This window comes from Janibacter hoylei PVAS-1 (assembly GCF_004025845.1).
Classification (GTDB): domain Bacteria; phylum Actinomycetota; class Actinomycetes; order Actinomycetales; family Dermatophilaceae; genus Janibacter; species Janibacter hoylei.
Map to the genome: position 1 here is coordinate 391,549 of NZ_PIPF01000007.1, position 56,556 is coordinate 448,104.

The 56,556-nt window shown below is 71.3% G+C and carries 52 protein-coding genes and 1 pseudogene (2 of these 53 cut by a window edge); 23 read left to right on the plus strand and 30 right to left on the minus strand.

What is annotated here, in order from left to right; translation table 11 throughout:
* On the plus strand, positions 1-633 hold the 3' portion of the coding sequence (locus CWN80_RS08750) for a maleylpyruvate isomerase mycothiol-dependent enzyme family protein (RefSeq protein ID WP_007929117.1). The gene continues 30 nt to the left of window position 1, outside the view; 633 of the gene's 663 nt are visible here — the last part of the coding sequence; the start codon falls outside the window, past its left edge; its stop codon occupies positions 631-633.
* Between the two features lie 24 nt (positions 634-657).
* Here CWN80_RS08750 and CWN80_RS08755 read toward each other — a convergent pair whose 3' ends face one another.
* The 5 genes from CWN80_RS08755 to CWN80_RS08775 form a co-directional block, all read right to left on the minus strand.
* Positions 658-1,500 (minus strand): phosphatidylinositol-specific phospholipase C/glycerophosphodiester phosphodiesterase family protein, encoded by an 843-nt coding sequence (locus tag CWN80_RS08755; RefSeq protein WP_007929115.1) that lies wholly within the window; start codon positions 1,498-1,500, stop codon positions 658-660.
* 77 nt (positions 1,501-1,577) lie between these two features.
* A complete protein-coding gene (locus CWN80_RS08760) occupies positions 1,578-2,618 on the minus strand; it encodes a glutathione S-transferase family protein (protein WP_007929114.1) in 1,041 nt (346 codons plus the stop codon).
* Between the two features lie 10 nt (positions 2,619-2,628).
* Entirely contained in the window at positions 2,629-3,132 is a 504-nt protein-coding gene (locus tag CWN80_RS08765; RefSeq protein WP_128277145.1) for an O-acetyl-ADP-ribose deacetylase, read from the minus strand.
* Between the two features lie 131 nt (positions 3,133-3,263).
* Positions 3,264-3,854 carry a hypothetical protein gene (locus CWN80_RS08770; protein WP_007929108.1) on the minus strand — a complete coding sequence of 197 codons (591 nt, stop codon included), beginning with the start codon at positions 3,852-3,854 and terminating at the stop codon, positions 3,264-3,266.
* 12 nt (positions 3,855-3,866) lie between these two features.
* Positions 3,867-5,234 (minus strand): dipeptidase, encoded by a 1,368-nt coding sequence (locus CWN80_RS08775; protein WP_040881610.1) that lies wholly within the window; start codon positions 5,232-5,234, stop codon positions 3,867-3,869.
* A gap of 65 nt (positions 5,235-5,299) precedes the next feature.
* On the opposite strand from CWN80_RS08775, the gene CWN80_RS08780 reads away from it, so the two are divergent.
* Positions 5,300-5,878 (plus strand): DUF3043 domain-containing protein, encoded by a 579-nt coding sequence (locus CWN80_RS08780; protein WP_007929103.1) that lies wholly within the window; start codon positions 5,300-5,302, stop codon positions 5,876-5,878.
* A 77-nt stretch (positions 5,879-5,955) separates the two neighbouring features.
* Here CWN80_RS08780 and CWN80_RS08785 read toward each other — a convergent pair whose 3' ends face one another.
* Positions 5,956-6,162, minus strand: coding sequence for a hypothetical protein (locus CWN80_RS08785; protein WP_007929101.1), 207 nt, complete (start codon positions 6,160-6,162; stop codon positions 5,956-5,958).
* A 74-nt stretch (positions 6,163-6,236) separates the two neighbouring features.
* Positions 6,237-7,346 (minus strand): glycine cleavage system aminomethyltransferase GcvT, encoded by a 1,110-nt coding sequence (gcvT, locus tag CWN80_RS08790; RefSeq protein WP_007929098.1) that lies wholly within the window; start codon positions 7,344-7,346, stop codon positions 6,237-6,239.
* An 82-nt stretch (positions 7,347-7,428) separates the two neighbouring features.
* Here gcvT and CWN80_RS08795 point away from each other — a divergent pair, with 82 nt between their 5' ends.
* The 4 genes from CWN80_RS08795 (at position 7,429) to CWN80_RS08810 (ending at position 13,517) form a co-directional block, all read left to right on the plus strand.
* The gene (locus CWN80_RS08795) at positions 7,429-8,916 is read left to right on the plus strand and encodes a leucyl aminopeptidase (protein WP_007929096.1); all 1,488 of its coding nucleotides are present in this window, start codon (positions 7,429-7,431) and stop codon (positions 8,914-8,916) included.
* Positions 8,917-9,219: 303 nt separating this feature from the next.
* Entirely contained in the window at positions 9,220-10,608 is a 1,389-nt protein-coding gene (gene lpdA, locus CWN80_RS08800; RefSeq protein WP_007929095.1) for a dihydrolipoyl dehydrogenase, read from the plus strand.
* Between the two features lie 130 nt (positions 10,609-10,738).
* A complete protein-coding gene (gene sucB, locus CWN80_RS08805; RefSeq protein ID WP_128277146.1) occupies positions 10,739-12,616 on the plus strand; it encodes a 2-oxoglutarate dehydrogenase, E2 component, dihydrolipoamide succinyltransferase in 1,878 nt (625 codons plus the stop codon).
* Between the two features lies 1 nt (position 12,617).
* Entirely contained in the window at positions 12,618-13,517 is a 900-nt protein-coding gene (locus tag CWN80_RS08810; protein ID WP_007929091.1) for a TIGR01777 family oxidoreductase, read from the plus strand.
* A 24-nt stretch (positions 13,518-13,541) separates the two neighbouring features.
* On the opposite strand, the gene CWN80_RS08815 is transcribed toward CWN80_RS08810, so the two are convergent.
* Positions 13,542-15,206 carry a serine/threonine-protein kinase gene (locus tag CWN80_RS08815; protein WP_007929089.1) on the minus strand — a complete coding sequence of 555 codons (1,665 nt, stop codon included), beginning with the start codon at positions 15,204-15,206 and terminating at the stop codon, positions 13,542-13,544.
* A 72-nt stretch (positions 15,207-15,278) separates the two neighbouring features.
* Between CWN80_RS08815 and lipB the strand changes: the two genes are divergently transcribed.
* The 4 genes from lipB to CWN80_RS08835 are packed head-to-tail and all read left to right on the plus strand — an operon-like array spanning position 15,279 to position 19,161.
* Positions 15,279-15,959 (plus strand): lipoyl(octanoyl) transferase LipB, encoded by a 681-nt coding sequence (lipB, locus tag CWN80_RS08820; RefSeq protein ID WP_007929087.1) that lies wholly within the window; start codon positions 15,279-15,281, stop codon positions 15,957-15,959.
* 53 nt (positions 15,960-16,012) lie between these two features.
* Complete coding sequence (gene lipA, locus CWN80_RS08825; protein WP_128277147.1) at positions 16,013-17,068, plus strand: lipoyl synthase; 1,056 nt, start codon at positions 16,013-16,015, stop codon at positions 17,066-17,068.
* Positions 17,069-17,104: 36 nt separating this feature from the next.
* Positions 17,105-17,827, plus strand: a complete 723-nt coding sequence (locus CWN80_RS08830; protein WP_128277148.1) for a DUF4191 domain-containing protein — start codon at positions 17,105-17,107, stop codon at positions 17,825-17,827.
* 56 nt (positions 17,828-17,883) lie between these two features.
* Complete coding sequence (locus CWN80_RS08835; RefSeq protein ID WP_007929083.1) at positions 17,884-19,161, plus strand: M18 family aminopeptidase; 1,278 nt, start codon at positions 17,884-17,886, stop codon at positions 19,159-19,161.
* Here CWN80_RS08835 and CWN80_RS08840 read toward each other — a convergent pair.
* The 7 genes from CWN80_RS08840 to CWN80_RS08870 all read right to left on the minus strand — a co-directional run bounded on the left by CWN80_RS08840 (position 19,146) and on the right by CWN80_RS08870 (position 27,474).
* Positions 19,146-20,222: a phosphotransferase family protein gene (locus CWN80_RS08840; RefSeq protein WP_007929082.1), complete on the minus strand. Its 1,077-nt coding sequence runs from the start codon at positions 20,220-20,222 to the stop codon at positions 19,146-19,148. The two genes, CWN80_RS08835 and CWN80_RS08840, sit on opposite strands and share 16 nt — an antisense overlap.
* Positions 20,219-21,442, minus strand: a complete 1,224-nt coding sequence (locus tag CWN80_RS08845; RefSeq protein ID WP_157986920.1) for a phosphotransferase — start codon at positions 21,440-21,442, stop codon at positions 20,219-20,221. Before CWN80_RS08845 ends, CWN80_RS08840 begins: the two co-directional genes overlap by 4 nt.
* Entirely contained in the window at positions 21,426-23,285 is a 1,860-nt protein-coding gene (locus CWN80_RS08850) for an ABC transporter ATP-binding protein (protein ID WP_238148146.1), read from the minus strand. Before CWN80_RS08850 ends, CWN80_RS08845 begins: the two co-directional genes overlap by 17 nt.
* Positions 23,282-24,484: a glycosyltransferase family 4 protein gene (locus CWN80_RS08855; protein ID WP_040881604.1), complete on the minus strand. Its 1,203-nt coding sequence runs from the start codon at positions 24,482-24,484 to the stop codon at positions 23,282-23,284. The genes CWN80_RS08850 and CWN80_RS08855 overlap by 4 nt, the downstream gene beginning before the upstream one ends.
* Positions 24,481-25,749: a glycosyltransferase family 4 protein gene (locus CWN80_RS08860; RefSeq protein ID WP_007929077.1), complete on the minus strand. Its 1,269-nt coding sequence runs from the start codon at positions 25,747-25,749 to the stop codon at positions 24,481-24,483. Before CWN80_RS08860 ends, CWN80_RS08855 begins: the two co-directional genes overlap by 4 nt.
* Positions 25,749-26,981, minus strand: coding sequence for a glycosyltransferase family protein (locus tag CWN80_RS08865; protein ID WP_128277149.1), 1,233 nt, complete (start codon positions 26,979-26,981; stop codon positions 25,749-25,751). The genes CWN80_RS08860 and CWN80_RS08865 overlap by 1 nt, the downstream gene beginning before the upstream one ends.
* A gap of 76 nt (positions 26,982-27,057) precedes the next feature.
* Complete coding sequence (locus CWN80_RS08870; protein WP_007929075.1) at positions 27,058-27,474, minus strand: RDD family protein; 417 nt, start codon at positions 27,472-27,474, stop codon at positions 27,058-27,060.
* A 208-nt stretch (positions 27,475-27,682) separates the two neighbouring features.
* Between CWN80_RS08870 and glnA the strand changes: the two genes are divergently transcribed.
* Positions 27,683-29,107 (plus strand): type I glutamate--ammonia ligase, encoded by a 1,425-nt coding sequence (glnA, locus tag CWN80_RS08875; protein WP_114201355.1) that lies wholly within the window; start codon positions 27,683-27,685, stop codon positions 29,105-29,107.
* A 671-nt stretch (positions 29,108-29,778) separates the two neighbouring features.
* The gene (locus CWN80_RS08880) at positions 29,779-30,249 is read left to right on the plus strand and encodes a CinA family protein (RefSeq protein WP_007929071.1); all 471 of its coding nucleotides are present in this window, start codon (positions 29,779-29,781) and stop codon (positions 30,247-30,249) included.
* 67 nt (positions 30,250-30,316) lie between these two features.
* Here the strand turns inward: CWN80_RS08880 and CWN80_RS08885 are convergent, their stop codons facing one another.
* The 4 genes from CWN80_RS08885 to CWN80_RS08900 form a co-directional block, all read right to left on the minus strand.
* Positions 30,317-30,700 carry an Hsp20/alpha crystallin family protein gene (locus tag CWN80_RS08885; RefSeq protein WP_007929070.1) on the minus strand — a complete coding sequence of 128 codons (384 nt, stop codon included), beginning with the start codon at positions 30,698-30,700 and terminating at the stop codon, positions 30,317-30,319.
* 59 nt (positions 30,701-30,759) lie between these two features.
* Entirely contained in the window at positions 30,760-31,014 is a 255-nt protein-coding gene (locus CWN80_RS08890; RefSeq protein WP_128277150.1) for a hypothetical protein, read from the minus strand.
* A gap of 274 nt (positions 31,015-31,288) precedes the next feature.
* Positions 31,289-32,266, minus strand: coding sequence for a cation diffusion facilitator family transporter (locus tag CWN80_RS08895; RefSeq protein WP_007929066.1), 978 nt, complete (start codon positions 32,264-32,266; stop codon positions 31,289-31,291).
* The gene (locus CWN80_RS08900; protein WP_007929064.1) at positions 32,263-32,748 is read right to left on the minus strand and encodes a transporter substrate-binding domain-containing protein; all 486 of its coding nucleotides are present in this window, start codon (positions 32,746-32,748) and stop codon (positions 32,263-32,265) included. The genes CWN80_RS08895 and CWN80_RS08900 overlap by 4 nt, the downstream gene beginning before the upstream one ends.
* Before the next feature lie 189 nt (positions 32,749-32,937).
* Between CWN80_RS08900 and CWN80_RS08905 the strand changes: the two genes are divergently transcribed.
* The 5 genes from CWN80_RS08905 to CWN80_RS08925 all read left to right on the plus strand — a co-directional run bounded on the left by CWN80_RS08905 (position 32,938) and on the right by CWN80_RS08925 (position 39,711).
* Positions 32,938-33,714 carry an NAD-dependent epimerase/dehydratase family protein gene (locus tag CWN80_RS08905; protein ID WP_007929063.1) on the plus strand — a complete coding sequence of 259 codons (777 nt, stop codon included), beginning with the start codon at positions 32,938-32,940 and terminating at the stop codon, positions 33,712-33,714.
* Positions 33,715-33,736: 22 nt separating this feature from the next.
* Complete coding sequence (locus tag CWN80_RS08910) at positions 33,737-35,251, plus strand: acetyl-CoA hydrolase/transferase family protein (RefSeq protein WP_007929062.1); 1,515 nt, start codon at positions 33,737-33,739, stop codon at positions 35,249-35,251.
* 13 nt (positions 35,252-35,264) lie between these two features.
* Complete coding sequence (locus CWN80_RS08915) at positions 35,265-36,434, plus strand: MFS transporter (RefSeq protein WP_238148147.1); 1,170 nt, start codon at positions 35,265-35,267, stop codon at positions 36,432-36,434.
* A 159-nt stretch (positions 36,435-36,593) separates the two neighbouring features.
* Positions 36,594-38,354 carry an SPFH domain-containing protein gene (locus CWN80_RS08920; RefSeq protein ID WP_202865233.1) on the plus strand — a complete coding sequence of 587 codons (1,761 nt, stop codon included), beginning with the start codon at positions 36,594-36,596 and terminating at the stop codon, positions 38,352-38,354.
* Positions 38,347-39,711: an SPFH domain-containing protein gene (locus tag CWN80_RS08925; protein WP_202865234.1), complete on the plus strand. Its 1,365-nt coding sequence runs from the start codon at positions 38,347-38,349 to the stop codon at positions 39,709-39,711. Before CWN80_RS08920 ends, CWN80_RS08925 begins: the two co-directional genes overlap by 8 nt.
* A gap of 188 nt (positions 39,712-39,899) precedes the next feature.
* Here CWN80_RS08925 and CWN80_RS08930 read toward each other — a convergent pair whose 3' ends face one another.
* A complete protein-coding gene (locus tag CWN80_RS08930) occupies positions 39,900-40,460 on the minus strand; it encodes a PadR family transcriptional regulator (RefSeq protein ID WP_007929057.1) in 561 nt (186 codons plus the stop codon).
* Between the two features lie 103 nt (positions 40,461-40,563).
* Between CWN80_RS08930 and CWN80_RS08935 the strand changes: the two genes are divergently transcribed.
* A complete protein-coding gene (locus CWN80_RS08935) occupies positions 40,564-40,857 on the plus strand; it encodes a nuclear transport factor 2 family protein (RefSeq protein ID WP_007929055.1) in 294 nt (97 codons plus the stop codon).
* 60 nt (positions 40,858-40,917) lie between these two features.
* Here the strand turns inward: CWN80_RS08935 and CWN80_RS08940 are convergent, their stop codons facing one another.
* From CWN80_RS08940 to CWN80_RS08960, 5 genes are all read right to left on the minus strand, one after another.
* Positions 40,918-41,691 carry an SGNH/GDSL hydrolase family protein gene (locus CWN80_RS08940; protein WP_007929053.1) on the minus strand — a complete coding sequence of 258 codons (774 nt, stop codon included), beginning with the start codon at positions 41,689-41,691 and terminating at the stop codon, positions 40,918-40,920.
* 4 nt (positions 41,692-41,695) lie between these two features.
* Positions 41,696-43,714 (minus strand): NADPH-dependent 2,4-dienoyl-CoA reductase, encoded by a 2,019-nt coding sequence (locus tag CWN80_RS08945; protein WP_128277151.1) that lies wholly within the window; start codon positions 43,712-43,714, stop codon positions 41,696-41,698.
* 78 nt (positions 43,715-43,792) lie between these two features.
* On the minus strand, positions 43,793-44,206 hold the full coding sequence (locus tag CWN80_RS08950) for a hypothetical protein (protein WP_040881584.1): 414 nt from the start codon (positions 44,204-44,206) through the stop codon (positions 43,793-43,795).
* Positions 44,207-44,216: 10 nt separating this feature from the next.
* The gene (locus CWN80_RS08955; RefSeq protein ID WP_007929049.1) at positions 44,217-44,867 is read right to left on the minus strand and encodes an alpha/beta hydrolase; all 651 of its coding nucleotides are present in this window, start codon (positions 44,865-44,867) and stop codon (positions 44,217-44,219) included.
* A 285-nt stretch (positions 44,868-45,152) separates the two neighbouring features.
* Complete coding sequence (locus CWN80_RS08960) at positions 45,153-46,043, minus strand: LysR family transcriptional regulator (protein WP_007929044.1); 891 nt, start codon at positions 46,041-46,043, stop codon at positions 45,153-45,155.
* An 11-nt stretch (positions 46,044-46,054) separates the two neighbouring features.
* Here CWN80_RS08960 and CWN80_RS08965 point away from each other — a divergent pair, with 11 nt between their 5' ends.
* Positions 46,055-47,140 (plus strand): YeiH family protein, encoded by a 1,086-nt coding sequence (locus tag CWN80_RS08965; RefSeq protein ID WP_083853786.1) that lies wholly within the window; start codon positions 46,055-46,057, stop codon positions 47,138-47,140.
* A gap of 3 nt (positions 47,141-47,143) precedes the next feature.
* On the opposite strand, the gene CWN80_RS08970 is transcribed toward CWN80_RS08965, so the two are convergent.
* Together CWN80_RS08970 and CWN80_RS08975 are read right to left on the minus strand one after the other, a co-directional pair.
* A complete protein-coding gene (locus CWN80_RS08970) occupies positions 47,144-47,443 on the minus strand; it encodes a hypothetical protein (RefSeq protein ID WP_007929037.1) in 300 nt (99 codons plus the stop codon).
* 297 nt (positions 47,444-47,740) lie between these two features.
* Positions 47,741-48,049, minus strand: coding sequence for a putative quinol monooxygenase (locus CWN80_RS08975; RefSeq protein ID WP_007929027.1), 309 nt, complete (start codon positions 48,047-48,049; stop codon positions 47,741-47,743).
* A gap of 676 nt (positions 48,050-48,725) precedes the next feature.
* Here CWN80_RS08975 and CWN80_RS08980 point away from each other — a divergent pair.
* Positions 48,726-50,216, plus strand: a complete 1,491-nt coding sequence (locus CWN80_RS08980) for a hypothetical protein (protein ID WP_007929025.1) — start codon at positions 48,726-48,728, stop codon at positions 50,214-50,216.
* A gap of 35 nt (positions 50,217-50,251) precedes the next feature.
* Here the strand turns inward: CWN80_RS08980 and CWN80_RS16105 are convergent.
* The 3 genes and pseudogenes from CWN80_RS16105 to CWN80_RS08995 form a co-directional block, all read right to left on the minus strand.
* Positions 50,252-50,892 (minus strand): annotated as a pseudogene (locus CWN80_RS16105) (LON peptidase substrate-binding domain-containing protein).
* 33 nt (positions 50,893-50,925) lie between these two features.
* Positions 50,926-52,392: a serpin family protein gene (locus tag CWN80_RS08990; RefSeq protein WP_007929018.1), complete on the minus strand. Its 1,467-nt coding sequence runs from the start codon at positions 52,390-52,392 to the stop codon at positions 50,926-50,928.
* Positions 52,389-53,258: a T3SS (YopN, CesT) and YbjN peptide-binding chaperone 1 gene (locus CWN80_RS08995; protein ID WP_128277152.1), complete on the minus strand. Its 870-nt coding sequence runs from the start codon at positions 53,256-53,258 to the stop codon at positions 52,389-52,391. Before CWN80_RS08995 ends, CWN80_RS08990 begins: the two co-directional genes overlap by 4 nt.
* Positions 53,259-53,362: 104 nt before the next feature.
* On the opposite strand from CWN80_RS08995, the gene CWN80_RS09000 reads away from it, so the two are divergent.
* From CWN80_RS09000 to CWN80_RS09010, 3 genes are all read left to right on the plus strand, one after another.
* Positions 53,363-53,953, plus strand: a complete 591-nt coding sequence (locus tag CWN80_RS09000; RefSeq protein ID WP_128277153.1) for a DUF6642 family protein — start codon at positions 53,363-53,365, stop codon at positions 53,951-53,953.
* A gap of 1,158 nt (positions 53,954-55,111) precedes the next feature.
* Positions 55,112-55,567 (plus strand): macro domain-containing protein, encoded by a 456-nt coding sequence (locus CWN80_RS09005; protein WP_007929011.1) that lies wholly within the window; start codon positions 55,112-55,114, stop codon positions 55,565-55,567.
* A gap of 1 nt (position 55,568) precedes the next feature.
* Positions 55,569-56,556, plus strand: the 5' portion of a protein-coding gene (locus tag CWN80_RS09010) for a DUF262 domain-containing protein (protein WP_007929010.1). The gene runs 980 nt beyond the window's last position; 988 of the gene's 1,968 nt are visible here — the first part of the coding sequence; it begins with the start codon at positions 55,569-55,571; its stop codon lies off the right edge, out of view.

Consider the following 56,556-nt stretch of genomic DNA (forward strand, 5'->3'; position numbering starts at 1 on the left):
GCCGACAACCGGCGGCTCTTCGCCGATGTCCTCGACTCACTCGGTGAGGGCCACGCTCGCGACGCCACGCTGTGCAACGACTGGAACGTGCGCACCCTCGCCGGGCACATGCTGCAGCCGGTGCACGTGCCGTCGTGGCGCTTCCTGCTGACGGCCGCCCGGCACCGGTCGATGGCCCGCGCCTGCGACGTGCACGCGGCCCGGCTGGGTGACCGTCCGCTCGCGCAGATCGCGGCCGAGCTGCGGCACCCCGCCCGCACCGGGTCGAAGCCTTGGTACATCGGCTGGGCCGGCCCCTTCACCGACTCGTGCATCCACCTGCGTGACCTCGCCGAGCCGCAGGGTCTGGACGCCACCGTCCCCCTGGAGCACTGGCAGGCGGCTCTGGGGATCATCGTCTCCCCGCGCGGCCGCGAGTCCTTCGTCCCGACGCCGGGGCTCCTCGACGGCCTGCGGTGGGAGGCCACCGACACCGACTGGGTCCACGACCCCACGGACGAAGGGGGCGACCCCGGCCCCACGGTCAGCGGCACCTCCGAGACGCTCGCCATGGTCATGAGCGGCCGGCCGGCCTACCTCGACCGGATCGGCGGGGACGGAGCCGCGACGGTACGCGAGCGCCTGGGCGGCTGACCTCCCCTTCGCCCGCGCCGGCCGTCACTCCTGCGCGAGGAAGTCCTGCAGGCCCTCGAGGTCGTCGGTGTTGATGTGGTCGACGCCGGCGTCGCGCAGCTCACGCCACAGGTTGGTGCGGGCCTCGCCGGCGATGTCATTGGTCGCCCAGAAGCGCACCCGGTAGCCGTCGCGGTGCGCCCCGGCGACGTAGTCGTGCAGCCGCTCGCGCTCGGCCGCGGGCATCTCGCCGACGCCCTGCCAGGTGAACAGCTTCGTCCAGTTGTCGCTGACGAGCGGCATGAGGGCGGCGTCTGTGCCCGAGTCGAGGTCGGTTGAGCGCCCGTCGTAGAAGGAGTAGCGCGTCGTCGCCGCCTCCATCTCGGCCCGGGGGCGGTTGCCGCTGATGACGGCCTCGACGGCGCGGTCCTTGACCTTGCCACGGTGGACGCGGGTGAAGATCCGCGAGTGCTCGGCGAGCTCGGCCTCGACGGCCCGCCACGTCGCCGGTCCCTCGCTCTTGATGTCGATGAGCAGCTGGACGTCGCCGCCGTAGCCCGGGTAGATCTCCTTGCCGTTCGGCGAGGCGATCTCGGTCAGCGGGTCGAGGTAGGCCTCCTCGAGCGTCGGCGCGTCGGCGACCTCCCACGAGTCGTGAGCGACGCGCAGCTCGCCGTCGACGAGCCAGACGTCGGCCTCAATCGAGGTGAAGCCCTGCTCGAGCGCGTCGAGCAGCGGGCGCTCGTGCTCGTAGTCGTTGTGCGCGTGGGCCTGCGGCAGCGGCGTGCCCAGCTCGACGGGTGCAGGTGCGGCGAGCGCCGTGCCGGCAGGCAGGGCGAGGGCGAGGGCGGCGGCCGTGACGGCCAGGGCGCGGGAGGTGGCGATCATGGCCCCACCCTCGCGAGCCGGGGTGTCCACCAGCCGCCCGGGCGGTGAACCACCGACCAACGCCGCGTCTCCAGCGGTCAGGCGGAGCGGACCATCCCGGTCTCGTCGAGCAGGGGGTTGTGCGCGACGGGGACGCGCTCCCCTTCGCTCGGCGGGCCGGGAGGCGTGGCACCCGAGGCGAAGGGGGACCCGCCCAGCTGCTCACGACCGTGCGGCTCCAGCCAGTTCGACAGGTCGGGCCCGGCAGGCACGATGCCGGTCGGGTTGATGTCGCGGTGGACCTCGTAGTAGTGGCTCTTGATGTGGACGAAGTCGGTCGTGTCACCGAAGCCGGGCGTCGTGAAGAGGTCGCGCGCGTAGGCCCACAGGACCGGCATCTCCGCCAGCTTCGACCGGTTGGCCTTGAAGTGCCCGTGGTACACGGGGTCGAAGCGCGCCAAGGTCGTGAAGAGGCGCACGTCGGCCTCGGTGATGTGCTCACCCATGAGGTAGCGACGGGTCGACAGCCGCTCCTCGAGCCAGTCCATCGCGGTCCACAGCCGGTCGTAGGCGGCCTCGTAGGCGGCCTGGTCGCCGGAGAAGCCGCAGCGGTAGACGCCGTTGTTGACCTCGGTGTAGACCCGCTTGTTGACGACCGCCATCTCCTCGCGCAGGTGCTCGGGCCACAGGTCGGGAGCCCCCTCGCGGTGGTGCTCGCGCCACTGGGTCGAGAAGTCCTCGGTGATCTGCGGGAAGTTGTTGGTCACGACCTGGCCGCTCGGCACGTCGACCATCGCAGGGACGGTGATCCCCTTCGGGTAGTCGGGGAAGCGGGCGAGGTAGGCGTCCTTGATGCGCGGGATCTGCAGGACCGGGTCGAGGTGGTCCGGGTCGAGGTCGAAGGTCCAGCTGTCGGCGTCGTGCGTCGGGCCGGTGATGCCCATCGAGATGACGTCCTCGAGGCCGAGGAGCCGGCGCACGATGATCGCGCGGTTGGCCCACGGGCAGGCCCGGGAGACGACGAGGCGGTAGCGCCCCGGCTCGACCGGCCAGTCGCTCGACCCGTCCGAGGTGATCCGGTCCTCGATGTACGCGGTGTCGCGGGTGTAGTCCTTCTCGACGTAGCTGCGCTGTGCCATGTCCACCACTTTAGTTGAACCTTGCACTTTTTTCCACCTGTGCGAAGGTGGCCGCGTCGAAGGCGACGATGCGCGCCTCCTCGACGGCCGTCGGTGCCGACCGGATCGTCTCCACCGCTGCGGCGATCGCGTCGTCCTTGGGCCAGCCGTAGATGCCGGCGCTGACGAGCGGGAAGGCGACCGAGCGCGCCCCCAGCTCGTCGGCCACCTCGAGGCAGCGGCGGTAGCACGAGACGAGCAGCGAGCGATCGCGTTGTCCCGCAGCGTGGTTGGGCCCGACCGTGTGGATCACCCAGCGCGAAGGGAGGTCCCCTGCCGTCGTCCACCCCGCATCACCCGTGGCCAGGCCGCGGGGGAAGCGGGCGATGCAGTCCTCGAGCACGGCCGGGCCACCCGCGCGGTGGATCGCCCCGTCGACTCCCCCACCACCACGCATGGCGGAGTTGGCGGCGTTGACGATCGCGTCGACCTGCTGGGTCGTGATGTCGCCCCGGACTGCGGTGAGCTGTGGCATGGGCACCATGCTGCCCGGCGGCGTGTCGGACTGCAGTTCATCCCCGTGGACGACGACAGGCCCCGGAAACCGGGGCCTGTCGGTCACGTCGCCGCATGAACTGCAGTCCGACACGCCGTCGCCTGCTGCGGTTACCCCTCACGTGTCGCCATCACCGCGACGACCCCGTCGACCTCGCGCTGCCAGACCTCCTCGGGAACCTCGGGCAGGAGGTCGTCCCACTCGACGGCGAAGGAGCCGATGACCTGGGGCAACCGGGCCGGCCGCACCATGGCCAGGGTGTGCAGGTGCGCGCTGCCGTCGCCCCACTTGCCGAGATGGACCCGGCCCGCGTTGGGCAGGGCGAGCAGCGCGTTGTGCAGGCGGTGCACCAGCCGACCCCACTCCCCCGCGAGCTCCTCGTCCATGTCGCCGAAGTCCATGTGCGCGCGGGTCTGCAACCACAGCGACAGCAGACCGCCGCGCCCTTCACGGTCGGCCGAGAGCACCCACCGCTCATTGCTCCAGACGACCCCCTCATCGGGGTGCTCGCACCGCCAGCACGCGCGCCCCCCTTCGCCGTCACGGACGCGGTCCGCCTCCACTGGTGGGAGCAGCTCCTTGGCGACCACGCGGCCACCCTCGGCCGCCCAGGGGAAGGCGGGCCACTCGACGAAGTCCAGCGAGGGCGCGTCGGTGCGCGCCCTCGCCAGCTCGAAGATCTCCTCGGCGCTCTGCGGCACGTCGGCTCCTCGTCAGCCCTTGGGCATGGCACCGAGCCGCGCGAGCAACAGCGCCTCGGCGGTGCACACCCGCTCGAACTCACCCAGATGCAGCGACTCGTTGGCCCCGTGCGCCCGGGTGTCGGGGTCCTCGACCCCGGTGACGAGGATCGCTGCGTCCGGGAACTTCTCGGCGAAGGCCTGGACAAAGGGGATCGAGCCGCCGATGCCGACGTCGACCGGGTCGGTGCCCCAGGCGTCGGCGAAGGCCGCGCGGGCCTGGTCGTAGACCGGCCCCTGCGCGTCGGCGGCGAAGCCCCAGCCCTGCTCGTCGAGCTCGACCTCGACGGTCGCGCCCCACGGCGCGTAGTCCTGCAGGTGACGCTGCAGCGCCTCCCACGCCTGCGCCGGGTCCTGCGTCGGGTTGAGCCGCAGGTTGATCTTGGCCCGCGCGCTCGCGGCGAGGACGTTGCCGGCCTCGTCGACGGCGGGGGCGTCGATGCCGATGACGACGGCGGCCGGCTTGGTCCACAGCCGCGAGGGGATCGAGCCGGTGCCGATGAGCTCCGTGGCGTCGAGCAGCCCGGACTCCTCGCGCAGGCGCGCCTCGTCGTAGTCGATCTCGGGGGCGTCGGTGTGGACGAGCCCCTCGATCGCGACATCGCCCTGGTCGTCGTGGAGGGTCGCCATGAGCCGGCACAGCGCGGTGATCGCGTCGGGACAGGCCCCGCCGAACATGCCCGAGTGCACGCCGTGGTCGAGCGTGCGGACGGTGACGACCGCACGGAGGGAGCCGCGCAGGGTCGTCGTGAGCGCGGGCGTCCCGATGGCCCAGTTGAGCGAGTCGGCGAGGACGATCGCGTCGGAGGTCAGCTTGTCGCCGTGGCGCTCGAGGATGCGCGGCAGCGACTCGCTGGCGATCTCCTCCTCGCCCTCGACGAAGACCGTCACGCCGACGGGCAGGTTGCCCGCGTGGGCCCGCAGCGCGGCGACATGCGCCATGACGCCAGCCTTGTCGTCGGCGGCGCCACGACCGTAGAGGCGGCCGCCGCGCTCGACCGGCTCGAAGGGGTCGGAGTCCCAGTCGGCGAGGTCGCCGGGCGGCTGAACGTCATGGTGGGCGTAGAGCAGGACGGTCGGCGCGCCCTCGGGGCCGTCGACGTGGCCGATGACGGCGGGGCGGCCCCCTTCGCTGACGATCTCGACGTCGAGGCCCTCCGCGCGCAGCAGCTCGGCCGTGCGCTCGGCGGAGGCCTGGACGTGGGCCTGGTCGAAGGAGTCGAGGCTGACGCTCGGGATCCGGGTGAGGTCCTCGAGGTCGGCGCGCACCTGCGGCATGAGCTCGCGCACACGGGCGCGCAGGGCCTCGATCTGGTCTGCAGTGAGAGTGGTGTCGGTCACGGGCCAGACGCTATCGCGGACGACCCGCTCGGACCCACCGGCGGCGTGCACCTAGAGTTCTCCTCGTGTTCGGACGGAAGAAGCAGCAGGACGAGACCCCCTCCCCGGTGCAGGAGCGCCCGCAGCGCGAGGGTGCGAAGAACCGCCCGACGCCCAAGCGGCGCGACCAGGAGGCGGCCCGCAAGCGACCCCTCGTGCAGGCCGACCGCAAGAGCGCGAAGGCCGCCGACCGCGCCGCCCGGCGCGAAAACGCACAGAAGATGCGCGAGGCGATGATGACCGGCGACGAGCGCCACCTGCCGCCCCGCGACAAGGGGCCGGTGCGCCGCTTCGTCCGTGACAGCGTGGACGCGCGCTTCAACCTCGGTGAGTGGCTGCTGCCGCTCATGCTCGCCGTGCTGGCCCTCAGCCTCTTCGCCGCCGAGTGGGCCACCTACGTCTTCCTCGGTGTCTACCTGCTCATCATCGCCGCGATCGTCGACGCGGTGCTGCTGTGGCGCCGCACTCGCAAGAAGATCCTCGTCCGCTTCGGCGAGGACACCCCGACGCGTGGCCTGGCGATGTACACCGTCATGCGCTGCTTCCAGATCCGCCGCACCCGCATGCCCAAGCCGATGGTCGAGCGGGGCGACGCCCCGCGCTGACCCGGACACACGAAGGGGGCCTGCCACCAGCTGGTGGCAGGCCCCGTTCGTGCTCGCGGCGGTGGGTGCTGACGCGGTCAGCCCGCAGACAACGGCATCGGGCCGTAGACCTCGACACCCTCGTGCATGAGCGTCACCTGGACGACGCCGGCGCCCGCGAGGTCCTCCCAGGACTCCGCGAACCATGCCTCGGCGTCGGCCTGCGTCGGGAAGGAGACGGAGTGGCCGCTCGGGAGCGGCTGCCCGGCCGCGTCCTCGAACCGCCAGCGGTATGACTCGCTCATGTTTCCTCCTCGCGATGCTTCGCCCTCTGCGCGCCTCGCTCGTCCCTCGCTCGCGTGCTCGGCGCCGGCCTCGCTCATGCCTCCCTCACCTGCACCTCGACGAAGGGCGGCTTGGTCACCGTCGCCGCGACCTCACGTCCGCGCACGTCGATGACGACCTCGTCGCCGTCGGCGACCGAGCGATCGAGCAGCGCGAGCGCGATGCCCTGCTTGAGCGTGGGGCTGAAGGTGCCCGAGGTGACCTCCCCGACCGCGGCCCCGTCGACCTTGACGGCGCAGTGGCTGCGCGGGATCCCGCGGCCCGTGACGAGCAGGCCGCGCAGCAGCCGCGAGGACTTCGCGACGCGCTGGGCGACGAGCGCGTCCTTGCCCCAGAAGGTCTTCTTGTCCCAGCCGACCGCCCACGCGGAGCGCGCCATGACGGGGGTGATCTCGGGCGAGAGGTCGTTGCCGTGGAGCGGGTAGCCCATCTCGGTGCGCAGGGTGTCGCGGGCACCCAGGCCGCACGGCAGGCCGTCGTACGGGGCCATCGCCTCGACGATCGCGTCCCACAGCCGGGTGCCGGCGGCGGCCGGCGCGACGAGCTCGTAGCCGCGCTCGCCGGTGTAGCCGGTGCGGCACACCGTGATGTCGTGCCCCTCCCACTGCGCCTCGTCGAAGGACATGTACTCGTGGTCGACGGGCAGGCCCATGGCGGTGAGGACCTCGTCGCTGCGGGGGCCCTGCACGGCGAGCACGACGTAGTCCTCGTGCAGGTCGGTGACCTCGACGCCCTCGGGCGCGGCCTCCTGCAGCATCCGGACGACGGTCGCGGTGTTGGCGGCGTTGGGGATGAGGAAGACGTCGTCCTCGCTGCGCAGGTAGGCGATGAGGTCGTCGACGACGCCACCGGAGTCGTTGCAGCACAACGTGTACTGCGCCTTGCCGGCCGAGATCCGACCGAGGTCGTTGGTGAGCGTGGCGTTGACCAGCTCGGCGGCGCCGGGGCCGGCGACCCGCGCCTTGCCGAGGTGGCTCACGTCGAAGAGGCCCACGCGCTCGCGGACTGCGGTGTGCTCGGCGACGACCCCGCCGCCCGGGTACTCGATGGGCATCTCCCAGCCGCCGAAGTCGGCCATCTTCGCGGCGAGGGCCACATGGCGCTCGTGGATCGGGGAGGTGCGCAGGACGTCACTGTCGGTCATGCGCCAGACGCTACCGTCTCGCCATCCGGGATAGCCTCCCAGTGGTACACCCACCACTCCCCCACCGAAAGGTGCCCGTCTCGTGCCCTCGCTGATCCTCGGTTCCCGTTCGCTCGCCGCGTGGTCCGGCCGGACCCTCGTCGTCGGAGTCACCGGCGCCGAGCCGGCTCTCGCCGCCGGCGTCGACCTCCCGAAGTCCACCGTGACCCACCTCGACGCCGCCCTGCCGGTCCTCGAGGTCGGCACCAAGGTCGGGGCGACGACCACCCTTCCCGCCGTTCCGGGCCTCAAGGCCGACAAGGTCGTGCTCGTCGGGCTGGGCGAGGAGGGCGAAGGGGGTACCGACGCACTGCGTCGGGCTGCCGGTGCCGCGGTGCGCGCCGCGGGCAAGGGATCGGTCGCGCTCGCCCTCCCCCACGAGGACGACGCCGACCTGGCCGCCATCGCGGAGGGCGCCCTCTCCGGGGACTACCGCTTCACCGCGCACAAGTCCGCCCCCGGCGAGGGCGAGGACCGCGAGATCACCGTCTTTTCCACGCTCGACCGCAAGGAGGACCCGGCCTCCGTGCTCGAGACCGCCGCGACGATCTCGCGCAACGTCGCCTGGGCCCGCGACCTCGTCAACACCGCGCCCAACCTGCTCTTCCCGCAGTCCTTCGCCGAGCAGGTCCAGCAGACGGCCAAGGCGTCGTCGGGCAAGCTCAAGGTCGAGGTGCTCGACGACACGGCCCTCCTCGAGGGTGGCTTCGGCGGCATCGTCGGCGTCGGCCAGGGCAGCAGCCGCCCGCCGCGCATCGTCGTCCTCTCCTACGCGCCCCGCAGCAAGAAGGTCCCCCACGTGGCGCTCGTCGGCAAGGGCATCACCTTCGACACCGGTGGCGTGTGCATCAAGCCCTCCGCGGGCATGCTGACGATGAAGTCCGACATGGCCGGCGCCGCCGCCGTGGCCGCGACCGTCGTCGCCGCCGCCGAGCTCGAGCTGGACGTCGCCGTGACCGGCTACCTCTGCCTCGCGGAAAACATGCCGGGCGGCAACGCGCAGCGCCCCGGCGACGTCGTCACGATGCGCAACGGGTCGACCGTCGAGATCATCGACACCGACGCCGAGGGCCGCATGGTCCTCGCCGACGGCATGGCCCTGGCCGCCGAGTCGTACCCGGACCAGATCCTCGACGTCGCGACCCTCACCGGCGCGTGCGTCGTGGCCCTCGGCCCGCAGATCTTCGGCGTCATGGGCAACGACGAGGAGCTGCGCACCGCGATCACCGAGGCCGCCGACCGCGCCGACGAGCCGAGCTGGCCGCTGCCGCTGCCGACCGACCTGCGCTCGGGCCTCGACTCCGCCGTCGCGGACCTCGCCCACAAGGGCGACCGCTGGGGCGGCGCCCTGACCGCGGGCCTCTTCCTGCAGGAGTTCGCCAAGGACTCCGACGGCGAGCAGATCCCGTGGGCCCACCTCGACATCGCCGGCCCCTCCTTCAACGAGGGCGGCGCCACCGGCCACCTGCCGAAGGGGGGCACCGGCGTCGCCGTCGGCACCCTCCTCGAGCACCTCGCCAACCTGGCCTGACCCGCTCCCCGAGAACGGTTCGAAGAAGAAGCGCCCGGTCGACTGGGCGCTTCTTCTTCGAGTGCGCAGTCACGGCAGCGTCAGCGGCGGCAGGGTGGGGGTCGGCCCGACTCATGGAAAAGTCCCGACTCTGGGCACGCACGGTGCCGTGCCTGCATCAGGGGTCGGGACTTTTCCTTAGGGCCACCCCCAGCCCTGCCCCGCGGGCCGCAGCCCTGCCCAGCGAACGACGCTCGCGCGCTCAGGCCCTACGCTGGGGCCGGTCCGTGACCCCGGACACACCCCCGTGCAAAGGAGCATCTCGTGGCAGACCCCGCGACCCCCTTCGACCTCGTCATCCTCGGAGCCGGCAGCGGCGGCTACGCCTGCGCCCTGCGGGCCGCGCAGCTCGGGATGAAGGTCGCGCTCGTCGAGGAGGACAAGATCGGCGGGACCTGCCTGCACCGCGGGTGCATCCCGACCAAGGCGCTCCTCCACGCGGCGGAGCTCGCCGACGGAGCCCGCGCGGGGGCGGCCCACGGGATCCTCACGACCTTCGACGGGGTCGACACCGCAGCGCTGCACGCCCGCAAGGACAAGGTCATCGGGCAGCTGCACAAGGGCCTGACGGGGCTCATCGGGCAGGCTGGCATCGAGGTCGTCCGTGGACGCGGTCGCCTCGTCGACGCCGGCACGGTCTCGGTCGACACCGCCGAGGGCGTCCGGACGGTCAGCGCCAAGACCGTTGTGCTGGCGACCGGTTCGTACGCACGCACCATCCCCGGCGTCGAGCTCGGGCCGCGCGTGATGACGAGCGACCAGGCGATGGACCTCGAGACGATCCCGCAGCGGGTCGCGGTCCTCGGCGGTGGCGTCATCGGCGTGGAGTTCGCGTCCATGCTGCGCAGCTTCGGCGCCGAGGTGACGGTCGTCGAGGCCCTCGACCGGATCGTCGCGGCCGAGGAGCCGTCGATCTCCAAGCACCTGACGCGCGAGTTCAAGAAGCGCGGCATCACCGCGAAGACGTCCACCCGGGTCGCATCCGTCGAGGCCGACGAGCACCGCGCGGTCGTGCACCTGGAGGGCGGCGACGCACTTGAGGTCGACCTCGTGCTCGTGGCCGTCGGCCGCGGACCCCGCAGCGAGGGCATCGGCCTCGTGGAGGCCGGAGTCGCCGTCGAGCGCGGCTTCGTCCCGACGGACGAGCGGCTGCGGACCAATGTCGAGGGCGTGCGCGCCGTCGGCGACCTCGTCCCCGGCCTGCAGCTGGCCCACCGCGGATTTGCGCACGGCATCTTCGTCGCCGAGGACCTCGCCGGGCTCGACCCCGCACCGGTCGACGACGTGACGATCCCCAAGGTCACCTACTGCGACCCGGAGATCGCCTCCGTGGGCCTGTCGGCGGACGCCGCGAAGGGGGCCGGCCGCGACGTCGAGACGGCCACCTATCCCTTGGGCGGCAACGGCCGCAGCATCATCCGCGGGACGACCGGATCCGTGACCCTCGTGCGCGAGAAGGACGGCCCGGTCCTCGGCGTGCACATGATCGGTCTCGGCGTGAGCGAGCTCATCAGCGAGGCCCAGCTGGCCGTCGGGTGGGAGGCGCACCCCGAGGACATCGCCCCGCTCGTGCACGCGCACCCGAGCCAGGGTGAGGCCTTCGGCGAGGCCGCCATGCTGGCCGCCGGCCGACCGCTGCACGCCCATGCCTGAGACCGCTCGGCCGACGGGCCCGGCCGGACGCCGATCCGTGCCACGCGCGAGCGTGGGCCCTGTGGACACCAGCCCACCGACTCGTGAGAGTCTGTGACGTATCCCATCTCGATAGAAGGAGCAGAGGCGCATGTCTGAGCGGGTGACCATGCCGGCACTGGGCGAGTCCGTGACCGAGGGCACCGTGACGCGATGGCTCAAGAATGTTGGCGACACGGTCGAGGTCGACGAGCCGCTGCTCGAGGTCTCGACCGACAAGGTCGACACTGAGATCCCTTCGCCCGTCGCGGGCACGATCCAGGAGATCCTCGTCGAGGAGGACGAGACCGTCGAGGTCGGCGCCGACCTCGCCGTCATCGGTGACGGTGACGCACCGGCCTCCTCCGACTCCGGCGACGACGCGCAGGAGGCTCCTGCGGAGGAGACCCCCGCCGAGGAGCCGCAGGCCGACGAGCCCGCCGCCGAGGCCGAGGAGGCTCCCGCCGAGGAGCCGCAGGCCGAGGAGGCCCCGGCCGCCGAGTCCTCCTCCGGTGACGGCGACGGCACGACCGTGGCGATGCCGGCTCTCGGCGAGTCCGTGACCGAGGGCACCGTCTCGCGGTGGCTCAAGGCCGAGGGCGACACCGTCGAGGTCGACGAGCCGCTGCTCGAGGTCTCGACCGACAAGGTCGACACCGAGATCCCTTCCCCCGTCGCGGGCACCCTGACCAAGATCCTCGTCCAGGAGGACGAGACGGTCGAGGTCGGCGCCGACCTCGCGATCGTCGGTGGCTCCGGTGGCGGCTCGACCGAGTCCGCCCCGGCCGAAGAGCCGAAGCAGGAGGCGCCCACGGAGGAGCCGAAGGCCGAGGAGCCCAAGGAGGAGCCGAAGGCCGAGGAGCCCAAGGAGGAGCCGAAGCAGGAGGCCCCCAAGGAGGAGCCGAAGCAGGAAGCCCCCAAGGAGGAGCCGAAGCAGGAAGCCCCCAAGGAGGAGCCGAAGCAGGAAGCCCCCAAGGAGGAGCCGAAGGCCGAGGAGCCCAAGGCCGAGCCGAAGCAGGAGGTGCCCGCCGCCTCCGGTGGTGACGCCGCCGCCTACGTCACCCCGCTCGTGCGCAAGCTCGCTGCCGACAACGGCATCGACCTCGCCCAGGTGACGGGCACCGGCATCGGTGGCCGCATCCGCAAGCAGGACGTCCTCCAGGCGGCCAAGGCGAAGAACCAGCCGCAGGAGGCTGCTGCTCCGGCCGCCGCTCCGGCTGGCGCCCCCGCTGCTGCGGCCCCCGCGGGCGTCCCGGCCGGTCTGGAGTCCAACGTCCCGCAGTCCAAGCGCGGCACCCGCGAGAAGATGACCCGCCTGCGCAAGGTCATCGCCGAGCGGATGGTCGAGTCGCTGCGGGTCTCCGCCCAGCTGACGACGGTCGTCGAGGTCGACATGACCAAGGTGGCTCGCGTGCGCGACGCCGCGAAGGCCGAGTTCGCCCAGCGCGAGGGCACGAAGCTCTCCTTCCTGCCCTTCATCGCCCAGGCCACGGCCGAGGCCCTGAAGGCGCACCCGGGCGTCAACGCCAGCGTCGAGGGCGACGAGATCGTCTACCACAGTCAGGAAAACCTCTCGATCGCGGTCGACACCGAGCGCGGCCTGCTCACGCCGGTCGTGAAGAACGCCGGTGACCTCAACGTCGCCGGCCTCGCCCGGGCCATCGCGGACGTCGCCGACCGCACGCGCAACAACAAGATCACGCCGGACGACCTGTCGGGTGGGACCTTCACCATCACCAACACCGGCAGCCGGGGTGCACTCTTCGACACCCCGATCCTCAACCAGCCGCAGGTCGCGATGCTCGGCACCGGCGCCATCGTGCGTCGCCCGGTCGTCATCACGACAGACGACGGCGGCGAGACGCTGGCGATCCGGTCGATGATGTACCTCGCGCTCACCTACGACCACCGCGTGGTCGACGGCGCCGACGCGGCCCGCTTCCTCGGGACGGTCAAGGCCCGTCTCGAGGAAGGTCGCTTCGAGGCCTGACATGAGCACACGACGACAGCGCATCGCCATCACCGGAGCCTCCGGACTGATCGGCGGCGCGCTGTCGTCGTCCCTGCGCGCGGACGGTCACGAGGTCGTGCAGCTCGTGCGTCACGAGCCGAAGGGAGACCACGAGCGTCCGTGGGACCCGGCCACCCGCGAGCTCGACCCCGGGGTCCTCTCGGACGTCGACACCGTCGTGCACCTGGCGGGTGCGGGCGTGGGTGATCGGCGCTGGACCCCGACCTACAAGATGCTCATCCGCACCTCACGGGTCCACGGCACGGACCTCGTGGCCCGCCGCGTCGCCGAGGGTGCCGGACCGACCCGGCTCGTCACGGCCTCTGCGGTCGGGTACTACGGCGACCGTGGCGACGAGGTCCTCACGGAGACCTCGGCCCCGGGCCGCGGCTACCTCGCCGGTGTCGTCCGCGACTGGGAGGCCGCGGCCGCACCGGCAGTGCAGGCGGGCGTCCCGGTGGCCCACGCGCGCACCGGTATCGTCCTGGCAGCACACGGCGGCGCCCTCAGCCCGATGCTGCGGCTCGCCCGACTCGGTCTCGGTGGCCCCCTCGCGAGTGGGCGCCAGTGGATGCCGTGGATCAGCCTCGACGACGTCGTCGGCGTCTACACGAGGCTGGTCGAGGACGCGTCGGTCACCGGAGCGGTCAATGCCACCGCGCCGCACCCAGAGCGCCAGCGCGATCTGGCGAGCGCGCTGGGTCGCCACCTCCACCGCCCCGCCGTCCTCCCCGCGCCCCGCCCTGCCCTGCGCGTGGCGCTCGGCGAGTTCGCCGACGAGGTCCTCGCCTCCGCCCGGGTGCTTCCCCTGCGGCTCCTCGAGGTCGGCCACGACTTCGCCCACCCGCACCTCGACGACGCCCTCGACCACCTGCTCTGACCGCCGCTGGGTGCCGCGGACCCCTCAGTCCGCCACAGCCCGGACATCTCGCACCCGCCACGCGTCGTCGTGCCAGGCGAGCACGAGGTCGACCCGCTGCCCACGCCGCCCCGGGCGGGGCGTGCGCTCCCCCTCGGCCGAGACCACCTCATAGGCGGACTCGTCGACGACGACCCGCAGGACGGCCCTGACCCCCGAGGTGCGCTGCAGCCGAGCCGATCGCACCGTCATCGTCACCCCGCGGTAGCGCTCGCCCGTCCGCTGCAGCTCGTCCAGCAGGGCGAGGTCCGCCTCCCGAGCAGGCGAGCCCGGCACGTCGAGCCGCTCGACGGCAGCCCGGTCACGCTCGACGACCACCTGCCGGCGCAGCGAGGTCAGCTCCTGCGCGAGCAGCACCGGCGACTCGCGGGTCGCCGCCCGGTCGGTCTGCACACCCGCGCGGGGCCCACCGGGAGTCTCCGACGGCTGCGACCGGGTGCTCACGGCGTTGGCCGGGTGGCCCGGCCCGCTCCCCCCTTCGGCAGTGGCGAGCTGACGCCACGGCACGAGCACGACGAGGGCGAGCGCCAACCCGCAGGCCACGACGACGGCCGGGCGGCGCGAGCCGGCGCCCGCACCCGCGGCAAGCCGGGCGATGGCCCGGGGTTCACTCCCTTCGGTCGTGGGCTCCACGTCCCGGGTCAGGTCGATCGGCTCGTCCCGCCGACGACGGGGCGCGGCGTGGCGCCCTCCCGTGGACCGGGGTCGCTCGTCCTCCTGACCCTCCCGCTCCCGTCGCTGCCACCACCGGCGGCTCGGTGGTGCCTCCGGCGCGGCGACGAGCTCCTCCTGCCACTGCGGTACGTGCACCTCGTCGTCGGCCGCCGACTCGCGCAGCCGACGGGTCAGGCTGCTCGCCACGTCGCCCGTCGACGTCATCCGCAACGGCTCGGCAGGCGCGGCGTCGAAGACGCCACGGGCCACCTCGTCGGCCTCGGGCCGCGCATCAGGGTCGGTCGACAGGCACGACTCCACGACCGCGACGAGCTCCGGGGCGTCCGGCACGAGGTCACCCAGCTCGGCCCGCTCGGCGATGTGCCCCGGCGGCTCCCCGACGAGGCACAGCCAGGCGAGCGCCCCGAGGGCGTGGACATCGCTCGCCCGGGTGGGGTCGCTCCCTTCGAGCACCTCCGGGGCGACGTGACCGTCGGTGCCGTGCACGTCGCCGGGCGCCTCGCCGGTGAGCCGGGAGCAGCCGAGGTCACCGATGGCCGGGCGACCCGTCGAGTCGAGCAGCACGTTGCCCGGGCTGAGGTCCCCGTGGACGACACCGAGGTCGTGCAGGCCGGCGAGGGCCTGCGCGACCGGCGCGATGACCGTGACCGTCTCGCCGACGGTGAGGTGACCGCGCTCGGCGACGACCCGACCGAGGCTGCCGCCGGCGAGGTACTCGAGGACGAGGGCGGTGCTCGGGCCGTGCTCGGTCTCGACGTCGACGGTCTCGTGCAGGGCGACCACGTGCTCGGCGGCGGTCTGCTGCAGCAGCGCGTACTCCCGCACCACCTCGTCCTCGCTGCCCGCAGCCAGCACCTTGACCGCGACGAGCTCGTCGTCGTCGACCCGACGCCCTCGCCACACGGTGGCGCTCGAGCCGACCCCGATCACCCGGGTCAGCCGGTAGCCGGGCACCTGCGGCGGGATCTCGTCCATGCCGTCACCATGGCGCAGATCGCCGATCCGTCCGCGGAGTTCTCCACAGGGGGCGCGGCGTAGGCTGGCCGGATGCGTTTCGAGGAGCTGGGCTTCGCCCCCGACACCGTCGACTACCTGACCGCCTGGGAGCACCAGAAGCAGGTGCACGCCGCGGTCGTCGCCGGTGAGCTCGAGGACACGACCCTGCTGCTCGAGCACACCGCCGTCTACACCGCCGGCAAGCGCACCGAGCCCCACGAGCGACCGATGGACGGCACCCCCGTCATCGACGTCGACCGGGGCGGCAAGATCACCTGGCACGGCCCCGGCCAGCTCGTCGGCTACCCCATCGCGCACCTCCCGGGTCGCCGCGACGTCATCGCCCACGTGCGCCGGCTCGAGGAGATGATGATCCGCGTGGCCGCCGACGTCGGCGTCACCGCCACCCGCGTCCCGGGCCGCTCGGGCATCTGGGTCCCCGGCACCGACGAGACCCGCGACCGCAAGCTCGGCCAGATCGGCATCCGCGTCTCCCGCGACGTGGCGATGCACGGCTTCAGCCTCAACGTCGACTGCGACCTGTCGTGGACGCAGACGATCGTCCCGTGCGGGATCCCCGATGCCGACGTCTCGACCCTCGCCCTCGAGACCGGTCGTGACATCACCGTCGCCGACATCCTCCCTTCGGCCAAGGCACACCTGCTCGAGGTCATGACGCAGGACCTGCCGCTGACGAAGGGGGCTGCAGGAGCCGTCCCCGCCGAGGCGTAGTCTGGAGTGACTCCGGACACCCTCCGGACCACCGACACTGCCAGGAGAGCTGCGTGACCGTCGCACCCGAAGGACGTCGTCTGCTGCGCGTCGAGGCGCGCAACGCCGAGACCCCCATCGAGCGCAAGCCGGAGTGGATCCGGACCACCGCCAAGATGGGCCCCGAGTACAACCAGATGCGTGGCCGCGTCAGTGGCGCTGGCCTGCACACGGTCTGCCAGGAGGCGGGCTGCCCCAACATCTTCGAGTGCTGGGAGGACCGCGAGGCGACCTTCCTCATCGGCGGTGACGTGTGCACCCGGCGCTGCGACTTCTGCGACATCGCGACCGGCCGCCCCACCTCGCTCGACATGGACGAGCCGCGCCGCGTCGCCGAGTCCGTCCGCGAGATGGGCCTGCGCTACTCCACCGTCACCGGCGTCGCCCGCGACGACCAGCCCGACGGTGCCGCCGCGCTCTACGCGGAGACGATCCGCGCGATCCACGAGCTCAACCCCACGACCGGTGTCGAGATCCTCCCGCCCGACTTCGGGGCCAAGCCCGAGCTCGTCGGCCAGGTCTTCGACGCCCGCCCCGAGGTCTTCGCCCACAACCTCGAGACCGTGCCGCGCATCTTCCGCAAGATCCGCCCGGCCTTCACCTACGAGAAGTCCCTCAAGGTGCTCTCCATGGCCCGCGAGGCCGAGCTGGTCACCAAGTCCAACCTCATCCTCGGGATGGGTGAGGAGGACCACGAGATCGAGGAGGCGATCCGCGACCTGCACGAGGCGGGCTGCGACATCCTCACGATCACCCAGTACCTGCGCCCCTCCAAGCTGCACCACCCGATCGACCGGTGGGTCAAGCCCGAGGAGTTCGTCCACTGGAGCGAGCTCGCCGAGGCGATCGGCTTCAAGGGCGTCATGGCCGGGCCGCTCGTGCGCTCGAGCTACCGGGCCGGTCGCCTCTACGCGACGGCGATGCGCAAGTGGGGCCGCGCGGTCCCGGAGCACCTGTCGCACCTCGAGGCGGCCATCGACGAGCCGGCCCGCCAGGAGGCGGCGACGCTCGTCGCCAAGAGCCGAGCCCAGGCGATCCTCGACCAGCCGGCCACCGGCACCGACGGCTGACGCCACCCCCTTCGCGAGGAACTAGACTCTCCCCCCATGGCCAGCAAGAGCGACACCCCCTCCAAGCCGAAGCGCGAGAACCCCTTCAAGCGCATCGCCTCCGTCTACCGGACGGTCAAGCAGCTCGACCCGCAGGTCGGCCTGTGGATGCTGCTCGGCTTCGTCGTCGTGCTGGCGGTCGGTGCGCTCATCGGCCTGATCTTCGGGCACGTCATCGCCTCGCTGCTCGTCGCGCTCCCCTTCGCCGCGCTCGCCGCGATGATCGTGCTGTCGCGACGGGGTGAGCGGGCCGCCTTCGCCCAGATGGAGGGCCAGCGCGGTGCCTCCATCGGCGGCCTGTCCGCGCTGCGCCGCGGCTGGTACTACGACCAGGAGCCGGTCGCCGCCGACGCCACCAAGCCGAGCGAGATCGCCACGGCCGCCGTCGTCTTCCGCGCCCTCGGCCGCCCGGGCATCGTCCTGCTCGGCGAGGGCCCCAAGCACCGCGTCGACAAGCTCTTCGCCAAGGAGACCAAGAAGGTCGCCCGCGTCGCCCCCGGCGTCCCGGTCCACACCTTCATCGTCGGCAGCGGCGAGGGCGAGCTGGCCCCCCGCAAGATCCGCATGACCCTCACCAAGCTGCGCCCGGAGCTGTCGAAGGAGGAGATGTCGGTCGTCAACAAGCGGCTGAAGTCCCTCCCCGGGATCCGTCAGGGTGTCCCCGCCGGGGTTGACCCGTCGCGCGCCCGGATGAACCGCAGCGCCCTGCGCGGCCGCTGACCCACCCGCGGCGCCGGCCCGCGGCGCCACCACCGCCGACCCCCGGGAGAGCACCCGTGCCCGCAGCCACGACCACCCACGCCGAGGACCTCGCCGACTTCGTCGACGCCTCCCCCTCGAGCTATCACGCGGCCGCCGAGGTGGCCCGCCGGCTGCTCGACGCCGGCTTCACCTCCCTCCACGAGAGCGACGCCTGGCCGCAGGAGCCGGGTCGCTACGTCGTCGTGCGCGAGGGCGCGGTCATCGCGTGGGCCGTGCCGACGAGCGCCGGCCCGACGACCCCGGTGCGCGTCTTCGGCGCCCACAGCGACTCCCCCGGCTTCAAGCTCAAGCCCCAGCCGACCACCGGCCACCTCGGCTGGCTGCAGGCCGGCGTCGAGGTCTACGGCGGGCCGCTGGTCAACTCCTGGCTGGACCGTGAACTGCGGCTGGCCGGTCGACTCGTCCTCGAGGACGGCACCGAGGTGCTCGCCGACTCCGGCCCGCTGCTGCGGCTGCCCCAGCTGGCGATCCACCTCGACCGCGAGGTCAACGAGCGCCTCACCCTCGACCGACAGGTCCACACCCAGCCCGTGTGGGGCGTGGGTGCCGCCGAGTCAGCGGACCTGATCGCCGAGCTCGCCGACCGCGTCGGTGTCGACGCGGCCCGGGTGCGCGGATACGACCTCGTGACGGCCGACTCCGCCCGTGGTGCCGTCTTCGGCCGGGACGACGTCTTCTTCGCCGCGGGTCGTCTCGACGACCTCGCGAGCGCGCACGCGGGCACGGTGGCGCTGGCCGAGGTCGGCGACGACCTGGGCGCCGACCACATCCCGATGCTCGCCGTCTTCGACCACGAGGAGGTCGGCTCGGCCTCGCGCACCGGCGCGGGCGGCCCCTTCCTCGAGGAGGTGCTCGAGCGCATCGGCATCTCCCTCGGCGCCGACCGCGGCGACCGGCTGCGGGCGCTCGCGTCGTCGTGGTGCATCTCGAGCGACGTCGGGCACTCGGTGCACCCCAACTACCCCGGCAAGCACGACCCGCACGTGCGGCCCGTGCTCGGGTCCGGCCCGATCCTCAAGCTCAACGCCAACCAGCGCTACGCGAGCGATGGTGTCGGCGCGGCGGCCTGGCGCGGCTGGTGCGAGGCGTCCGGTGTGCACAGCCAGGACTTCGTCTCCAACAACACCGTGCCGTGCGGGTCGACGATCGGCCCGATCACCGCGACCCGCCTGGGGATCCGCACCGTCGACGTCGGCATCCCGATCCTGTCGATGCACTCGGCGCGCGAGCTCGCCGGCACGAGCGACCTGCTCGACCTGGCGCGCGTGGCGCGCACCTACTTCGCGGGCTGACCCCCGCCCGGCAGGTCCCCCGGACGGAAGGCGTAGAGCGCCTCCAGCCGCGCCGCCGCGAGGGCGCGGTAGCCGGCGGTCGCGGCGCGGGTCCGGTCGTCGGGCACGTACCCGTCGAGCACCCCCTGCTCAACCGCAGCCGCGGTCTCCCGCTGCGTCCAGCCCTGGCGCACCCGCAGGTCGAGGTGGGCCAGGAGGTTGCCGAGGTCGAGGGCCGGGTCCCCGAGACCCAGGGTGTCGACGTCGAGCATCCCGATCGATGCGCCGTCGACGAGCAGCTGCTTGTCGTGGAGGTCGCGGTGCAGCAGCGACGGTGCAGCCGGTCGGGCGAGGGCGGCGATCGTGGCCGCGGCCGCGGCGATCCGCCGGTCCACCACGAGCGCCTCTCGGGGCTGCAGGGCGCGATGCGTGCGCGCGAGATCGAGCAGCGCACGCGTGGCGTCCACCTCGGCTGCGAGGTCGTGGGTGGTCGTCCCGTCCGGCGCGGTCGCCGCCGAGTGCAGGGTGCGCACAGCTCGTCCCACCTCCGTGGCCACGACCGCAGGGACAACCCCTGTCAGCAGGTCGTGCAGGGTCTGCCCGGGCAGGGTGGTCAGCACGATCGTGCCGCCGGCCTCGTCCCACTGGGTGACCTCGGGGGCCGAGAGGCCGGGGACGGCGGCGGCTGCGCGCACCCGGCGGACGAGCTCGGCGGTGCGGCTTGGGCGCACGACCTTGGTGTAGACGTACCCATCGCCGCGCTGGTACCGCACGACCGCGCGCCGCTCGGGGCGGTGCACGACGAGCTCGGCCCCGCCTGCGACGAGGTCGGCCAGAGCAGGCAGTCGCCGGTCGGCCCCGTCGTGCTGGAGCACCAGGCGGGACCCGAGGCGCTCGACGCGGCCGGGGGTGGCGTCGGCGACCCGCGTGGCCTCGGTGGCATCGTCGATCCACTGACCGATGACCCGCTGCCGGTCGGGGCCCCGTAGGTCGAGGTGCAGGCGATCACGGCGCGGGTGAGCCCGGACGAGCTCGAGACCGTGGCCGGTCACCGTGCGCCGGACCTCGTCGAAGGGGGTCATGCCGCCACCTGCAGACCGGCCTGCTCCGCAGCGAGCGCGATGAGATCGGCCGTCAGGTCGGGCCAGCGGGGGTGGCCGGACCTGAAGGGCTCCGCTGCCCTCGACAGCAGGGCGAGTGCGGTGCGTGGGCCCAGGTCGTCGGTGGCCGGCCCCGACCAGGTGCTGGCGTGGCCGGCGAGCAGGGGCTCGCGGAGGCGGGCCACGAGTCCGGCAGCGCCCTCGGCGCCGGGCGTGGCGAGCCGGGTCAGGGCAGCGGCCGCGAGCAGGCTCGCCACGTCGTCGAGCGGGTTGCCGAGACGGACCCGGTCGAGGTCGATGAGCCCGAGGTCGTGGCCGTCCGCGACGACCTGGTCGAGCGAGAGGTCGCCGTGCAGCAGGGCTCCCGGCCCGGTACGAAGGGAGCCCCGCGCCACCTCGGCCACGTGGTGTACGAGGTCGACGTGCGCGCCGAGCACCGGCGCGAGGGCGTCGACACCGGGGCCGTCCATGGCCCGCTCCGGGGCGACGTCGGCACGTCCGGTGGCGTGCAGCTCGCCGAGGCAGGCTCCCAGGCGCCGTACGGCCGCGACGGAGACGTCGCTGTCAAGGGTGCGACCGGGCAGGTGCTCGAGGGCGATGAGGCCGCGCCGGTGGGTGGCGAGCACGCGCGGCAGTCGCAGGGAGGGCGCATGGTCCGGCCGGACGCGTGCGTGGGCGGCGAGCGCGTCGTCGTACCCGCGGCGGGCGTACGCGCGCAGCACCACGTGGCCCGCTCCCTCGGCTCGCGGCAGCCGACCGACCCATCGCCGGGCCGGCTTGTGGGCCAGGGTCTGCGGGCTCGCGTCGGTGGCGACCGGATGCCCGGCCCCGGAGAGCCAGTCGGCGAGGTCACCCGTGCGGACGAGGCGACGGAGCGCGGGCAGGCGGCGATCGGTGCGTGCGTCGACGACGAGCAGCCCCACCTCGGGGGCATCGAGCAGCACCTCGCCCGGAGTCACGTGGCGCAGGGCCTTGCCCCGTTTGTCGGGCGCGGCGTTGCCCCAGGCGTGCGCGATCACGGGCCGGCCGGCGACGTCGAGCAGGGCGACGGCGCTCGTACCGGGCTTGTAGCGCAGGTACGACCTCGTCGTCGGGCCGCCCAGCTGCTCAGCGAGCACGGCGGGCTCGAGCAGCCCGGGCAGACCCGGCAGGCCGAGGTCGGCGACGACCAACCGCTCGTGGGCCTCAGCTGCCGACAGCACTGGCGACACCCCCTTCGTGGCGTGGCCGGAGGGCGTCGTCGAGCTCGCCGGCATGACGGGCCAGCACCTCGTCGGGGCGGCCGACGTCGGTGACGCGACCGGCGTCGACCCAGACGATGCGGTCGGCGGACCGGGCCGCGTCGAGGTCGTGGGTGATGACGATCGTCGTGCGACCGGCCGTCAGCCGGTCGAGCGCCGCGGTGACCTCGACCTCGGTCTCGCCGTCGAGGCCGACTGTCGCCTCGTCGAGGATGACGACGGGCGCGTCGCGGACGACCGCCCGAGCGATCGCGATGCGTTGCCGCTGCCCTCCCGAGAGCGTGCTCCCCCGCTCGGAGACGACCGTGTCGTAGCCCTGTGGCAGGGCAGTGATGAAGTCGTGGGCACCGGCGGCACGAGCGGCGGCGACGACCCGCTCCTCGGTGACCTCGGCCGCCCCCTCGGGAGCGCCCATCGCGATGTTGTCGCGGATCGTCGTGGCGAAGAGCAGGCTCTCCTGGAGCACCACCGCGACCTGGCTGCGCACGCCGTGGACCGTGAGGTCCTGCAGGTCCCACCCGTCGAGGCGCACCGTCCCGGAGTCCGGGTCGTGCATGCGCAGCAGCAGCCCGGCGAGCGAGGACTTGCCCGCGCCGGAGGGGCCGACGACGGCGACCCGCTCCCCCGGGTGGATCCGCAGGCTCACGCCACGCAGCACCGGGTGACCCGGCACGTACGAGAGCCAGACGTCCTCGAGCTCGACGTGGCCGGCGACCCGCCGGCCGGGTGTGGCCCACGAGGCGTCGCGCACGGTGGGCTCGGTGTCGAGCAGGTCGACGACGCGCTCTGCGGAGGCCGCGGCCTGGGCGATGCGCCCGGTGTACTTCGCGAGATCGCGCATCGGCTTGAAGGCCGCCTTGAGATAGGTGATGAAGACGACGAGCTCACCGGGAGTGAGCGCGCCGGCGAGCACGCGCTGGGCCCCGACGTAGAGGACGAGGGCCGTCGCCAGGCCGACGAGCACGTCGGTGGACCGCTCGAGCCCGGCGGAGAGCTTCTTCGCCTTGACCCCGTCCTTGAGCGTCTTGACGTTGTCCGACGCGAAGCGGCTCTGCATCTCGCTCTCGAGCGTGTAGGCCTGCACGACCTTCATCGACCCGAGGGTCTCGGTGGCGAGGGTCGCGAGGTGGCCCTCGGCCTTGCGCTGCTTGCGCGAGACGGTGTGGATGCGGCGGGTGGCGCTGCGTCCGGTGAGGACGAAGACGGGGAAGACGACGAGCATGCACAGCGCGAGCTGCCAGTCGAGCACGAAGACGACGACGAGCATCGCGACGAGGGTGAGGACGTTGCCGGCGAGCGGGAGCGCGGCGGTCACGGCCACCTCCTTGAGCCGGCCGACGTCGCTCGTGATGCGCTGGACGAGGTCACCCGTGCGGGCCCGGTCGTGGAAGGACAGCGACAGGCGCTGCAGGTGCGCGAAGGCATCGGCGCGCACGGCCGTGAGCAGCCGGTTGCCCGCGAGCGCGAAGCAGACGGTCATGCCGTAGCTGGCTGCGGCCCGGAGCAGGACGACGACGAGCAGGCCGAGGCAGGCGAGCACGAGGACCTGCTGCAGGTCGTCGGGCTGGCCCTGGTGCAGGTCGGCGCCGAGGTGGCCGATGACGCCGTCGATGACGAACTTCAGCGGCCACGGCTCGAGCAGGCGCATGACGACCTCGAGTGCCATCGCGGCGCCGCCGCCGGCGATGAGGGTCCGCTGCCGGCGCAGGTGCGGTCGCACGTGCGGCACGAGACGCCGCAGCCCGGGCAGCGCCTCGCGCAGACCCTCGGGCCGGCGCACCTTGCGCAGGGGTGAGTCGCTCACGCGGTCTGCCCCCACAGGTCGTCGGCGAGCGAGGTGCGCGGGGCGGGGACCGTGTCGAGGATGCGCGCGACGACCAGGCTCCAGTCGTGCCGGTCCTCCGCGGCCCGGCGCCCGGCCCGGCCGAGCTCGGCGCGCATCGTCGGGTCCCGGCGCAGGCCGGCGAGAGCGGCGGCCAGCTCGGCCGGGTCACCGGGCCGCACGAGGACGCCGAGGCCACCGTCGTCGAGGATGCCGGGGCAAGGACCGATGTCGCTGGCGACGACGGGGAGCCCGGCGGCGAGGTACTCGTAGAGCTTGAGCGGCGAGAAGTAGAAGTCGGGCAGCCGCGGGTAGGGCGCCACGGCGATGTCCATCGCGGCGAGCTCGGCGGGCATGTCCTCGGGGGCCACCGCGCCGACGAGGTCGACGCGGTCGACGACGCCCAGCTCGCGAGCCAACTCGGCCAGCCCCGTGCGCCGCGGGCCGTCGCCGACGAGCCGCAGGCGTGCGTGCGGGTCGGTACGCGCCACCCGGGCGAAGGCCTCGACGAGCACCTCCACCCCGTGCCAGGGCTTGAGCGTGCCGACGAAGCCGATGACGAAGGGGGGCTGCTCCCCCCTTCGCCCGCTGTGGGCTGCAGGTCGGATGAAGCGCGTGTCCACGCCGTTGGGCACGACGTGCACGGCGGTGTTGTCGGTGCGCTCGGTGACCCAGCGGGCGACGGGCGCGGAGACGGTGACGACCGACCCTGCGGCGTCGAAGGCGGCCGTCGCGATGCCTACGGCGCCATCGCGGTCGGCGAGCACCCGGTGCTCGGCCTGCTCGTCGACGAGCGGCGCGTTGACCTCGAGCACGCTGGCGACGGCCCGCTGCCGGGCCCAGGCCATGGCCGCCGGCGACCACAGCGAGTAGCGCTCGTAGACGAGATCGAGCGGGTCCTCCCGGTGCAGCTGCTCGAGCAGGTCGGCCGCCGCGTACGCGGACCGCCGCGCCGACGCCTCACGCTCGGCGCCAGGCTCCCCGGTGGTGCGGGGCAGCTCGTGCAGGACGACACCATCGAGGCCGCGGGGCAGGTCGCCCCCGACGCGGGCGGCGATGAGGTGCACCTCGCCGCCGCGGCGGAGGAGCTCGCGCACGACGGCCTGCACGTGGACGGAGGCTCCCTTGTGCCCGAAGACGGGGACGCCGGGGTCGGCGCACACGTAGGCGACGCGCCTCATGCGACCGCGCTCCCGCCCTCGGATGCGCATTTCCCTAGGTAAATGCGGTCGTCCTGGGAGGCGATGGCGGCGGCGAAGATCCCCTGCAGCTCCCGGGCGTGGTCGCGGAAGTCGAAGTCCGCCTCGAGCAGGCGGCGCGCGGCCCGAGCCCACCCGGCCGCGGTCTCGGGGTCGTCGAGGACGCGGGCGATGGCCTGCCCGAGCGCCGCGGGGTCGCTCTCGGGGGCGAGCAGCCCGGTCTCCTCGTGGCGCACGATCTCGGGGATGCCGGTGACGGGGGTCGAGACGCACGGCGTGCCGAGCGCCAGGGCCTCGAGGAGCACGGTGGGCAGGCCGTCACGGTTGCCGTCGGCGCCGACGACGCACGGGGCGGCGAAGACGTCCGCGGCAGCGACGATCTCACGGACCCGGGACTGCGGGAGCGCGCCGTGCATCGTCACGACGTCGCCCAGCCCGAGCTCGCCGATGCGCTCGCGCAGCGTCGCCTCGAGGGGGCCGGTGCCGACGAGGTCGACGTGCACGTCCCTGCCGGCGCCGACGAGCTCGGCGACGGCGGTGAGCAGGTCACCGAAGCCCTTCTTCTCCACGAGCCGTCCGACGGCGGCGATGCGGTCGGGGCCGGCGGTCTCCCCCTTCGTCGCGAAGGGGAAGGCCTGCAGGTCGACGCTGTTGTACAGCCGGGTGACCCGGTCGGCGGCGGCGCCGAACTCGCGCTGCAGGTGGCGCCGGTTGTACTCGCTCACGGTCACGGTCGTGTGCGCCTCGCGCAGCTTGGTGGCCAGCTCGGCGGGCACGACCTCCTCGTGGAAGATGTCCTTGGCGTGCGCCGTGAAGGACCACGTGATGCCCGTGAGGCGCGCGGCGATCCGGGCGACGTCGGCGGCGATCGAGCCGAAGTGCGCGTGCAGGTGCTCCAGCCCCGAGCGGCGCACCGCGCCGGCAAGCTCGACGGCGGCCAGGGCGACGTCCTCGGGTGCGGCGAGCAGCTCGTCGAGGTGGTCGGCGACCTGCGGCACCTCGGCTGCTGCGGCCCGCAGCCCGGACCAGAAGAGGCTGGCCTTGTGCTCGCGGGAGAGGTAGGTGACGGGCGCCTGCACCCGGGCGAGCAGCTCGTGGAAGCGCCCGTCGATCGGCAGCCGCAGCGAGAAGATCTCGACGTGGGTGCCGAGGGCCTCCTGCTGGAGGATCTCGTGGACGATGAAGGTCTCGGAGAAGCGCGGGTACATCTTCAGCACGTACCCGACGCGCGGGGTGGGCGTGGACATCAGCTGGCCTCCTCGAGGTCGGCGGCGTGGGTCGCGGCGGTGCGGTGGAGCCGGGTGAGCAGGTGGGGCACCCGGCGCAGCCCGCCGAGCGCGATGGTCTGCCGGTCCCGGACGAAGGGGGCCCCCGTCGCCTGCTCGAGCCAGCCGGCGAGCGCGTGCGGCGTGACGAGTTCGGGGTGCAGCGCGTCGACGAGGCCGAGACCGCTCAGCCGGTCGGCGCGCACGAGCTGCTCCTGGCGGGGGCGCACCCTCGGGACGATGAGCGCGGGCACGTTGCCCGTGAGCACCTCGCACACAGTGTTGTAGCCGCCCATGGAGACGACCGCGTCGGCGCCGGCGACGAGCTCGACGGCGTCGGTGACGAACTCGCGCACGACGAGGTCGTCACAGCCGTCGGCGATCTCCTGCAGCCGCAGGCGCAGGGAGGGCTGCATGTACGGGCCGGTGATGATGACGCCGGTCCGACCGGTCGGGTAGGTCGCGTGGGCGAAGGCGAGGGCGGTGTCGTAGCCGTCCTGCCCGCCGCCGACCATGCACAGGACGTAGGGGCGCGGCACGGGGCCGGCGGGTGGTTCGTCGCGGGGCGGGATGAGCCCCTCGGACCGCCCGTCAACGAGGTAGCCGGTGTAGCGGACCCGGCGGGCGACGGTGGGCGGCAGCTCGTAGTCGGCGACGACGTCGACGACGTCACTGTCGCCGTAGACCCAGACCTCGTCGTAGTGGTCGCGGATCGCCTGCGTCGTGCGGGACGAGCGCCACTCGCGGGCCGCGGTCAGCGGGTCGTCAAGGATGTCGCGCAGGCCGAGGACGACGCGGGGGCGGGCGCCGGTGGTGTGCCCTCGGACGGCGTGCAGCGCCTCGAGCGCCTGCTCGAGCTCACCGTCGAGACCGCGGGCGACCTTGTCCACGACGACGACATCGGGGGCGAAGCTCGTGAGTGCCGTGGTGATGACGTTGGAGCGCAGGGTGAGCAGCGCGTCGAGGTCCATGGCGAAGGTGGCGGCGGCGTATCCCCCGTCGCTGTCCTTGGCCACCGTCGGCACGGTGATGACCTCGGTGTGGGGCGGCAGCGGCAGCGAGGTCGCCTGCGGTGCGCCGGTGAGCACGAGGACGTCGGTGCGCGGGTCGGCCGCGACGATCGCCCCGGCGAGGGCGAGGTTGCGGCGGATGTGGCCTAGCCCCTGGGTGTCGTGGGAGTAGAAGGCGATGCGGCGCCGTGGTGTCGTGGTCACGGGCACCACCGTGCAGGGCCGCTGTGAGGTGAACGTGAAGTGAAGATGAGGAAGCCCTCATGCTCCGCCCCGACGGTCAGGGAGCGGTGGCGCGCACCACCCGGGTGCCGGCGGCGAGGTCGTGGAGGCCGCGGCCGTCCCCCTTCGCCGTCACGAGCGGGGGGATGAAGAGGCACAGCAGCGCGGCCCGCACCGCCGAGCGAAGGGGGGTCACCCACCCGCCGTGCAGGGCGGCGACGCGAAGCCCGAGCAGGCGGTGGCCGAAGGTCGCCCCGCCGAGGGTGACGCCGACGAGGTTGAGCACGAAGAGCAGGCCGAGCGGGACGAAGGAGAAGGCCTCGGGGCTCAGCTCGACGAGGCGGCCGATGAGGCCGTTGGTGATCAGCAGGCAGGCCACCCAGTCGACGACGAGGGCGACGACGCGACGGCCGAAGGGGGCGGTGCTCCCTTCGTCGTCCGGGGCGGGCTGGGGGCGGGGCGTGGTGCTGCTCACCGGGGCAGCCTATGTGGACCAGCCGTGGACGCTCCCGCCGCCCGGACCGGCCGCTGGCTAGGATCGGTCTCACCACATGGGATCTCGGTCTCGTGTAACACGGGTGAAACATTTGGGTCATGGCCGGGTAATCGGCCCCGCCTAGGGTTTGACCAACAGTTGAAGCGGCAGGTCAGAGCGGCCTGCCGCCCCACCCCAGGAGGATGGTTTGTTCAGCTCCCCTGACGAGGTTCTTGAGTTCATCAAGGCCGAAGACGTCAAGTTCGTCGACATCCGGTTCTGCGACCTGCCGGGCATCATGCAGCACTTCAACGTGCCGGCCGAGTCCATCGACGAGGACTTCTTCACCGAGGGCCAGATGTTCGACGGCTCCTCGATCCGCGGCTTCCAGGCCATCCACGAGTCCGACATGAAGCTCGTCCCGGACATCAAGACCGCCTACCTGGACCCCTTCCGCGAGGAGAAGACGCTCATCGTCAACTTCTCGATCGTCGACCCCTTCACCGGTGAGCAGTACAGCCGCGACCCGCGCAACGTCGCGGCCAAGGCCGAGGCCTACCTCAAGTCGACCGGCATCGCCGACACCGCCTACTTCGGCGCCGAGGCCGAGTTCTACGTCTTCGACGACGTGCGCTTCGACACCCAGCCGCAGGGCTCCTACTACTTCCTCGACTCGATCGAGGCCAAGTGGAACTCCGGTCGCAAGGAGGAGGGCGGCAACCAGGGCTACAAGACGGCCATGAAGGGCGGCTACTTCCCCGTGCCGCCGGTGGACCACTTCGCCGACCTGCGCGACAAGATCTGCCTGAACATGAAGACCGTCGGCCTCGAGGTCGAGCGCGCCCACCACGAGGTCGGCTCCGCGGGTCAGCAGGAGATCAACTACAAGTTCAACACCCTGCTGCAGTCCGGCGACGACATCATGAAGTTCAAGTACGTCGTCAAGAACACGGCCTGGCAGGAGGGCCGCACGGCCACCTTCATGCCGAAGCCGATCTTCGGCGACAACGGCTCGGGCATGCACACCCACCAGTCCCTGTGGAAGGACGGCGAGCCGCTCTTCTACGACGAGCAGGGCTACGGCGGCCTGTCCGACATCGCCCGCTGGTACATCGGTGGTCTGCTCAAGCACGCCCCCGCGCTGCTCGCCTTCACCAACCCGACGGCCAACAGCTACCACCGCCTGGTCCCGGGCTTCGAGGCCCCGATCAACCTCGTCTACTCGGCCCGCAACCGCTCGGCCTGCATCCGCATCCCGATCGCGGGCAACTCCCCCAAGGCCAAGCGCGTCGAATTCCGCATCCCGGACCCGTCGAGCAACCCCTACCTGTGCTTCGCCGCCCAGCTCATGGCCGGCATCGACGGCATCAAGAACCGCATCGAGCCCCCGGAGCCGGTCGACAAGGACCTCTACGAGCTGCCCCCGGAGGAGCACGAGGCCATCGAGCAGGTCCCGACCTCGCTCCCCGAGGTGCTCAAGGCCCTCGAGGCCGACCACGAGTTCCTGCTCGAGGGCGACGTCTTCACCCAGGACCTCATCGACACCTGGATCCAGTGGAAGTACGAGAACGAGGTGCTCCCCCTGCAGGTGCGCCCCCACCCGCACGAGTTCGAGATGTACTTCGACATCTGATCTTCGGAGGCATGACAAGGGCCAGGATCCCCGGAATATCGGGGATCCTGGCCCTCAGTTTGTGCTCCGGTGCAGACAGGGTAAACATGGCTACCCACTCAGAGAGCGAGCCCGTTGCTACAGCGGTAAAAACCGGCGTGCGCGTCGTGTCACCGTCGTCTTCAATGGAGGCGACGTCATGCCGCAGGTCATGAACGGAAGTCCCGGCACCCGAGCCACCCAAGGAGACCACGACGAAGGGGCAGCGGTGGCAGCCGCGCCGCGCGCCGAGGAGGGCACGACAAAGGAGCAGGACCTGAGCCGGGCCGAGATGAGCGCCGACCGACAGATCTCGTTCCGAAAGTCACCTGCAAGCAGCGGTCAGCCCCTCTCGCCACCTGTCGGCATCAGCCCCGGGTACTGGGAGATCTGGCACTGCACGAGGCGGCAGAACTCCATGTGCCCTGCTGCCGTTCTCAAATTGTCACCCGTTGCTCGTCCTCGCCGCGTGCGCGTATCGGGTGAGGGTGGCGAGCCCGGACTGCGATCATCCTCGCGCAGGCAGACCGGAGTTGGTCAAAAGCTCCCAGTACCGATAATGGCCGCCCGATGCACTCCTACATCTGAGCCGTCTCTGGCGAACTGCGCGGCAGCACTCGCCCCAGCACCATCGACGTACTAGCGTTTTGGTCGTGACCTCCGCCTCCGCAGGCAAACTCGTCGACGAGATCGCTCGTGCCGCCGCGGTCGCCGACGCCCGGATCGCGGTCGCCGAGTCCCTGACCAGCGGGAACATCGCCGCGCGCTTGGGACGGGGGCAGAACGCCAGTCAATGGTTCGCGGGCGCCGTCGTCGCGTACAGCGTCGACGTCAAGACAACCGTCCTGGGCATGACGCGTGGACTCGATCCCGTATCGAGCGCCGCGGCCCAAGAACTCGCGCGCGGGGTGCGTGAGCTGACGGACGCCACCATCGCCGTCTCCGCTACGGGTGTCGGGGGTCCGCAGGACCAGGACGGCCACCCTGCGGGGACGGTGTACCTGGGGTGGTCGACCGCGTTCGAGGAGGGCAGCCGACTGGTGGAGTGCTCCGACGACCCGGCGAAGGCCCTCGAGGACACCGTCGAGTCCGCGCTGCAGGAGATCCACCGACTCCTCCCGTGACCTTCGCCCTGCCCGACGCGAAGAGCCCTGCACGGGTGCAGGGCTCTTCGCGTGGATCGCGGGTCGACTACGTGGAACTCTCGCGATCACGGGTGCTGGACGACTCCTCGCCCCGGTCGGAGGACGCCTCCACTTCGACCGGCTGGGAGGAAGGTGTCCCGACCGAGATCTGTCGCGGCAGCGATCGCTTGTTCACCGGCAGGACGACGGTCAGGACCCCGTTGTCGTAGGTGGCCGACACCTGATCGGGATCGATGTCGTCCCCGAAGGTGAGCTGCCGCCGGTAACTGCCGGAGAAGCGTTCACTGGTCAACCACTGGACCTCTTGCTCGTGCAGGGAGGAGCGGTGAGCGGTCAAGGTCAGGACGCCGCGACCCATGTTGACGTCGATGCTCCCGGGGTCCATGCCCGGAAGGTCCGCGTGGACGAAGTCGAACGCGAGGCCCTTCACACAGCGCCGATCGCAGCTGGTCGACCCCTGCGCCATGACTGACGCGCGGTCTCGCAGTCTCAGGTGCGCACCGGCTCCGCCGTGGCCACGTCGTCGACGACGTCGATGAGGACCTGGAGGTTGGCGATGAGGGCGCCGTACAACGGCCACAGCAAACCGGACAAATCATCGGTCGACAGGTCCTCGGCCAGGACGATGGTGTCGCTCGACATCCGACCGCCGTCCCAGCGCACCGTGGGCCGGCCGATCTCCGAGACGTGCTGGACGCGGACCGGTGACCACCCGGCCACCGGCGGCACGCAGATCCGCGACAAGACCGTGCAGCAGCTCCATCGGGTCGAGCTGTGCTTGGTCGGCCAGCACCACGCACCCGGCGTGCGGCAAGGGGACGGGCAGGTCGTGGCTCCAGCCCGTGGACAGCCCCACCGCCGTCGCGGCCTCGTGCTCGCGCAGGCCACGCGTCGACCTCGATCGGTGTCGGGGGCATAGGTCACCCGCCCGCCGACCCGGGTGCCGACGTCACGGCCGGTGGGCACCTGCACTGGGTCCCGCGCAGGACTGCGACGGGGACGATGGCGGTCGCGCCCGTCAGCGGGTGAAGGTCTCGGGGATCTGCCGAACGGGGACGATGACGACGTCGTCGACCTTCCAGTCGAGGTCACGCGCTACCTGGGCGGCGTGCTCGAGGTCGTCGATGTCGGCGATGTGACCCGCGTGCGGCACGACGAAGCTCTCCACATGGAAGACGTGCCCCATGTCGCGCACGCGGCTGTGGCTGCTGTGCACCCACCCGATCTCCTCGAGTGCCTCGTCGACCTGCTCGGTCAGGGGGTGGCGTCGCGTCCCGTCCACCGTGCGGGCCTGGGCGTCCATGAGCGCGCCCGAGGCGTGTCGCACGTTGGTCCACCCGTCGCGGATGATCGACATGGAGATCGCGATCGCGACGACCGCGTCCGCCCACCACAGCCCGACCCCGATGCCTAGGACGCCGACGATCGTCCCGGTCGCAGTGCGCCAGTCCGCCTTCTGCATGTCCGCGTCGTTGTACAGGACCCGGTCGTGCAAGGTGTCTGCGAGCGGCAGCTTCATCCGTCCCAGGACGACGGGGCCGATGGCGGTGTAGGCCATCGCGGCGATCATCACCCAGCCCGCCCACACCGCATGTCCGAAGAGGTCGACGGTCCCGACCGGAGGGTGCTCACCGTGCAGCAGACCCATCGCCGAGTCGACGATGAGGTAGACGCCCATGCCCAGGAGGGCGACCGCGGCTGCCAGGTGTCCACCACCGACGGCGCGATGGTGACCGTAGGGGTGCTCGGCGTCCACCGGGCGTCGGGCGCGCCGCTGCGCGAACAGGAAGGCGACCGGCGGGATGAGGGCGAGCATGTCCTCCACCCAGGCCGCCTTCATCGCCTGCGAGCTGCCCATCGCGAAAAAGACCACGACGATGCAGGTCGCCATGTACCCCAGGGTCACCCACTCGAGCCGGATGGCCCGCCGCAGGGCCGTGCCCTGCTCGTCCGGTAGCCGGGTGCGCCCGAAGGAGAGCGCTCCCGGCGTGCTCACGGCGCCCTCCCGTGGGTGTCGAGCCACCGCTCGAGCGAGGACTGCGCGGCGTTCTCGCCGGCCGGGACCGCCATCACGTGGGCGCGTGGTCCGTCCGGACCAGGGACCTCGACGTAGGGCCGGGTGAGTCCGACCTTCGAGCTCCATGCGCTCTGGTCTGTGACACCGCCGATGAGGACATCGATGTCACCGCGCTCAAGTGCGGCCACGAGGGCCTCCTCACCATCGACCTGCCAGGCGACCGTGGCACCGAGTGATTCGGCCCATCCCGTGATGATCTCCACCTCGGAGCCGGAGGGCGGGCTCGTCGTCACGTCGGTCCACGGCGGGTGGTGGGACACACCCACCCGGAGCTCGCCCGATGAACGCACCCGGTCGAGCGTCCCGTCAGGGTCCTGCGGGATGCTCCCGCACGCGGCAAGAAGCATCAGGAGCACGACGCAGGCTGCCAGACGCACGACATTCCGCAAGCCGACGACCATGGGGACATGCTAGCCACGCGGCTCCAGTCGGGTCGGACTCCTTGCTCCTCGCGAGCACTGCAGTCACGCACATGACTCCTCCCGTGAGCTCGCCCCGCCCATCGACGGACGCCACCGACGAGGACGGCGCCCTGCGGGTCCTGGCGCCTGCCCTGTTGACGAACCGCCCGGACGCAGCAGAGTGGGGGGATGACGAAGCGACGTGTCCTCATCACCGGTTCGACGGGCGGGGTCGGCACGATCCTGACCCAGCGCCTGCACGACGACTACGACCTCGTCGGGCACGCACGCGAACCCGACCCGGGCGCCGACCCGGTGGTCCGCGGGGCCGACCTGGTCGACTACGACGCGGTCCTGGCAGCCATGGACGGCATCGACACCGTCGTCCACCTGGCCGGTGCGGCATCGCCAGAAGCCTCGTGGGGCCAGGTGCTCGACGCCAACATCGTCGGCACCCGCAACGTCCTGGAAGCCGCTCGTGCGGCCGGGGTGGCACGGGTCGTCTTCGCCTCGTCCAATCACGCGATGGGCATGTACGACCGGCTCGAGCAGTGGCCGGTCTACCCCGGCACACTCCCCCGTGCCGACTCGCTCTACGGGGTGTCCAAGGTCTTCGGCGAGACGCTGGGCCGGTACTACTTCGACGAGCACGGGCTGTCCTTCATCGCGTTGCGGATCGGCTGGGTCTGCGGTGACCCGACCCTCGTCGACACCGATCTCCTCCATGCCATGTGGCTGAGCGAGGACGACGCCGCACAGGTCGTGCGCTGCGCGATCGAGGCGGACATCGACTTCGGCATCTACTACGCGGTCTCCGACAACCTCAATCGCCGCTGGTCGATGACCAACACCATGCTCGAGCTCGGCTACCGACCCCGCGACTCGTGGTCGCACGAGGCACCGACCGACGAGCCCGTCGTCGAGGGCGGCCGCGCCGTCGACGACTCCTGGCCGAAGGGGTCGTGACCGGCCCTGACAGGATGACGCCATGTCCCGTGTCATCTGCCCGCTCCTGAGCACACGCGTCACGACAGCGGAGAAGGCGGTCGAGCACATCCGCCCCGGCGACAACGTCGGGATGAGCGGGTTCACCGGGGCCGGCTACCCCAAGGCGCTGCCGACCGCCCTGCACGACCGGATGGTCGCGGCGCACGCGCGGGGCGAGGACTTCCGCATCGGGCTGTGGACGGGTGCCTCGACCGCGCCCGACGCCGACGGTGTCCTCGCGGAGGCGAAGGGAGTCTCCTCCCGCCTGCCGTACAACTCCGACCCGACGATGCGCAGCCTGATCAACTCCGGCGAGGTCGACTACGTCGACGCGCACCTGAGCCACTCCGCCCAGCACATGTGGTTCGGCTTCTACGGCAACCTCGACGTCGCCGTCGTCGAGGTCACCGCGGTGCTGCCCAACGGCCTGCTCGTGCCGAGCAGCTCGGTCGGCAACAACAAGACCTGGCTCGACCAGGCCGACCGGGTGATCCTCGAGGTCAACCACTGGCAGCCGCGCGAGTTCGAGGGCTTCCACGACGTCTACTACGGCACCCAGCTGCCGCCGCACCGCCGGCCGATCCAGCTGACCGACCCGATGCAGCGGATCGGCGACCCCTACCTGCGGGTCGACCCGGCCAAGGTCGTGGCCGTCGTCGAGACCGACCGACCGGACCGCAACTCACCCTTCACCCCGCCCGACGAGACCTCGCGGGCGATCGCGGGTCACGTCGTCGACTTCCTCCGGCACGAGGTGCGGGCCGGGCGGATGCCCCCTTCGCTCCTGCCGCTGCAGTCCGGGGTCGGCAACGTCGCCAATGCCGTGCTCGCGGGGCTGGACGGCAGCGAGTTCACCGACCTCGTCGCCTTCACCGAAGTGCTCCAGGACGGGCTGCTCGACCTCCTCGACAGCGGGACGGTGCGGGCCGCGTCGGCGACCTCCTTCGGCCTCTCCGACGTGGGCGTAGAGCGCTTCCTCGCCAACATCAGCAGCTACAAGGGCCGGATCCTGCTGCGCAGCGAGGAGATCTCCAACCACCCCGAGCTGGTCCGGCGCCTCGGCGTCATCGCGATGAACGGCATGATCGAGGCCGACATCTACGGCAACGTCAACTCGACGCACATCGCCGGCAGCCGGATCATGAACGGCATCGGCGGCAGCGGCGACTTCACCCGCAATGCCTTCCTCAACTTCTTCCTCACCCCCTCCACGGCGAAGGGGGGCAAGGTTTCCGCCTTCGTCCCGATGGCCAGCCACGTCGACCACACCGAGCACGACGTGCAGATCATCGTCAGCGAGCACGGGCTGGCCGACCTGCGCGGACTCTCCCCGCGCCAGCGGGCGCCGCGGATCATCGACCACTGCGCCGACCCCTCCTTCCGGCCGGCGCTGCACGACTACTTCGCCCGCGCGCAGGCCGCCCGGCCCGACGCCGTGCACACCCCCCACCTGCTCGGCGAGGCGCTCAGCTGGCACGAGCGGTTCCTGGAGACCGGGAGCATGCACGCGGGGTGAGAGACTGCTGCCGGTGAGCAGTGTGTGGACCGCGCGGGGCATGCCCGCGCTGCTGATGGCGACCTTCCTGGGCTTCAGCGGGTTCGCCGTCCTCATGCCCGTGGCACCCCTGTGGGCGGTGCGCGGTGGCGCCGACGAAGGGGGCGCCGGCCTCGTCAACGGCGTGCTCCTCCTCGTCACCGTCCTCACGCAGTTCACCGTCCCGGCGCTGCTGCGTCGCTTCGGCTGGGGGCCGACCCTGGCCACCGGGCTCGTCCTGCTCGGCGCCCCGTCGCTGGGCCTGGCGGCCAGCGATGCACTCCATTCGATCCTCGCGCTGTCTGCGGTGCGCGGGGTGGGCTTCGGCATCCTCACGGTCGCCGGCAGCGCCGCGGTGGCCGAGCTGTCCGACCCGGAGACGCGGGGCAAGGCGGTCGGTGCCTACGGTCTGGCGATCGCCGGCCCGCAGGTCGTGCTGCTCCCCCTCGGGTCGTGGGTCGCGGAGACGGTCGGCTTCGTCCCCGTCTTCGTCGCGGGCGCCATCCCCCTCCTCGGGGTGCCGGCGGCCCTGGCGCTCGGGCGGGCCCTCGAGACCTTCCCCTCCGGCAGCGACCGCGGCACGGACGTGGGTGGCGCGAGCACGGCCCGCGCGACGATCACACTGCTGCGCCCGATGGTCCTCCTCCTGGGCGTGACGATCGCCGGCGGAGCGGTGCTGACCTTCGGCCCGCAGATGGTGCGCGACCCGGCGGTCGTCATCCCGGCGCTGGCGCTCATGGAGCTCATGGCGGCGATCTTCCGGTGGTGGATCGGCGGCGTCGCGGACCGGCTCGGGGCGGAGCGGTTCCTCGCCCCCTTCGTCCTGCTCACCGTCGTCGGCGTCGGCGGCATGGCGTGGGCCGTGCACGAGCAGTCCGTGCCCGTGCTGATCGTCGGCGCGTTGCTCCTCGGCAGCGCCTACGGGGCGCTGCAAAACCTCACCCTCGTCATCTCCTTCGCCTCCGTGAGCCGACGCCACCTCGGGCTGGCCAGCTCGATCTGGAATGTCGGCTTCGACCTCGGCTCGGCCATCGGCTCGGTGGTCGTCGGCGCGATCGCGGTCGCCGCGGACTTCCCGACGGCGCTCGCCGTGACCGGCGCCTTCGCGCTGCTGACGCTGCCGTTGGCGCTCGTGCGGCTGCGGCAGGGGCGGCCGCGGGTGTAGCCCCTTCGAGACGGTCGCTGCGCGACCTCCTCAGGGAGCGAAGGTGGGGAGCGCTGCGCGACCGCCTCAGAGAGCGAAGATGGGGAGCGCTCCCCCTGATGCAGCCAAACCCCTTGTGGGACACTCGCCGCAACTCAGGGAACGAGCAAAGGGGCACGGGTGAGCAACCCAGCACAGCAGTTCATGGACAGGGCCAGGCAGGTCGCGGACGCGGCCGGCGTGGGGCAGGCGGTCGACCAGGCACTCGGGCAGGTGCAGCAGAGCGCCGGCTTCGACCTCAACGCGCGGGACTTCCCCGCGGCACGGGGCGAAGGGGGGTCCGCCGGTACCCGGATCAATGCCGACCACGTCGCCCTCGACGACGCGGCCGAGGCGCTCAGCCGCAGCCGCTACGAGATGGGCCAGAGCGGCCCGGTCCACGTCATCACGCCGATGGTCATGCCCAAGGGGCGCCGGCTGCAGGCGATGGCGCCGGCCATCCTGCTCGTGCTCATCGGCGTCGCCGGCGGGGTCGTGCTGCTGCCCTTCGGCATCAGCCTGGCGGTCTTCGGCCCGCACTACTGGCTGCTCGTGGTCGTCGCCGCGGCCTTCCTGTGGTGGCGCCAGGGCATGGTCATGGTGCCTGAGGGCTGCACGGCGCTGATCTCCCGCTTCGGCAAGGTCGAGGCCGAGGTCGGTCCCGGTCGGGTGACCCTGTGGAACCCGTGGAAGCGGGTCTCCTACATCGTCAACACGACGCGCGAGTACCCCTTCAACGCGCCGATCCGCTCGGCCCCCACGAAGTCCGGCGTGCAGGCATCGGTCGACCTCTTCCTCCAGTTCCGCATCGTCAGCGCGCGCGAGTTCGTCTTCGTCCTCGGTGCCGTGCAGGGCTTCCAGGACAAGCTCAACAACGCGATCTCGGAGACGACCCGCTCCCTGATCTACGAGCAGGAGGCCTCGGGCATCTACGACCTCGTCGGCGAGAGCACGGCGCGGCTGCTCGACCAGCTCAACGCGCAGTTCGCTCCCGCGGTCGAGCTGACGACGGCCAACATCACCCACGCCGAGCCCTCCGCGCAGGAGTACCGGATGGATCTCGCGGCGCCGGAGATGATCCGGGTGGCCAAGGAGGCCTACACCTACGACTACGAGCTGGGGCTGAAGAAGGAGCAGAACGAGGGTGACCTCAACAAGGACCTCGCCTCGCTCAACGAAAACCTCTCGGCGATCCAGGCCGACATCGCCCGCTACCAGGCGCAGATGGACACCGCCCTCGAGCGGGAGACCAACCGCGCCAATGCCGTGGCCCGCCAGCGCTTCGTCGAGTCCGAGTCCGAGGCCCACGCCAACGCGGCGCTCCTCGAGGCGCAGGCCCTCGACATCCGTGCGCTGAGCGCGGCGCTCGCCCCGGAGATCCTCGACTACCGCTATCAGCAGGACATGCTCGACAAGATGGAGGGCGTCTCCGGGTCGCTCCCCCAGATCGTGCGCGTGGGTGGCGAGTCCGAGGGCGTCGACTACCTGCAGATCGCCCGTCAGCTCGTCGGCGGTCAGAGCAGCCAGCTCTTCAGCGCCGACGACATGGAGGCCATCCGGGCCCGTCAGGCCGACATCGCCGAGCGGGTCGCCGAGCGCGAGTCCGAGATCGCCGAGCTGCTCCAGGCTCCGGAGGAGACCGAGGTCGAGATCCTGCCGGTCACCGAGACGGAGACCGACCCGGCCGGCGAGCAGCGTCTCGACGAGATCCGTCAGTCGGTCACCGAGGAGATCGACCTGCCGGGCGAAGGGGAGGAACCGCCGCCCCCGCCGCCGGGCACCAACCCGCCGGTCCCGCCGGCGGTCGACGAGCCGACCCCGCCGGCACCGCCGGCGCCGCGGGTGACCCCCGCGCCGCAGGTCACCATCAACGACATGAGCGAGGGTGAGCGCAATGAGTGACCAGATGATGGAGCAGGCGGTCCGCGCAGTGCGTGGCCAGGGCATGAGCTCGATCAAGGAGGTCGTCTCCGGGTGGGGCGACGTCGCCCGCTACCTGCGCGGCGGTGACTCCGGCTCGGTCGTGCCGGTTGTCATCCCCAAGGACAAGCGCGGCATGCGCTGGACCTCGCTCATCTGGTTCGGCGCGTGGGCCCTGCTGAGCGGGATCTTCCTCGCGGCGACCGACCACGGCGCACTCGGCGGGCTCGCGATCTTCGTCGCGATCCTCGCCTTCCTCCTGTCGGCACTGTGGTGGTGGCGCTCCTCGATCGTCGAGATCGAGGAGGGCACGGTCGGGGTGCTGACGAAGTTCGGCGCCATCTCCGGGCCCGGCCTCTCCCCCGGCCGCCACTACCTGTGGCACCCGTGGGCCCGGGTCGCCTATGTCGTCGACGTGACGACCGAGATCCCCTACACCGCACCGGTGCTCAGCTCGCCGACGCACGAAAACGTGCCGCTGAAGTCGATCGAGTTCTTCCTGCGCTTCCGCATCGTCGACGCGATCCGTTTCGTCCAGACGATCGGTGCGGGCAACTTCGACCTCGTGCTGAGCAACTCGGTGCAGGACGCGATCCGGCAGCGCAGCCGGCAGGTGCGCACCGAGCAGGCCTACGACCTGCGCGGCAGCGACGTCAAGGACATGCAGGACCTGCTCAACCGTCAGCTGACCCGCTACGGCGTGCAGATCATGGGCTGCAACATCCCCGACGTGCAGCTGCCCGACCAGTACCGGGAGCACCTCGCCACGCGTGAGCGGGTGGCCAAGGAGCTCGTGGCCTACGAAAAGGAGTGGGAGCTGACCCGCAAGCGCCGCATCGACACCCTGCTGCTGGAGATCGAGCGCTCCAAGAAGGTCCGCGACGCCAAGGTCGTCGAGGTCCAGGCCTCGCTCAACAAGGCCCGCAAGGACGTCGCGCAGATGCTCGAGGAGCGCGAGACCGAGGCGCAGAAGATCCGCTACGAGATCGAGACCCGCGCGCGGACCAACCTCGTCGCGGCCCAGGGTGAGGCCAAGGCGCAGGAGCAGCTGGCCACGGCCTACCGCGACAACCGCGCGGTCCTCGGCTACGAGCTGGCCCGGCGCCGCCTCGACGTCGGCGCCACGCTGGCCGACGACGCCCCGCGCCCGGTCATCGTCCACACCGACGCCGGCTCGGGCGACAGCTCGGCCCTGTCGACGCTGCTCATGGCCCAGCTGCTGCCGCAGCTGCAGTCCGAGGCCTCCGCTCCCCGCAGCGCGCAGCGTCAGGTGAGCGGTGCGGTCAACCAGGCTGCGCAGCGAGCAGCCCAGGCCGTGCAGGAGAAGTCGCAGGGCTGACGACACCCGACCGAAGGGGGCCGCGCCGGGAGACCGGGGCGGCCCCCTTCGTCATGCCCGGGCCTGCGCATTTCCCTAGGCAAATACGGCAGGGGTGCGCATTTCCCTAGGCAAATACGGCCGGGGTGCGCATTTCCCTAGGGAAATACGGGAAGCGTGCGCATTTCCCTAGGGAAATGCGCAGGGGGTCAGTCGGTGGTCGAGCGAGCGTCGAGGACGGCGAGCACCCGCCGGCCCCAGCGCAGGTTTTCCTCCTCGAAGCTGATCCCCCGCAGCAGGGTGAGGTACTGCCCGACCGGCTCGCCCGACGCGAGGAACTCCTCCTCGGTGCGGCCGGCGAGGGTCCGCTCCTCGACGAGGCGGTAGATCGCGAGCTTCGCCTCGAAGGCCTCCATCCGCTCGACGACGTGCTCGCGGATCGCCTCGGGGTCACCGGACTCGAGCGCCGCGACCTGTACGAGCAGCTCGTCGCGGACGGCCAAGGGCTTGGGCGAGCGAAGGGTGTGCGCCCGCAACGCCTTGCGCCCCGCCGACGTCAGGCGAAAGACCCGCTTGTCCGGCCGCTTGGGCTGGGCGACGGTGCGCGCGGTGACCAGCCCCGCATCCTCCATCTTGTCCAGCTCGCGGTAGAGCTGCTGCGGGCTCGCGGTCCAGTAGTTGGCGACGGACACGTCGAAGGCCTTGGCCAGGTCGTAGCCGGAGGACTCGTCGTGGGCGAGTGCGGTGAGGATCGCGTCCTGGAGGGCCATGGGGTGATGGTAGGCGTCCCTTCGAGACAGTCGGCCGCGGACGGCCTCCCTCCTCAGGGACCGAGAGGTTCCTCTTATTCACTTTGTTGAGTAGGTTGGCTGCATGTTCCGAGACGCAGTGGAAGCCAAGGACCTCGACGCGGTGGACGAGCTGCTCGCGGAGGACGTCGTCTTCCGCAGCCCGGTCGCCCACACCCCCTACCCCGGCAAGGCGATCACGAGCGCGATCCTGCGCGAGGTCGTGGAGGTCTTCGAGGACTTCCGCTACGTGCGCCAGCTGCGTGACGGGTCGGAGGAGGCCTATGTCTCGAGGCCACGGTCGACGGGCTCGAGATCACCGGCTGCGACTTCCTCACTCTCGACGACGAGGGCAAGGTCACCGAGTTCATGGTCATGACCCGCCCGCTCAAGGCCTCGCAGGCCCTCGCCGCCCGGATGGCTGAGCGCTTCGAGGCGATCAAGCAGGCGGCTGCTGCCAGCCAGTGAGCTCGGGCCGCTTGGCCACGACCCCGTCGCCGGACGAGCGTCCGGTGAGCCGCCGGCCCACCCACGGCCCGAGGTGGCGGCGCGCCCACGCCGCCTCCGAGCGAAGTGAGCGACGCGGCGGATCCCCTTGCGGCACAACGCCCCACGCATCGACGTCCGGCACCCCGAGCACGTCCGCGGCGGCCATCGCCAGGCGCTCGTGCCCGAGCGGCGACAGGTGCAGCCGGTCGTCGGCCCACGCCCGCCGGTCCTCGAAGATCGTCCCCGTCGTCACCGCAGGCGGCTCCATGCCGTGCTTTCTGGACAGCCACGTGTAGATCTCGTTGAGCACGACCCGCCGTCGCGCGAGGAGCCGGCCCGCGGGCGAGACCGACCGGATGTCGGGGATCGGCACGACGACGAGGCGCGCCCCCTTCGCCGTGAAGGGGGCGACGACGTCGGCGAGCGTCGCGCGCAGCCGGTCGGGCTCGAAGCGCGGGCGCAGCAGGTCGTTCATGCCCGCGGTGAGCGTGACGACGTCGGGCTCCATCGCCAGCGCCGCCTCGACCTGCGTCGCGAGCACCTCGTGGGCACGCTGCCCACGCACGGCGAGGTTGGCGTAGTCGACTTCGCCGTGGTGGGCGCCGAGCAGTTCGGCGAGCCGGTCGGTCCAGCCGCGCGGTGTGCCGTCGGGCCACGGCTCGTCGCCGATGCCCTCGGACAGACTGTCGCCGATGGCGACGTAGCGCCGCGGTGGCGTGGTCATGCGATCAGACCGCGGCGGCCACGCGGGTGCCCTGGTCGATCGCTCGCTTGGCGTCGAGCTCGGCGGCGACGTCGGCACCACCGATGAGGTGCACGGTGACCCCCTTCGCCTGGAGCTCGTCGTGGAGGGTGCGGTTGGGCTCCTGCCCGGTGCACAGGACGATCGTGTCGACGTCGAGCACCTGCGGCGCGCCGTCGACGGTCACGTGCAGACCGTCGTCGTCGATCCGCTCGTAGGTGACGCCCGGGACCATCGTCACCCCGCGGGCCTTGAGCTCGGTGCGGTGGATCCAGCCGGTCGTCATGCCCAGGCCGGCGCCGACCTTGGAGGTCTTGCGCTGCAGGAGGGTCACCTCACGCGGCGCCGACCGGTGCGAAGGGGAGGTCAGCCCACCCGGCGTGGTCTCGGCCTCGTCGATGCCCCAGGTCTGCTGGAAGGCCGCGATGTCGAGGCTCGCGTCGTCGCCGGGGTCGGTGATGAAGGCGGCGACGTCGAAGCCGATGCCGCCGGCACCGAGGATCGCGACGCGCTCCCCCACCTGCGCGCCGCCGCGCAGCACGTCGAGGTAGCCGACGACCTTGTCGTGGTCGACACCCGGCAGCTCGGGGACGCGGGGGGTGACACCGGTGGCGATGGCCACCTCGTCGAAGCCCTCGAGATCGTCGGCGTCGACCCGGGCGCCGAGCTTGACGTCGACCCCGGTGTCGGCGAGCTTGTGCCGGAAGTAGCGCAGGGTCTCGTCGAACTCCTCCTTGCCCGGGACGCGCCGGGCGACGTCAAGCTGACCGCCGATGTCATCGGCGGCGTCGAAGAGGGTGACGTGGTGGCCGCGCTCGGCGGCGGTCGTCGCGAAGGCGAGCCCGGCCGGGCCGGCGCCGACGACGGCGATCCGCTTGGCCAGCCGGGTCGGGCCGATGATCAGCTCGGTCTCGTGACAGGCGCGGGGGTTGACCAGGCAGGAGGTGATCTTGCCCGAGAAGGTGTGGTCGAGGCATGCCTGGTTGCAGCCGATGCAGGTGTTGATCGTCTCGGGGGCACCGGCGGCGGCCTTGTTGACCAGCTCGGGGTCGGCGAGGAAGGGCCGGGCCATGGAGACCATGTCGGCGAAGCCGTCGGCGAGGAGCTGCTCGGCGACCTCGGGGGTGTTGATCCGGTTGGTCGCGACGAGCGGGACGGTGACGGCGCCCATGAGGCGCTTCGTCACGCCGGCCCATGCGGCGCGCGGGACCTGGGTGGCGATCGTGGGGACGCGGGCCTCGTGCCACCCGATGCCGGTGTTGATGATGTCGGCGCCGGCGGCCTCGACCTCGCGGGCCAGCTCGACGACCTCGTCGTGGGTCGAGCCGTCGGGCACGAGGTCGAGCATCGACAGGCGGTAGACGAGGACGAAGTCGTCGCCGACGGCGGCGCGCACCCGGCGGATGATCTCGAGCGGGAAGCGCATGCGGCCCTCGTAGGACCCGCCCCAGTCGTCGGTGCGCTGGTTGGTGCGCGTGACGATGAACTGGTTGATGAGGTAGCCCTCGGAGCCCATGATCTCGACGCCGTCGTAGCCGGCCTGCTGGGCCAGGCGCGCGCACCGGGCGTAGTCGTCGATCGTCCGCTGGATGTCGACCTCGGTCATCTCCCGCGGAACGAAACGGCTGATCGGCGCCTGGATCGGCGACGGCGCGACCATGCCCGGGTGGTAGGCGTAGCGGCCGGTGTGCAGGATCTGCATCGCGATCTTGCCGCCCTCGGCGTGGACCGCGTCGGTGATGAGCCGGTGGTCGGCGACGTCGTCCTCGGTCGTCAGCGTCTTGCCTCCGGGCAACGGGGCCCCCTCGTCGTTGGGCGCGATGCCGCCGGTGACGATGAGGCCGGCTCCTCCCTTCGCCCGCTCGGCGTAGAAGGCTGCCATCCGCTCGAAGCCGTCGGGCTGCTCCTCGAGGCCGACGTGCATCGAGCCCATGAGGAGGCGGTTGCGCAGGGTGGTCCGCCCGACGGTGATCGGCTCGAGCAGGTGCGGGTACGAGTGAGGCATGGTCGACGACTCCAATGGTCAATTTGTTGTCTAGGCGGAGTCTGCCACGAGGTCGGCGTCGACGAAAGGTGCGGTGACTCAGCCGACGCCCTGGTCGACGAGGCGCCACCGCTCGTCGTCGCCGTTGCGCGCGATGACATAGCCCCAGCTCGTGCGACGCGCCGGGGAGAAGGATCCGTCGGACTGGAGGACCCGGAGCGGCACCGGCACGTACTGGACCTGCTGCCACCCCTCCAGCCCCGTGCCGGCCAGCCAGTAGTCCCGCGCCCGACCGATGCTGTCGTCGGTGACGACGAGGTCCTGCTGGGTCAGCGGGTCGACGTAGGACGGCACGAAGTGATCCGGCCGGTCCTCCGACGCGATCGCCCGCATCGTGCCCAGGTCGTGACCGGGATCCTCACCAAGGAGACGCGTGACGTCGACCTCGACCGGTAGTCGACGAGGGCGAAGGGGGCGGACCGGCCGGACCGGCCGGTCCGCCCCCTTCGTCATGTCGTGGTGCTCAGGTGCGTCGCTCGACGACGTCGAGCACGGCGTCGGCAGCAAGCCGGTGCCACCTCCACGGGCGGTCCATCAGCGCGTGGCCGCCACCGGGTACACCGTCCCAGGTCGCGTCGGCACCCTCGGCGCGCAGCCGCTCGACGAGCTCCCGGGAGCGTTGGGGGCTGCACACGTCGTCGGCCTCGCCGTGGATCACCCGAACGACCCGATCGTGCAGGTGCTCGTAGGTCTCGTCCTCACCCACCCAGGGCGCGAGGGCGACGCTGCCGATCACCGCGTCCTGCCCGCCGCAGCGCAGCGCCGCCCAGCCACCGCTGGAGTGGCCGAGCAGGACGACGGGGCGACCGTGCTCCTCGTGGAGGCGGCGGACGATCTCGCGGGTCTGGAGCAGGCCGCTGCCGGAGGGGGCGACCCATCCCCCGTCGCTGTTGTGCACGAGTACGGGGGCGACCCGGCCGCGGGCGGCTCGGGTCACCGCGGTGACGAAGGGGAGCATGCGCAGGTAGGAGATGTCGCGATGGCGCCGGGGCTGGGTCGCGTCGGCACGACCGCCGTGCAGGAGCAGCGCGATCGCGCGCGTGCGTGGGCCGACGCGGACCCGGCCCTGCCGGATCGATGACATGAGGGTCTCGAGGTCGGGCGGGGTCGTCATCGCACGAGTCTCGCAGGTCGTCGACCGCTACGGCATGGCCGCTTCGTCGACGTGCTGCAGCTCGCAGTCTCGAGGCGGGTGACCATCTCGCGGGCGTCGTCCTGCGCCAGCGATCTGAGGGGTGTCGACGACTCCCTGCGCGAGGTGGAGGAACACGAGGAGGGCCACGAGCCCGCCGGCGATCCGGGCAGCCCACCGCAGTGCTGTCCTGGTCCGGCCACCGTGGGCGGGGTGCGCCGCCTACGCCACGGTGCCGCTACCCGTCGCCGGGGGACGAGGGGTGGCTCAGCCCGCCGAGTCCGTGGCAACGGCGAGCAGGGTCGCCGTCGCGGTGCTCATTCGAGCACCCTTGCGCCACACCGCTGTCAGTGGACGGTCGAGGTCGAGGGTCGTCGGCACGACGACCAGTGCTCCGGTGTCCACCTCGGCGGCGACGGCCCGCTCCGACACGACCGCCGGCCCGAGGCCGGCACGGACGGCGCCGAGGAGCGCGGCGGTCGAGCCCGCCTGCAGCGCGACCGTCGGCCGCCGCCCGAGCGCCCGCTCGAAGGTGCTGCGGGTCCCGCTGCCCTCCTCGCGCAGCACCCACTCGGCCGCGCCGAGTGCGGGCGCGGTCAGCGGGGAGCGCCGGCGCGCCCACGCGTGACCGGGTGGCACCACGACGACGAGCCGGTCGGTGCCGACGACGCGGTGCTCGAGACCCGGGGTTGTCATCGTCGTCTCGACGAAGCCGATGTCGACGAGCCGGCTGCGGACCATGTCGGCCACCCGGTCGCTGTTGACGACGTGCAGCTGCGGGTGGACCTCGAGCCGCTCACGCAGCTCGCCGAGCCAGCGCGGCAGGATGTGCTCGGCGATCGTCAGGCTCGCGGCGACGCTCACCTCGCCCCGCCTGGCCCCGCGCAGCGCGGCCAGACCCGAGCGCATCGTGTCGGCCTCGCGCAGCACCTGCCGTGCCCAGGCCACGACGGCCTGACCGTCGGTGGTCAGCCTCGAGCCTCGGGGGGTGCGGTCGAGCAGGGTCAGCTGCCAGCGCGCCTCGAAGGCCCGCACCCGGGCGCTCGCCGACGGCTGGCTCAGCCCGCGCGCCCGAGCGGCCGCACTCAGGCTCCCGGTGTCGTCCACGGCGACGACCAGCCGGAGGGTCTCGATGTCGAGGTCGGGCAGCTCAGCCATAGCCAAAGACTATGACCTGTGGCGTAACCGGGGTCTACTGGACGGCCTCGATGACGGGCACCGTGGTGGTCATGCAGACGATGACCGGACGGCCCCCTTCGAGACGCTTGCTGCGCAAGCTCCTCAGGGAGCGACGGTCGGCAGCGACGCTCGTCGCGCCGCTGGCCGCTGCCGCAACGGCGTTGGCCCTGAGCACGGTGGTCCCGCTGCTCGGCCCCCTGCTCATCGCCCTGGCCATCGGCGCGGTCGTGGTCAACAGCCGCCTGGGCACCCTCCCGGCCATCGCCGGTCACGACGCCGCCACGAAGTTCCTCCTCCGGCTGGGCGTGGCCGCGCTCGGGCTGCGCCTCCCCTTCGCCGACATCGTCTCGATCGGCCCGAGCGGGCTCGTCGTCATCGCGGTCACGGTGCTCGCGACCTTCACGGGGACGCGATACATCGGTCGTCGCCTCGGCCTCGAGGAGGGGCTGGTCCTGCTCATCGCCACGGGATTTTCGATCTGCGGCGCCGCGGCGATCGCCGCCGTCGAGGACACCGTCCGGGCCAGGCAGCAGCACGTGGCCCTGGCCGTCGCCATGGTCACCCTCTATGGCTCGGCGATGATCGCCGCCGTGCCGTGGCTCGCGGGAGTCATCGGCCTGAGCGATGAGCAGGCGGCGATCTGGGCCGGCGCGAGCATCCACGAGGTCGCGCAGGTGGCCGCGGCGGGCTCGCTCATCGGCACGTCCGCCGTGGCGCTGGCCATGACGGTCAAGCTCGGCCGGGTCGCCCTGCTCGCACCGCTGTCGGCCGTGCTCGCCCGCACCACCCCCGGGGCGAAGGGAGCGACCACCCCCCTTGTGCCGTGGTTCATCGTCGCCTTCGTCGTCGCCGTCGCGGTCCGCACGAGCGGCCTGCTGCCGCAGGGGGTCCTGTCGGTCGCCGATGTGCTGACGACGCTGCTGCTCGCGGCCGGCATGTACGGCCTCGGCATGGGCATCCGCGCCCGTGACCTGTGGCCGCTGCCGCTGCAGGTGCTCACCCTCGCGACGATCTCGACGATCATCGCCGCAGGCACCTCGCTGGCGCTGGTCCTGCTTGTGGGCTGGGGGGCGTGACGCTCAGGTCGACGTGCGGCCGTAGAACAACTCGGAGGTCAGATCGTTGAGCACCATGTCGGGACGCTCACCGCAGGTGAGGACAGAGTTGATCCGTGGCCTCGTACCCCTGATCGGGGTCACCCGGTGCAGGGCCCACTCGCCGCGGAAGAAGGCCAGGGTGCCGGCAGCACTGGGCAGGACCTGCAGGCTGGTCCGGTCTCCCTGCAGCACTCGTTGGACGCTCGGATGGTTCTCGTCGTCGCCGGAGCGCAGCCCCGGCAGGTACTCGAAGTCGCCGCCCTCCTGCGCCTGCTGGTACATGACACACCGGGACGGCGACCTCATCGAGATCCAGAGGGCTGGGTGTCGGCGATCTGGGCCCGCCGGACGGTGGCGATCTGGCCGGCGCTGCTCTTTCGGCAGCCAGCGATCACATCGGCGATGGTTCAGCGCGAGTTGGGTCTGTCACAGCCGGCCGTAGACGCCGTCATCGCGCGCCGGCGTGACGCTGGCGTCGTCACCAAGGCGGTGGGCCTGCAGCGTCGACGTCGGGTGGGCGGCTCCGCAGGTGACGTCGGCGCTCGACGTCTTCGCCGAACGGGCCAGGCGCGGCTGACCTCAGACCGCGAGATCGACCTGGTCACCGACGGGCGAGAGCACGATGACCTCGGGCTGAGCGAGCAGGTGCGGCGCGACGGCCTGGCTGAAGTCAGCGAAGGCGTCCATCTCGCCGTGCCGCTTCAGCGCCTCCGTGGAGTCGTAGGCCTCGAGGAGGATGTAGTCACCCTCGCTCTTGGCGACGCGCTGGAGGTCGTAGCGCAGACACCCCTCGTCGGCGAGGAATGTGCCGCGGGCCGCGGCGACGGCGGCCTCGACGGCGTCGGTGGACTCGGGCTTGGCGGAGATGCGGGCGACGACGTTGATCATGGGTCCACTATATGTGAATCATGGTTCAGATCAGGTGCAGCGCGTCGCCCTCCGACAGCCACGTCCTGCCCCCACATCACCAGGGCCTCATCGAAATGGCCGAGCGCACGGACCTGCTCGTGCACGAGGCGATCGGCGTGAAGGGGGGCCGGGCTCGGCGCGGCCAAGGTCGACAAGAACCAATGCCGCCGCGATGCGCAGAAGGGCTACCGCGGCAAGGTGACGATCGGGCAGGACCTCGACCGCTTCACCCTGCCGCTGCGCAACAAGGGACGAGGTCGCGGCTGACGCCCTAGAGCAGCTCGTCGAGTCACCACTCGGGGTGCGGGCCCCGGTCCAGCCGGTCACCGCATCGTCGGGCAGGATCTCCGACCCGGCCACCCGGGGCCGGAGCCACCGGTGCGCAGTGACTCTTGCCGGGCGCGCTCCGCCACTGCTCTAGACCCCGCAGGGTCAGTTCGGCCAGCTGGCCCGCACCGAGGCCGCTGCTCGTGCTCTTCGTCAGATCACTCATCGCCACTCCCCTTCGTCCTCCACCGACGAGGTCAACACCAGGTGCGGCCACCGACAACGCTCGGGGGTCGAATGGCTTCGAGGCTCCTTCGTCGCACCTCAGCCAACATGCGGGGAGCGCTCCCCCTGTACGCGGGTCGCCGGGGCCGCAAGGCTGTCGCTCATGACGACCTTCCCGCTCCCCCTCCCGTCGACCCAGCCCGAGCCCCAGCCCGCCGTCGACCTCGGTGGTGGCACCGTGGCGACGCTGCGCTGCGCGGGTGAGGTGGCTCCCTTCGCCCGGCCGGTCGTCGACCGCTACCGCCGCTACCAGGAGGCCGGCGAGACCCGCGACCGGCTGCGGACCGGTGTGGGCTTCACCTTCTGGCAGCTGCGGCAGGACCGGGAGACGCAGTTCGCGATCACGGCGCCGGACTACGCGGCGGAAGACTTCGTCGACGCCACGACCGACGACCTGACGCTCGCGCTGTGGATCGAGGCCGCCCAGGCGGACGTGCTCAGCCGCGCGGACGTCGACGGCGAGGAGATCGACCTGTCGATGCGGGTGCACTTCACCAAGGCGGCCCTGACGGTGGTCGAAAAGGGCCGGACCGACGAGCTCGTCCTCGTGCGGCGCCCGTCGACGTCGGAGGACGACTCCGGCTGGCTGGTGCGCACGGCCGAGAAGTCCTTCCTGCGCAACAAGGAGGTTGAGGTCCTCGCCGGGCTGCTCGTGCAGTCGGCCCCCTACCTCGTGCCCCTGCTCACGCTGCCCACGGGGACGGTGGCGCGGGTCGCCGGCGGCCGCTTCGTCGGCGCCTGGGCGACGCGGTCCGCCGATGGCACCGTCACCGATGCGGACCGGCAACTGCTCGACGCCGACGGTCGCGGCGCGGGCGCTCCCATCGGCGAGAGGAGCCCGGCGGCACCCACCACCGAGACGATCGAAGAGGTCGTCGACGGCGTGACCCTGCGCGCGCGGACCCACCCGCAGCTCGCGCCGCTCGCCGGCAGCGTCCTCATGGCCTTCGCCGCCGGCGCGGCCGGTCCGCTGGAGCCGGGCGCCCGGCTGCAGATGTCGTATGCGCCGTACACGCTCGAGGCCACGGACGAAGGGGGCGTCCTCCTCGTCACGACGCCGGACTTCTCCTCTCCCGAGGCCTATCGGGAGAGGACGACCGACGACCTCACCGGCGCCCTCATCTGGCAGGTCGAGCAGGTGCAAAAGGCTCGCCAGGCAGGCGTCGACGCGGCGCCGGTCAGGGCCACCGAGACCATCGCGATCCAGTCGGCCGCGCTCGACGCGATCGTCCTGGGTGAGCCCAGCGCCTTCATCATGGAGCGCTACGAGCTCGATCCCGGCACGGACACCCTCACCGACGGCACGCGGCGGTCCGGGTGGTCGATCGTCACACCGTCGGCCCAGACCGACGAGGAGCGCGCGCTGCGCAACATCGACGCGGGCGAGCTGCAGGCGTGCGACCGCACCTTTGGCCCCTACCTGGCGCTGCCGGTCGGGTCGCTGCTGCAGTTCGCCGGTGGTGAGCTGCAGTCGGCGCACCTCGTCGACCAGGCGAAGCTCGACGAGGTGCTCGCGCGGGGTGAGTACCGCACGATGGGTGAGGTGCTGGCCTCGGGTGAGGCGTCGCGGCCCCTTTTCGTCGACGCTGGCTGAGGGCGAGCACGGCAGCGGACGCCGCCCGGGGGCTGTCAGTCGGGATTGTCGGGTGACTGGAGCGGCAGCAGTTCGAGGGCTTCGCTCGTGAGGCGCGCGGTGGTCTCGAGCAGCTCGCCGAGGGACGACGACCGCAGCAGCGTGAGCTGGTCCAGGGCGCCGAGCTGGGCGATCCATGCCAACTGCCAGCTGCGGGTGACCGGGTCGTCGGCCAGCTCGATGTCCGCGGGCAGGGCCGGCGAGCGGTACTCGCTCATCACCGTGAGCGCGCGTCGCACGGTCCGCTCGGTCTCGGCCAGGCGCGGGGCGTCGCCGTCGGCCCACGTCAGGTCCGGCAGGCGCGTGATCTCGGCTCGCGGATAGGGATCGTCGGGCAGCCACCGGGCGACCTCGATGCGCTCCTGCCCGCGAGCGATGAGACCGACCCGACCTCCGCCCATCGGCCGGACCTGCTCGATGCTCGCGACGCACCCGACAGCGAAGCGCTGATTTCCCCACCGACCTCGAAGCCCCGATCGATGAGCACTACCCCGAAGCGCCCGTCGCCGTCCGCGACATCGCGCAGCATCGTCAGGTAGCGCGGCTCGAACACCTGCAGCGGCAGGGGCTGCCCGGGCAACAGCACCGTCCCGAGGGGGAACATCGGCAGGACGTCCATGGACTCAACGTCGCACATCTACGACCGGCCTGGGCTGCTGGTGAGCGACCATCACACGATCTCGCCACGCTCCCGCATCCGCGCCTCCTTGTAGGCCGACAGCGCGGCAGCCTCGTCCGGGTCGGTCTCTGCCAGCAGCTCCAGGGCTTCCCCGTCGGAGTCCATGTAGTTGGGTCCGGGCACCCACGCGCTGACGAGCGGCACGCCCTCCCACGCTCCCCCGCGAGCGACGGCTACGACGGCGTGCGGGGCACGGAAGTCGAGATCGACCCGCTCCACGTCCACCTGCTCGAAGCTCGGCGCGGACCCAACCCGGTCCAGCGCCGTGAGCGCAGCCGCCCGAAACCCGTCGGCGTCGTACTCCGCCCGCACCGACTGCACGCAGCTCGTCGCCGCGCCAGGCTCGTCGGGCAGGATCGCGTGGCCGGCCTCGGCGACGCCGGGCGCCTCGGTGAGGTCGAGCGTCTCCTGAGCCGACCACGACGGCACCTGGCTGCGCCACTGCTGCGGCCTCCCCCAGGCGTCGGTCGGCAACTCTGCGCGCGCCAAGTCGGTCATCTGCACCCGCGCTGCCCTGGACCGCCAGCCGAATCCCCGGCGCGGCAACCCGTGCGGTCGCTCGCCGTGCCACAGCGCGCCGTCGTCCAGCAGCGCCACGACTTCGTCGACGGCCTGCCAGACCTGCGCCGGAGCGACCCTCGGGTGAGCGCGCACGCTGATGACGTCGATGCCGTCCTCGGAGTGCGGCTTGGCCACGAGGACGGCCCCGGCAGCGGCAGTCTCGACGATCGTCTGCAGGCCCCCACCGAGCCTCAACCACTGGCCGCCGCCACCGGTGGTGAGCTGCTCGGTCCACTGTGGCTCGAGGACGAGCGCCGTCGCCAGCACGATGCGGGTCAGCTCGGTGACCTCGAGTGGGAACTGCGGGATGAGTCCGCGTGTGCGCTCTGACGCCCACGCATCCAGCCGGGCCTGGTCAGGGATCGGCCGCTCCACCCCGACGGGTGTCACCGCATCCCCCGCAACCCAGGCTCCAGCCGCAGCAGCGAGGGTCGGGTGCGGTGCGCCGAGCAGCCGACGTGCGGCAGCACTCGCCTCCCCGACCGGCATGCCAAGGATCTCCTCGAGCACGGCGCGGTCGTCGCCGGTGACGTGCTCAGCGACGGAGGCGAGAAGCAGCCACAGCCCGGCGTGGGAGACGACGGAGGTCGTCGCCTGGCCGAGCTTTTCGCGGCAGCGAGCGGCGTACCGGGTGATCGCCCGGGCGACGGTGCAGTCGGGTGGCGGCGCCGGCATGAGGTCGGCTGGGCCCCCTTCGACCGCCTCTCGCTGACCGCAGGTCAGGCACTCGACCGTCCACATGCCCGGCACGATCAGACACCCACCGAGCCGCTGCCACGGCGTGGCCGCGACCTGCTCTGCCGTCTCGGCGGTGGGCATCCCCATGACGCGCTGGTGGGTGGCGTGGGACCCGCAGCGGTCGCAGCGCAGTCTCGTCGTGGTGGTGGCTTCGCTCACGTCGTCTCCTGTCGATCGCGCGCCTCGGGGAGGAACTCGTCCTCCCAGCCGTCGATGATCCGGAAGAGGTGCTCCACGTGCTCCAGCACGTGCTCGGGCACGAAGGGTCTGGCGAGCATGTCGACCATGACGAGGAAGTCCTCGTCGTCGAGCACGACGAACTTGAGCGCGTGCATGCACCCGTTGAGCCGCTGGGCGATCCGGGTGGCCTCGTCGAGGTCACGCTCGTGGTGCGGCAGCGTGCAGCACATGCGGATGCGCGGTGCGCGCCTCGACGGCCGCACCAGGATCGACGTGCCGGGGAAGTGGACGATGGCGTCACCGTCATCCGTGGTGTCCACCTCACCCACGAGCGGGCGAAGGGCGATGGCGACGAGGGCATTGACCTCTGCCCGGCTGGTGGGTCGGGCGCCGTCGGCGAGCAGCGGGCTGGTCTCCCAGGGCTCGCGCGTGGGTGGAGTCAGGACGGGGCTCGGGCTGGTGAGGAGCGCCGGGTCGAGGACACCGAACCCTTCGCGCAGTGCCGTGATAACCGCAGCGGCCGCCTCGTCGGGCCGCGTGATGTCGTAGTACTTGCCGTAGGTCGGCTCCTGCCGCGTCGGGCACGCCATGCCCAGCCGGCGGACCCTCGCCTGCTGGGTGCGACTCATGCGCCACGTACGAGCCAAGGTCATGTTGGAGGCGACCTCGACGAGCACCTGCGGCAGGACGACGTTGAGCTCGACGAAGGGAGCGTCCCCCGCCTCGTAGACGCTCGTGCGGTCGAGTGAGATCCGGAAGATCTCGCCCTCGCCGAACCGTTCGATGGCCACCACGAGACGCTCGTGGAAGTCCCTCCACGCTGCCTCGACCCGCTGATCGAACATCAGCCACTCCCCTCCGTCGACCTGCTCCACAGCGTAGGTGGGACCACCGACAATGATCCGGCTGAGCGTTTGACACCCCACCGAGGGACCACAAGTGTTCATACATGGCACAAGGGATCTACTGCTTCGAAGGTGAATGGGGCCCTGCCCGCGACCGACGGACCGTCGAGCCAGTGCTCGGCCTTCTCCAGGACTGCGAAGGGACCCCCTACGTCCACCGCAACGTCGCGACAAGGGACGCCCTCGAGTTCTATGCAAAGAAATGGCGTCGGCTCACCTCGATGCCCATCGGCTACTTCGTCTGTCACGGCGCTCGTGGGCAGCTCTGGTTCGGCGATGAAGGCGTGACGATCAAGGAGTTCGCTGAGATTCTCGGGAGCAGGTGTGAGGACAAGGTCTTGTTCTTCGCCTCGTGCTCGACGATGGCCGCCAAGGATCAAGAGCTCATAGACCTCTGTCGGGCCACCAACGCCAGGGCAGTCGTCGGGTACACCAAGACGGTGGACTTCGTCGAGGCGGCCGCGTTCGAGGTCCTGCTCCTGCGCGATCTGCTGTACACGACCAACTTAAAGTCGGCCTACACACGAATGGAGCGCGAGCACCCTCGGATGTCGCAGCGGCTCGGCCTTCGTATGGCACACAAGACGTGGGCCTCATCTCGAAGTGTTGCTCAGCAAGCCCTCGATTCCGCTTGAATGCGCCCGGCGGACAACAACTGCACCGATCTCCTCCGCCATCACTCGCCTTACGCCGCTGCGAACTCGTCGTCCGTCTCCAGACGGGGTGAAGCCTCGGTCACGGGTGCTTCGGCTGGTAGGTCCATCTCGGGCATGAACCGTGCCTCCTGCCACCCAATAGGAAGGGCCGTACAGCGCCACTCGACGAGGGGCAGCAGTCACACGGGCGGTCGAGGACAGGGACTCTGCGCACCCTGTCTAGACGACCTTTCAGCCGATCATGTCGATAGCGCGGTCGCCACCGTCGAAGCTATGGTGACCTGCGCGTCGACCTTTGAACCGCACTCGGCCCTATAGAGGCTCGTGACCTTGGAAACGAGGATGAGCACACACCGAAGGAGCAGGTGCCTGGGAAGCCGCAGACGCGGCGTTGTAACCGCAGGAGAAACGACCCGCACCTCGGGCCCGTGGCGCACCGTCGACGATCTCTCGCTCCACCCCGAGCGCGTCTTCAACCGCAACCTCGCCGCGGCGTCCGGCATCAAGCGGTCCCGGGAGCGCACCGACCTGAGCACGATCCGGGACTGGTTCGGCGCGGACCCTCGCACGGGCGAACTCATGCACCGAGAAGCTGCCTGAACACGCCGGAGAACGTTGTCGACAACGGCTATACGTTGCACGGTCTCCTCGTCGACGTAGCTCTCTTCCGCCTCCTGAGAGCCCGAGGCCAAGCTTGCGGAGCGGACGGGATCAACGGCCTGAAGCTCGAGCTCAGTCTCGTGGCCAGGAAGCCGATCAGCAACCCCCGCAAGGACGGGTGGGCGTGGCTCTCCGAGGGCAACCAGCTCCACGAAATCGTCGAGCGCATGCGCCCACATCGTCGCTGTCGCAGCCAAGCCCAGTCCCACCTCGACACCGCCAGGTGGCCTCAGGGATCGCCTGTGAGGCAGCGCCGTAGGACGAGGTCAACTGACTCAACCTGATCAAGGTCGCCGCCACCCAAGGGCATATAGAACTCGCCGAGCGCAGTCTCAACTACGACGTCTACGACCGCATCGACGACTACCAGCCACCGATTGACCTGCCCAAGAGGACGCGCGGTGTGGTCAAGAAGGAAGGCTCGGGAAACGCAAACTCGTCCTCGCGCTGTCGGCGGTTCCCACTAGTATTGCCGGCGTGTTGATCACCGTCGTAGAGGGAGACATCACCACCCAGGAGGTGGATGCGGTCGTCAACGCGGCAAACCGGCGAATACGAGGCGTCGATGGGGCGATCCATACGGCTGGTGGCTCGGCGATCCCCGAGGACTACATCACCCGCTTTCCCAACGGACTGGACGCCGGCGACACCGGATGGACGATGGCAGGCGAGACCGACCGAGACCACCTGACCTCGCGCTACACGCGTGCCTTGGGGCACGCGGACGAGCTCGGTGCCCGCAGTGTCGCCTTCCCCCTAGTCAGTGCTGATACCTACGGCTGGCCGAAGGAAGACGCAATCGCCGCGGCGGTGGAGGCGCTCAACGCTGCGTCCAGTGCTGTTGATGAAGCCCGCCTGGTCGCATTCGGCCAGCCCACCTATGCCGCGATCGCTCGCTCGCTGGCGAGCCAAGCCGAAGATTGGATTCACTGACATGCCGCAGGAACACGAGTCGCTGAAAAAGGCGCTCGACGACAAGACCTTCGTCATTGCGGACTACCAGCGGCCGTACGCTTGGACTGACAAGCAACTTGGCGACCTGTGGGGCGACCTTGACCTGCTTGGCGATGGCGAACATTTCGCCGGCACGCTGGTGTTGCGAGAGACCGGACATAAGAAGACCACGTCAGCTGGCGAGACTCTGAAGGAGTACGAGGTCGTCGATGGTCAGCAGCGTCTCACGACCGTAACGATCCTCATGACTCGTCTGGCGAAGGCACTCGACCAGATTCAGGGCGTCACGGACGAGGGACTGGCTGATGGCGTACTCGAAGCCAAGCGTCAGATCGGCGCCCTCGTGCGCATTCAACTTCTGGGCACGCAGGAGCCACGGCTCCAACTAGGGACAGACCTCCGAGGCTTCTGGCGCGATCACATCATTGAAGACCTTCCGGCACCCAGTGACCCCATCGCGTCTGCACGCAGGTTGCTCCGTGCCGCGACCTTCTTTGACCAGCGACTCGTGGAACTCGTGGAGGGTGCAGCACCTGAAGTCGCCGCAGGGCGCCTGCTGGACCTCCGGCGCCGCCTCACGTCCGGTCTCCAGTTGCTTGTCTATCCGATCAAGTCGACTGCCGAAGTGGGCGTCATCTTCGAGACGCTCAACGACCGCGGGATCCTCCTCACCGATCTTGAGAAGATCAAGAATTACCTTCTCTACCTCGCGTCCCAGCTCGACGACGTTCGCAGAACGAAGCTCGCGGATCTGATCAACGAACGATGGTCGGGCGTGTTCAAGAACCTGGCTGGACTCCCGTCCGACAGCGAGGACCGACTCCTCCGTTCACACTGGCTAGCCACCCAGGAGCCGAACATCCGCCTGTGGGAGCGGTCTGAGTCGATCAAGAAGAAGTTCCCACGTACGCACTACGTTCACGGCTCTCAACGCCTCCGCGATGACGATGCAGGCGACAGGACCGACC

Coding starts and splice junctions, on each gene's coding strand:
- CWN80_RS08855 (WP_040881604.1), bottom strand. CDS start 24,484: ATGAGGCGCGTCGCCTACGTGTGCGCCGACCCCGGCGTCCCCGTCTTC.
- CWN80_RS08925 (WP_202865234.1), top strand. CDS start 38,347: ATGAGTGACCAGATGATGGAGCAGGCGGTCCGCGCAGTGCGTGGCCAG.
- CWN80_RS09000 (WP_128277153.1), top strand. CDS start 53,363: ATGGCACAAGGGATCTACTGCTTCGAAGGTGAATGGGGCCCTGCCCGC.
- CWN80_RS08940 (WP_007929053.1), bottom strand. CDS start 41,691: ATGACCACGCCACCGCGGCGCTACGTCGCCATCGGCGACAGTCTGTCC.
- CWN80_RS08765 (WP_128277145.1), bottom strand. CDS start 3,132: ATGCCACAGCTCACCGCAGTCCGGGGCGACATCACGACCCAGCAGGTC.
- CWN80_RS08830 (WP_128277148.1), top strand. CDS start 17,105: ATGGCCAGCAAGAGCGACACCCCCTCCAAGCCGAAGCGCGAGAACCCC.
- lipB (WP_007929087.1), top strand. CDS start 15,279: ATGCGTTTCGAGGAGCTGGGCTTCGCCCCCGACACCGTCGACTACCTG.
- CWN80_RS08760 (WP_007929114.1), bottom strand. CDS start 2,618: ATGGCACAGCGCAGCTACGTCGAGAAGGACTACACCCGCGACACCGCG.
- CWN80_RS08945 (WP_128277151.1), bottom strand. CDS start 43,714: ATGCCTCACTCGTACCCGCACCTGCTCGAGCCGATCACCGTCGGGCGG.
- CWN80_RS08930 (WP_007929057.1), bottom strand. CDS start 40,460: ATGGCCCTCCAGGACGCGATCCTCACCGCACTCGCCCACGACGAGTCC.
- CWN80_RS08975 (WP_007929027.1), bottom strand. CDS start 48,049: ATGATCAACGTCGTCGCCCGCATCTCCGCCAAGCCCGAGTCCACCGAC.
- CWN80_RS08960 (WP_007929044.1), bottom strand. CDS start 46,043: ATGGCTGAGCTGCCCGACCTCGACATCGAGACCCTCCGGCTGGTCGTC.
- CWN80_RS08900 (WP_007929064.1), bottom strand. CDS start 32,748: ATGGTCGTCGGCTTGCGGAATGTCGTGCGTCTGGCAGCCTGCGTCGTG.
- CWN80_RS08815 (WP_007929089.1), bottom strand. CDS start 15,206: ATGGACGAGATCCCGCCGCAGGTGCCCGGCTACCGGCTGACCCGGGTG.
- CWN80_RS08755 (WP_007929115.1), bottom strand. CDS start 1,500: ATGATCGCCACCTCCCGCGCCCTGGCCGTCACGGCCGCCGCCCTCGCC.
- CWN80_RS08785 (WP_007929101.1), bottom strand. CDS start 6,162: ATGAGCGAGTCATACCGCTGGCGGTTCGAGGACGCGGCCGGGCAGCCG.
- CWN80_RS08860 (WP_007929077.1), bottom strand. CDS start 25,749: ATGTCCACGCCCACCCCGCGCGTCGGGTACGTGCTGAAGATGTACCCG.
- CWN80_RS08955 (WP_007929049.1), bottom strand. CDS start 44,867: ATGACGACCCCGCCCGACCTCGAGACCCTCATGTCATCGATCCGGCAG.
- CWN80_RS08905 (WP_007929063.1), top strand. CDS start 32,938: ATGACGAAGCGACGTGTCCTCATCACCGGTTCGACGGGCGGGGTCGGC.
- CWN80_RS08965 (WP_083853786.1), top strand. CDS start 46,055: ATGACCTGTGGCGTAACCGGGGTCTACTGGACGGCCTCGATGACGGGC.
- CWN80_RS08840 (WP_007929082.1), bottom strand. CDS start 20,222: ATGACCCCCTTCGACGAGGTCCGGCGCACGGTGACCGGCCACGGTCTC.
- CWN80_RS08810 (WP_007929091.1), top strand. CDS start 12,618: ATGAGCACACGACGACAGCGCATCGCCATCACCGGAGCCTCCGGACTG.
- sucB (WP_128277146.1), top strand. CDS start 10,739: ATGTCTGAGCGGGTGACCATGCCGGCACTGGGCGAGTCCGTGACCGAG.
- CWN80_RS08995 (WP_128277152.1), bottom strand. CDS start 53,258: ATGTTCGATCAGCGGGTCGAGGCAGCGTGGAGGGACTTCCACGAGCGT.
- CWN80_RS08935 (WP_007929055.1), top strand. CDS start 40,564: ATGTTCCGAGACGCAGTGGAAGCCAAGGACCTCGACGCGGTGGACGAG.
- CWN80_RS08910 (WP_007929062.1), top strand. CDS start 33,737: ATGTCCCGTGTCATCTGCCCGCTCCTGAGCACACGCGTCACGACAGCG.
- CWN80_RS08980 (WP_007929025.1), top strand. CDS start 48,726: ATGACGACCTTCCCGCTCCCCCTCCCGTCGACCCAGCCCGAGCCCCAG.
- CWN80_RS08950 (WP_040881584.1), bottom strand. CDS start 44,206: ATGACGAAGGGGGCGGACCGGCCGGTCCGGCCGGTCCGCCCCCTTCGC.
- gcvT (WP_007929098.1), bottom strand. CDS start 7,346: ATGACCGACAGTGACGTCCTGCGCACCTCCCCGATCCACGAGCGCCAT.
- CWN80_RS08970 (WP_007929037.1), bottom strand. CDS start 47,443: ATGTACCAGCAGGCGCAGGAGGGCGGCGACTTCGAGTACCTGCCGGGG.